General features: G+C 66.2%; 54 protein-coding genes and 1 other RNA gene (2 of these 55 only partly in view). 37 read left to right on the top strand and 18 right to left on the bottom strand.

The features are described from left to right. Positions 1–639: the 5' portion of a GntR family transcriptional regulator gene (locus tag GEM_RS12425; protein WP_014897750.1), read on the bottom strand. Its footprint begins 42 nt before the window's first position; 639 of the gene's 681 nt are visible here — the first part of the coding sequence; the start codon lies at positions 637–639; its stop codon lies off the left edge, out of view. A gap of 279 nt (positions 640–918) precedes the next feature. Here GEM_RS12425 and GEM_RS12420 point away from each other — a divergent pair, with 279 nt between their 5' ends. Together GEM_RS12420 and GEM_RS12415 are read left to right on the top strand one after the other, a co-directional pair. Then, positions 919–2,085, top strand: a complete 1,167-nt coding sequence (locus GEM_RS12420) for a gamma-glutamyl-gamma-aminobutyrate hydrolase (RefSeq protein WP_014897749.1) — start codon at positions 919–921, stop codon at positions 2,083–2,085. 114 nt (positions 2,086–2,199) lie between these two features. Further along, the gene (locus GEM_RS12415; protein WP_041490538.1) at positions 2,200–2,898 is read left to right on the top strand and encodes a DUF2968 domain-containing protein; all 699 of its coding nucleotides are present in this window, start codon (positions 2,200–2,202) and stop codon (positions 2,896–2,898) included. Between the two features lie 80 nt (positions 2,899–2,978). Here the strand turns inward: GEM_RS12415 and GEM_RS32450 are convergent, their stop codons facing one another. Next, positions 2,979–3,254: a hypothetical protein gene (locus GEM_RS32450; protein WP_014897747.1), complete on the bottom strand. Its 276-nt coding sequence runs from the start codon at positions 3,252–3,254 to the stop codon at positions 2,979–2,981. 1,007 nt (positions 3,255–4,261) lie between these two features. Here GEM_RS32450 and GEM_RS12405 point away from each other — a divergent pair. Continuing rightward, positions 4,262–5,554, top strand: a complete 1,293-nt coding sequence (locus tag GEM_RS12405; RefSeq protein ID WP_014897746.1) for an MFS transporter — start codon at positions 4,262–4,264, stop codon at positions 5,552–5,554. Positions 5,555–5,637: 83 nt separating this feature from the next. Here the strand turns inward: GEM_RS12405 and GEM_RS12400 are convergent, their stop codons facing one another. After that, a complete protein-coding gene (locus GEM_RS12400; RefSeq protein WP_014897745.1) occupies positions 5,638–7,476 on the bottom strand; it encodes a tetratricopeptide repeat protein in 1,839 nt (612 codons plus the stop codon). Positions 7,477–7,606: 130 nt separating this feature from the next. Between GEM_RS12400 and GEM_RS12395 the strand changes: the two genes are divergently transcribed. Next, positions 7,607–9,262, top strand: coding sequence for an FAD-dependent monooxygenase (locus GEM_RS12395; protein ID WP_014897744.1), 1,656 nt, complete (start codon positions 7,607–7,609; stop codon positions 9,260–9,262). A 7-nt stretch (positions 9,263–9,269) separates the two neighbouring features. On the opposite strand, the gene GEM_RS12390 is transcribed toward GEM_RS12395, so the two are convergent. Genes GEM_RS12390 through GEM_RS12375 form a run of 4 tightly spaced genes read right to left on the bottom strand, consistent with a single transcriptional unit; the run spans position 9,270 to position 14,572 of the window. Further along, positions 9,270–9,521, bottom strand: coding sequence for a formate dehydrogenase subunit delta (locus tag GEM_RS12390; RefSeq protein ID WP_014897743.1), 252 nt, complete (start codon positions 9,519–9,521; stop codon positions 9,270–9,272). A gap of 7 nt (positions 9,522–9,528) precedes the next feature. Next, positions 9,529–12,480, bottom strand: coding sequence for a formate dehydrogenase subunit alpha (gene fdhF, locus GEM_RS12385; protein ID WP_014897742.1), 2,952 nt, complete (start codon positions 12,478–12,480; stop codon positions 9,529–9,531). Between the two features lie 17 nt (positions 12,481–12,497). Beyond that, positions 12,498–14,075, bottom strand: coding sequence for a formate dehydrogenase beta subunit (locus GEM_RS12380; protein ID WP_014897741.1), 1,578 nt, complete (start codon positions 14,073–14,075; stop codon positions 12,498–12,500). Continuing rightward, entirely contained in the window at positions 14,072–14,572 is a 501-nt protein-coding gene (locus tag GEM_RS12375) for an NAD(P)H-dependent oxidoreductase subunit E (protein WP_014897740.1), read from the bottom strand. Before GEM_RS12375 ends, GEM_RS12380 begins: the two co-directional genes overlap by 4 nt. A gap of 131 nt (positions 14,573–14,703) precedes the next feature. On the opposite strand from GEM_RS12375, the gene GEM_RS12370 reads away from it, so the two are divergent. The 3 genes from GEM_RS12370 to GEM_RS12360 all read left to right on the top strand — a co-directional run bounded on the left by GEM_RS12370 (position 14,704) and on the right by GEM_RS12360 (position 16,835). Further along, complete coding sequence (locus GEM_RS12370) at positions 14,704–15,810, top strand: substrate-binding domain-containing protein (protein ID WP_014897739.1); 1,107 nt, start codon at positions 14,704–14,706, stop codon at positions 15,808–15,810. 101 nt (positions 15,811–15,911) lie between these two features. Beyond that, a complete protein-coding gene (locus tag GEM_RS12365) occupies positions 15,912–16,181 on the top strand; it encodes a hypothetical protein (protein WP_014897738.1) in 270 nt (89 codons plus the stop codon). 300 nt (positions 16,182–16,481) lie between these two features. Further along, entirely contained in the window at positions 16,482–16,835 is a 354-nt protein-coding gene (locus GEM_RS12360; RefSeq protein WP_014897737.1) for a DUF4148 domain-containing protein, read from the top strand. Positions 16,836–17,106: 271 nt separating this feature from the next. Here GEM_RS12360 and ssrA read toward each other — a convergent pair. The 4 genes from ssrA to ompA form a co-directional block, all read right to left on the bottom strand. After that, positions 17,107–17,476: a transfer-messenger RNA gene (ssrA, locus tag GEM_RS29910) on the bottom strand. Positions 17,477–17,493: 17 nt separating this feature from the next. Further along, positions 17,494–18,210 (bottom strand): phosphoglycolate phosphatase, encoded by a 717-nt coding sequence (gene gph / locus GEM_RS12355; protein WP_014897736.1) that lies wholly within the window; start codon positions 18,208–18,210, stop codon positions 17,494–17,496. A gap of 13 nt (positions 18,211–18,223) precedes the next feature. Beyond that, positions 18,224–18,922, bottom strand: coding sequence for a bifunctional 2-polyprenyl-6-hydroxyphenol methylase/3-demethylubiquinol 3-O-methyltransferase UbiG (gene ubiG, locus GEM_RS12350; RefSeq protein ID WP_014897735.1), 699 nt, complete (start codon positions 18,920–18,922; stop codon positions 18,224–18,226). Positions 18,923–19,074: 152 nt separating this feature from the next. Continuing rightward, on the bottom strand, positions 19,075–19,749 hold the full coding sequence (ompA, locus tag GEM_RS12345; protein ID WP_014897734.1) for an outer membrane protein OmpA: 675 nt from the start codon (positions 19,747–19,749) through the stop codon (positions 19,075–19,077). 538 nt (positions 19,750–20,287) lie between these two features. Between ompA and gyrA the strand changes: the two genes are divergently transcribed. From gyrA to cysM, 16 genes are all read left to right on the top strand, one after another. Continuing rightward, entirely contained in the window at positions 20,288–22,891 is a 2,604-nt protein-coding gene (gyrA, locus tag GEM_RS12340) for a DNA gyrase subunit A (protein WP_014897733.1), read from the top strand. 83 nt (positions 22,892–22,974) lie between these two features. Next, positions 22,975–23,574 (top strand): DUF2059 domain-containing protein, encoded by a 600-nt coding sequence (locus GEM_RS12335; protein ID WP_014897732.1) that lies wholly within the window; start codon positions 22,975–22,977, stop codon positions 23,572–23,574. 160 nt (positions 23,575–23,734) lie between these two features. After that, a complete protein-coding gene (gene serC / locus GEM_RS12330) occupies positions 23,735–24,817 on the top strand; it encodes a 3-phosphoserine/phosphohydroxythreonine transaminase (RefSeq protein ID WP_014897731.1) in 1,083 nt (360 codons plus the stop codon). A 34-nt stretch (positions 24,818–24,851) separates the two neighbouring features. Then, positions 24,852–25,934, top strand: a complete 1,083-nt coding sequence (gene pheA / locus GEM_RS12325; RefSeq protein WP_014897730.1) for a prephenate dehydratase — start codon at positions 24,852–24,854, stop codon at positions 25,932–25,934. A gap of 187 nt (positions 25,935–26,121) precedes the next feature. Then, complete coding sequence (locus GEM_RS12320) at positions 26,122–27,048, top strand: prephenate dehydrogenase/arogenate dehydrogenase family protein (protein ID WP_041490535.1); 927 nt, start codon at positions 26,122–26,124, stop codon at positions 27,046–27,048. Between the two features lie 13 nt (positions 27,049–27,061). Continuing rightward, positions 27,062–28,366 carry a 3-phosphoshikimate 1-carboxyvinyltransferase gene (gene aroA / locus GEM_RS12315; protein WP_014897728.1) on the top strand — a complete coding sequence of 435 codons (1,305 nt, stop codon included), beginning with the start codon at positions 27,062–27,064 and terminating at the stop codon, positions 28,364–28,366. A gap of 13 nt (positions 28,367–28,379) precedes the next feature. Further along, positions 28,380–29,066 carry a (d)CMP kinase gene (gene cmk / locus GEM_RS12310; protein WP_014897727.1) on the top strand — a complete coding sequence of 229 codons (687 nt, stop codon included), beginning with the start codon at positions 28,380–28,382 and terminating at the stop codon, positions 29,064–29,066. 142 nt (positions 29,067–29,208) lie between these two features. Next, a complete protein-coding gene (gene rpsA / locus GEM_RS12305) occupies positions 29,209–30,921 on the top strand; it encodes a 30S ribosomal protein S1 (RefSeq protein ID WP_011544885.1) in 1,713 nt (570 codons plus the stop codon). A gap of 22 nt (positions 30,922–30,943) precedes the next feature. Beyond that, on the top strand, positions 30,944–31,267 hold the full coding sequence (locus GEM_RS12300) for an integration host factor subunit beta (protein WP_006750752.1): 324 nt from the start codon (positions 30,944–30,946) through the stop codon (positions 31,265–31,267). 210 nt (positions 31,268–31,477) lie between these two features. Next, on the top strand, positions 31,478–31,771 hold the full coding sequence (locus tag GEM_RS12295) for a lipopolysaccharide assembly protein LapA domain-containing protein (RefSeq protein ID WP_014897726.1): 294 nt from the start codon (positions 31,478–31,480) through the stop codon (positions 31,769–31,771). A 53-nt stretch (positions 31,772–31,824) separates the two neighbouring features. Next, positions 31,825–32,997: a lipopolysaccharide assembly protein LapB gene (lapB, locus tag GEM_RS12290; RefSeq protein ID WP_014897725.1), complete on the top strand. Its 1,173-nt coding sequence runs from the start codon at positions 31,825–31,827 to the stop codon at positions 32,995–32,997. A 90-nt stretch (positions 32,998–33,087) separates the two neighbouring features. Continuing rightward, a complete protein-coding gene (locus GEM_RS12285; RefSeq protein ID WP_014897724.1) occupies positions 33,088–34,488 on the top strand; it encodes a UDP-glucose dehydrogenase family protein in 1,401 nt (466 codons plus the stop codon). A 7-nt stretch (positions 34,489–34,495) separates the two neighbouring features. Next, entirely contained in the window at positions 34,496–35,446 is a 951-nt protein-coding gene (rfaE1, locus tag GEM_RS12280; RefSeq protein ID WP_148283823.1) for a D-glycero-beta-D-manno-heptose-7-phosphate kinase, read from the top strand. Positions 35,447–35,510: 64 nt separating this feature from the next. Beyond that, positions 35,511–36,503, top strand: coding sequence for an ADP-glyceromanno-heptose 6-epimerase (gene rfaD / locus GEM_RS12275; protein ID WP_014897722.1), 993 nt, complete (start codon positions 35,511–35,513; stop codon positions 36,501–36,503). A 73-nt stretch (positions 36,504–36,576) separates the two neighbouring features. Then, positions 36,577–36,921: a ComEA family DNA-binding protein gene (locus GEM_RS12270; RefSeq protein WP_014897721.1), complete on the top strand. Its 345-nt coding sequence runs from the start codon at positions 36,577–36,579 to the stop codon at positions 36,919–36,921. A gap of 219 nt (positions 36,922–37,140) precedes the next feature. After that, positions 37,141–38,043 carry a cysteine synthase CysM gene (gene cysM / locus GEM_RS12265; RefSeq protein WP_014897720.1) on the top strand — a complete coding sequence of 301 codons (903 nt, stop codon included), beginning with the start codon at positions 37,141–37,143 and terminating at the stop codon, positions 38,041–38,043. Positions 38,044–38,124: 81 nt separating this feature from the next. Here cysM and mltB read toward each other — a convergent pair whose 3' ends face one another. Further along, positions 38,125–39,348, bottom strand: coding sequence for a lytic murein transglycosylase B (mltB, locus tag GEM_RS12260; protein ID WP_041490683.1), 1,224 nt, complete (start codon positions 39,346–39,348; stop codon positions 38,125–38,127). A gap of 168 nt (positions 39,349–39,516) precedes the next feature. Between mltB and GEM_RS12255 the strand changes: the two genes are divergently transcribed. Next, on the top strand, positions 39,517–40,440 hold the full coding sequence (locus GEM_RS12255; protein WP_014897718.1) for a histone deacetylase family protein: 924 nt from the start codon (positions 39,517–39,519) through the stop codon (positions 40,438–40,440). Between the two features lie 31 nt (positions 40,441–40,471). Here the strand turns inward: GEM_RS12255 and GEM_RS12250 are convergent, their stop codons facing one another. Next, the gene (locus GEM_RS12250) at positions 40,472–41,392 is read right to left on the bottom strand and encodes an alpha/beta hydrolase (RefSeq protein ID WP_041490682.1); all 921 of its coding nucleotides are present in this window, start codon (positions 41,390–41,392) and stop codon (positions 40,472–40,474) included. A gap of 215 nt (positions 41,393–41,607) precedes the next feature. Between GEM_RS12250 and GEM_RS12245 the strand changes: the two genes are divergently transcribed. The 5 genes from GEM_RS12245 to GEM_RS12225 all read left to right on the top strand — a co-directional run bounded on the left by GEM_RS12245 (position 41,608) and on the right by GEM_RS12225 (position 46,038). After that, a complete protein-coding gene (locus GEM_RS12245) occupies positions 41,608–42,642 on the top strand; it encodes a methionine ABC transporter ATP-binding protein (protein ID WP_014897716.1) in 1,035 nt (344 codons plus the stop codon). Continuing rightward, complete coding sequence (locus tag GEM_RS12240) at positions 42,632–43,285, top strand: methionine ABC transporter permease (protein WP_014897715.1); 654 nt, start codon at positions 42,632–42,634, stop codon at positions 43,283–43,285. The genes GEM_RS12245 and GEM_RS12240 overlap by 11 nt, the downstream gene beginning before the upstream one ends. A gap of 28 nt (positions 43,286–43,313) precedes the next feature. Beyond that, positions 43,314–44,108: a MetQ/NlpA family ABC transporter substrate-binding protein gene (locus GEM_RS12235; protein ID WP_014897714.1), complete on the top strand. Its 795-nt coding sequence runs from the start codon at positions 43,314–43,316 to the stop codon at positions 44,106–44,108. Between the two features lie 228 nt (positions 44,109–44,336). After that, the gene (locus GEM_RS12230) at positions 44,337–45,086 is read left to right on the top strand and encodes an electron transfer flavoprotein subunit beta/FixA family protein (protein WP_014897713.1); all 750 of its coding nucleotides are present in this window, start codon (positions 44,337–44,339) and stop codon (positions 45,084–45,086) included. Positions 45,087–45,102: 16 nt separating this feature from the next. Further along, on the top strand, positions 45,103–46,038 hold the full coding sequence (locus GEM_RS12225) for an electron transfer flavoprotein subunit alpha/FixB family protein (protein WP_014897712.1): 936 nt from the start codon (positions 45,103–45,105) through the stop codon (positions 46,036–46,038). A gap of 312 nt (positions 46,039–46,350) precedes the next feature. Here GEM_RS12225 and GEM_RS12220 read toward each other — a convergent pair whose 3' ends face one another. Continuing rightward, positions 46,351–47,637, bottom strand: coding sequence for a D-amino acid dehydrogenase (locus tag GEM_RS12220; RefSeq protein WP_014897711.1), 1,287 nt, complete (start codon positions 47,635–47,637; stop codon positions 46,351–46,353). Positions 47,638–47,782: 145 nt separating this feature from the next. Between GEM_RS12220 and GEM_RS12215 the strand changes: the two genes are divergently transcribed. Together GEM_RS12215 and GEM_RS12210 are read left to right on the top strand one after the other, a co-directional pair. Next, on the top strand, positions 47,783–48,271 hold the full coding sequence (locus tag GEM_RS12215; protein WP_014897710.1) for an Lrp/AsnC ligand binding domain-containing protein: 489 nt from the start codon (positions 47,783–47,785) through the stop codon (positions 48,269–48,271). A gap of 103 nt (positions 48,272–48,374) precedes the next feature. Continuing rightward, a complete protein-coding gene (locus tag GEM_RS12210) occupies positions 48,375–49,553 on the top strand; it encodes a PA0069 family radical SAM protein (RefSeq protein ID WP_014897709.1) in 1,179 nt (392 codons plus the stop codon). Between the two features lie 17 nt (positions 49,554–49,570). Here the strand turns inward: GEM_RS12210 and GEM_RS12205 are convergent, their stop codons facing one another. Together GEM_RS12205 and GEM_RS12200 are read right to left on the bottom strand one after the other, a co-directional pair. Beyond that, positions 49,571–50,038 carry an NINE protein gene (locus GEM_RS12205; RefSeq protein WP_014897708.1) on the bottom strand — a complete coding sequence of 156 codons (468 nt, stop codon included), beginning with the start codon at positions 50,036–50,038 and terminating at the stop codon, positions 49,571–49,573. Between the two features lie 107 nt (positions 50,039–50,145). Beyond that, on the bottom strand, positions 50,146–51,285 hold the full coding sequence (locus GEM_RS12200) for a PQQ-dependent sugar dehydrogenase (protein ID WP_014897707.1): 1,140 nt from the start codon (positions 51,283–51,285) through the stop codon (positions 50,146–50,148). 153 nt (positions 51,286–51,438) lie between these two features. Here GEM_RS12200 and rpsP point away from each other — a divergent pair, with 153 nt between their 5' ends. From rpsP to GEM_RS12170, 6 genes are all read left to right on the top strand, one after another. Further along, positions 51,439–51,693: a 30S ribosomal protein S16 gene (gene rpsP / locus GEM_RS12195; RefSeq protein ID WP_006400702.1), complete on the top strand. Its 255-nt coding sequence runs from the start codon at positions 51,439–51,441 to the stop codon at positions 51,691–51,693. Positions 51,694–51,735: 42 nt separating this feature from the next. Beyond that, on the top strand, positions 51,736–52,413 hold the full coding sequence (gene rimM, locus GEM_RS12190) for a ribosome maturation factor RimM (RefSeq protein ID WP_014897706.1): 678 nt from the start codon (positions 51,736–51,738) through the stop codon (positions 52,411–52,413). Next, positions 52,414–53,208 carry a tRNA (guanosine(37)-N1)-methyltransferase TrmD gene (trmD, locus tag GEM_RS12185; RefSeq protein ID WP_014897705.1) on the top strand — a complete coding sequence of 265 codons (795 nt, stop codon included), beginning with the start codon at positions 52,414–52,416 and terminating at the stop codon, positions 53,206–53,208. A 133-nt stretch (positions 53,209–53,341) separates the two neighbouring features. Then, on the top strand, positions 53,342–53,734 hold the full coding sequence (gene rplS, locus GEM_RS12180; protein WP_006761288.1) for a 50S ribosomal protein L19: 393 nt from the start codon (positions 53,342–53,344) through the stop codon (positions 53,732–53,734). Positions 53,735–53,821: 87 nt separating this feature from the next. Beyond that, positions 53,822–54,508 (top strand): CoA pyrophosphatase, encoded by a 687-nt coding sequence (locus tag GEM_RS12175; protein ID WP_014897704.1) that lies wholly within the window; start codon positions 53,822–53,824, stop codon positions 54,506–54,508. Positions 54,509–54,628: 120 nt separating this feature from the next. After that, positions 54,629–55,567, top strand: a complete 939-nt coding sequence (locus tag GEM_RS12170) for a CobD/CbiB family protein (RefSeq protein ID WP_014897703.1) — start codon at positions 54,629–54,631, stop codon at positions 55,565–55,567. A gap of 77 nt (positions 55,568–55,644) precedes the next feature. Here the strand turns inward: GEM_RS12170 and GEM_RS12165 are convergent, their stop codons facing one another. Continuing rightward, entirely contained in the window at positions 55,645–55,962 is a 318-nt protein-coding gene (locus tag GEM_RS12165; protein WP_014897702.1) for a putative signal transducing protein, read from the bottom strand. 62 nt (positions 55,963–56,024) lie between these two features. Next, positions 56,025–56,077, bottom strand: the 3' portion of a protein-coding gene (gene rsgA, locus GEM_RS12160; protein ID WP_014897701.1) for a ribosome small subunit-dependent GTPase A. 889 nt of this gene lie beyond the right edge of the window; only the last 53 of its 942 coding nucleotides appear in the window; the start codon falls outside the window, past its right edge; its stop codon occupies positions 56,025–56,027.

The raw sequence follows: 56,077 nt of genomic DNA, 5'->3' as shown, positions 1-56,077 counted from the left end.
GATATGGCGTTCGACGGCTGCGCGCGCGCCGACGGCGTCGTGCGCGGCCAGCCGCTCGAACAGTTCGCGGTGTTCGTGCTGGACGTCGGACAGATGGTGCGGCTCGGACAGCGTGACGAACCAGAAGCGCAGCGAGCGCTCGTGCAGCGCGCGCAGTATCTCCGCGAGCACCGTGTTGCGCGCTGCGGCGGCGATCGTCTGATGAAACGCACGGTCGAGCTCCATCATGCCCTCGACGTCGTGCGTGTCGATACAGGCCTGCCCGTCGTCGAGCAGCGCGGCCATGCGCGCGAGATCGTCGGGCGTCGCATGGCGCGCGGCGAGTTCGACGCAGTGCGCTTCGTTGATGCGCCGCACGTCGATCACCGCGACGATGTCGTCGAGCGACAGCGGCTGCACCATCAAGCCCTTGCGCGGCATCACGGACAGCAGCCCTTCGAGCACCAGCCGGTGCACGGCCTGGTGAACGGGGGTGCGGCCGATGCCGGTGCGCGCGACGAGGTCGGCTTCGTTGAGTGCGGCGCCCGGCTTCAGGCGCATCGTGATGATGTCGCGCTGGATCAGCGTGTACGCGCGGTCGGCGAGGCTGACCGCCGATGCGGCGGGCCGGTCTTGCGGGGCGTCGGTCAGGGCGTTCATGCGGGCGGCGGCGCGGCGGCCGGACGGGGCACGATCATGGCGGGGGCGATCGGGTAGCGTGGACGATGCATGGATATTATTGTGATATATCACTGATGTCCAGCCTGCTTGCCGATGTCCTGATGCCGCCAGATGGGCGGCGGCGATGTGTCCGGCGCGGCATGCGACGACTTGCAACAATATCGACAGGATGTTGCAGGTTTACCGCGCGATCGTGCACTGAAGCATAATGAATCCTCGTCAATCCAATGCGCGCGAGCGACGTACCAGACCATCGTCATGAGCGAAAACACGCCTTCCCCGGCCGGTCTGCCCGGCACCTCTTCCGCTTCTTCCAATTCCCCCCGTTCCGATTCGGCGAAAACGCCCGATGCGCTCGCCGCGCCTGCCGCTGCGCAGCACGTCGCGGTGGACGGCGCATCGCCGGTCACGGCCGCGTCCGAGCCGGGCGCTGCCGCCGGCAGCAGTACAGCGCCGCCGAAACCTGGTGCACCGCCGCCCGGCTTCGGCGCGCAGCCCGATTTCGACACGCCGCGACCGCCGCCCGCCAGCGCGCAGAATGTGCCGCCGGCTTACCTGAAACAAAGCGACACGCCGTGGTCGGTGTTCGGCCGGATCATCGCGGCGCGCGCACGACGGATGTTCGACCGTGCCGGCCAGCGCATCACGCAGCGCACGCTGCGCATCGGCGTGTCGGCGCGGATCTTCCATCCGGAGCCGGGTGCGAAGGGGCTGCGCGGCAAGACGCTGCAGTATCTCGAGGAATCGATCGCGCACTGGGTGATGTCGCGCGACGTGCTCGTGTTCATGATTCCGACCGTCGGTCATCAGGGCATGCTGCATCCGAGCAACATCCGCCTGCGTGACTACGCGAAGCACCTCGACGGCCTGCTGCTGCAAGGCGGCGCCGACGTGTCGCCGCAAACCTACGCGGCGTCGGATGCGCGTCCCGAATGGCCTGGCGACCGCGTGCGCGACATGTACGAGCTCGAGCTGTTTCACGAGTTCGTCGAGTCCGGCAAGCCGGTGCTCGGCGTGTGCCGGGGCTGCCAGCTGATCAACGTCGCGTTCGGCGGGTCGCTGTACCAGGACATCGCGACCGATGTGCCGACCGCGAATGCGCACGTGAGCGAGCATTACGACCAGCATCGCCACGCGATCCGCTTCCCCGACTCGTCGACGCTCGCGAGCATGTTCCCCGGGCGCAGCGAAGCGATCGTCAACTCGATCCACCATCAGGCGATCCGCGATCTCGGCCGCGACCTGAACATCGAGGCCGTGTCCGCGGGCGACGGGATCATCGAGGGCATCCGCTACCGGCGCGCGCCGTTCGTCGTCGGCGTGCAATGGCACCCGGAGTTTCATCGCGCGGGCGGTAGCGAGTTGCTCGACTGCACGCCGCTGCTCGATGCATTCCTGCGCTCGGCACGCGAAACGCGCCTGTAGCCGACGCTTGCATAGCCTCGCAGGAAGGCCGGCCGCATCCCGTCAATTTCGAGATGCGGCCGTTTCGTTTTGAACGATAATCGCGGCTCCCGATTCGTTCGCCGGAGTCTGACGTTGGCCTTCCGAGATTTTTCCCCTGCACGATGCGCAACGTGGATCGTTGCGATGGTCGCCTGCGCGTACGCGGGCGCGGTGTGGTCCGCCGATGCGACCGCACCCGTCGCGGGCACCCGCCCCGCGGTGACGAGCCTGAGCGGCAATGCCGCGCCGGCGGTTTCGGCGGCGGCCGCGACGGACGCCACCGCGCAAGGCAACGTCGCCGAACTCACGCAGTTGCTGCACGACGCTCGGATCGTCGAGATGCGTACCACCTACAACGGCAGCTATGGCGCGAGCCTGATGTTCGATCCGCGCGAGATGACGTATTACGTCGCGCTGTTCCAGGACAAGCATCTGTGGCGCGTGATCAAGTCGCAGGAGAAGAGCCGCGCGGAGATGGTGTATGCGAACTTCGTGCAGCAGACTGCGCAGCTCGCGGACGTCGAGATCCGTCGCACCGAATTGCAGGCGCAGAAGACGTTCCTCGAGCGCGTGATCGCACTGCAGGCGAATCGCGCGCAGCAACTGCAGGCCGACCTGAGCGTCGCGCGCAGCCAGCAGGCCGAGGTCGCGCAGCGGCAGAAGTCGGCGCAGGAGCAGACGCAGGCGCTGCAGGTCGAGAAGCGGGCGGCGCAGATGCAGTTGCGCGATCTGCAGGAGCAGGTGCGGCAACTCGAGCGGCAGACCGAAACGGGGTTGCCCGCGCGCAAGTGACGATGTGTCGATCCGACGGATCGACGGACGAACGAAACCCGGCGAAGCAGTCATCGCCGGGTTTTTTTATTGGGTGGCCGTCAGCGCCGCAACGTGCCGGGCGCGTCGGTCAGGCGGCGGTGCGACAGTTGCGACGTCCAGTCGAACTCTGTCGCCGCTGCGTCTGCCGCGCGTGCGGGGCGATCGGCGTGCAGCGCGTTCGCCATCGCGATCAGCGTGAGCGGATCGTCGAGCAGGTCGTGCGTTGCGCTCGGGTGCGGCAGCGGGTCGAGCCGCTCGTGGGGCGGCGTGCGCGCTGCGACGGGCGCGACCGGCGGGCGGGGCGCGGAGGATGCACGGGTGTGTACAGTTGGCATGCGCTTGCCGCTCGGCCGACGTGGCGACGCCGGCGCCGGCGCTGGCGCTGGCGCTGGCGGCGATGCGGTGGTGGTGTGCCGTACGTGTGGCGTCGCGTTGTACCGCGGCGCGGAACTGGCGGGTGCCGCGACCGGTTGTGCCGCGGTGTGCCGCGCGGGTGCCGGTGACGGCGCCGGCGCGACAGGCGCAACTGCGGCGATCCGCACGGTACCCGTCGAATGCGTGGCATGCGCCGGCACGTCGCCAGCGATCTGAATCGCGGGCGCAGGCGCGAAAGCCGGGAACGGTTCGTGCGCGGCGATCAACCAGCCGATGATGCCGAGCGCGCCGACGCTCCAGCACGCGGCATGCACCGCACGCCGGTCATGCGTGAGATCGGCCGTCCGTCGGGGCGACCGGGCCGGGGCGTCGGCCGGCACGAGCGGCGCCCCGGCCGACGCCGGCGGGGCCGCGAGCACCGGTTGCCAGCGGCACGTGCGGTGCGGTGTGTCGACGTCGATGCATGAGGTCGTCAGCGTGGCGAGACAGCGCCTGCCGGGTCGGTCGGCGGGCGTGCCGCCGAACGTCCATTCGCGGCCGAATGGCGGCACGCCGTCGAGCGGGGTAGCGCGAGGGCGGGCGAGCGTGCCTTCGACGGAAACGAGGGGCGATGGGGTCATGAGGGAGGTACGCCGTGCGACACGGGGGCCCATGCTGGCGCGGCGCGGATATCGTCGCAAATCGTGACATTGTGGTCAGGCGACGGCGATCGGTCGATCGGACAAATCTGATTCTGGCGCGCCTTTCGAGGCGATTCGTACGAGCCGATCGCAGGGTCGGCAACCGCAGGCTCGCTACAAGGCAACTGTCGGCGTCACATGGCATCATTTGCGACCATGCCGGCGTGCGCATCGTTGCGCGACCTGCCGCCGGCGGGCAGCGATGTCCGTGCGCGCCGGGCCGGTGCGATACACATCGTCGGATCCACCCGGCGCGGATGTCGCGCCATCCGCGCCGAGAGAAAAACATGTCCACAGCAACACCCGCCGTCGCGCAGGAATCGAAAGTCCGGACCGTGTTCCGGGTCGTCAGCGGCAACTTCCTCGAAATGTACGACTTCATGGTCTACGGGTATTACGCGTCGGCCATCGCGAAAACCTACTTTCCGAGCGGCAACGCGTTCGCGTCGCTGATGCTGTCGCTGTCGGTGTTCGGCGCGGGGTTCCTGATGCGGCCGGTCGGTGCGATCGTGCTTGGCGCGTACATCGACCATCATGGTCGCCGCAAGGGGCTGATCCTGACGCTGGGGCTGATGGCGCTCGGCACGCTGGCGGTGGCGTCGGTGCCCGGCTACGCCACGATCGGCGTGCTCGCGCCGGCGCTCGTGCTGCTCGGCCGGTTGCTGCAGGGCTTTTCCGCGGGCGTCGAACTCGGCGGCGTGTCGGTCTACCTGTCCGAGATCGCGACGAAGGGGCACAAGGGGTTCTACACGTCGTGGCAATCGGGCAGCCAGCAGGTGGCGGTCGTATTCGCCGCGTTCGTCGGCGTGTTGCTGAATCGCGTGCTGCCGGCCGAGGAGATGACCGCGTGGGGCCGCATCCCGTTCCTGATCGGCTGCCTGATCGTGCCGTTCCTGTTCCTGATCCGTCGCTCGCTGAAGGAAACCGACGAGTTCCTCGCGAAGCGTCACCGTCCGACGATGGGCGAGATCATGCAGTCGATGCTGGACAACTGGGGTGTCGTGATTGCCGGCATGGGGATGGTGATCATGACGACGGTGTCGTTCTACATGATCACCGCGTATACGCCGACGTTCGGCAAGGAAGTGCTGCACCTGTCGTCGCTCGACGGGCTCGTCGTGACCGTGTGCGTCGGCTTGTCCAACCTCGTGTGGCTACCGCTGTCCGGCGCGCTGTCGGATCGCATCGGACGCCGCCCGGTGCTGATCGCGTTCACGGTCCTCACGCTGCTGTCGGCCTACCCGGCAGTGCTGTGGCTCGTGGCGGAACCGTCGTTCCTGCGGCTGCTCGCGGTCGAGCTGTGGCTGTCGTTCCTGTACGGTTCGTACAACGGCGCGATGGTCGTCGCGCTGACCGAAGTGATGCCGGCCGACGTGCGCACGGCCGGATTCTCGCTCGCATACAGCCTCGCGACCACGATCGGCGGCTTCACGCCCGCGATCTCGACGTTGCTGATCCACCAGACGGGCAACAAGGCGGCACCGGGGCTATGGCTCAGCGTCGCCGCGATTTGCGGGCTGATCGCGACGCTCGTGCTGTATCGCACATCCGAGGCGCGCAACCAGTACAAGTCAGCCTGACGCCATCTGCGGTGCATCACGTCAGATAAAAAAAGGGAGCGCGTCGCGCTCCCTTGTTCGTATGAGGTGAGGCCTGCACGCATTCAGGCGTCGCGCAGCGCGCCAGCGACCGCCGCCGCCGCGTCGAGCCATTGTCCCGGTGCGGGCTGGCGGGCAATGCTGGCGTGCGGATACCACGGACAGTCGTCGCCGGTGAACCAGCGCCAGTCGGCCGCGAACGGCAGCATGATCCACAGCGGCTTGCCGAGCGCGCCCGCGACGTGCGCGACCGCCGTGTCGATCGTGACGACTCCGTCGAGCCGCTCGATCAGCGCGGCCGTGTCGGCGAAGTCGTTGAGCCGGCCGTCGAGGCGATGCACGCGCGGATGCGCATCGACGCGCGCCCGTTCATCGTCGTCGAGTGCCGGCTGCAGCACGACCCAGTCGATGTCCGGCAGCGCGAGCAGCGGCGCGAGCGCGTCGAACGGCATCGAGCGGTTTTCCTGCGCCTGCTGGCGCCCCGACCACGCGAGGCCGAACTTGCGTTTCGACTGGCCGCCGAGCGAGCCGCGAAAGCTGCGGCGCGCGCTGTCCGGCGCATCGAGATAGCGCGTGCTCGCGACCACGTCGGCCGGTTGCAGCCCGAGCAGGAACGGCAGGCTCATCAGCGTGCACGCGACGTCCGCCGCCGGCGGTTTCGCCGCGCCTTGCGCGACAAGCGTCACGTGCCAGCGCGTTGCAGCCGGTGCGAGCAGCGACACGAGTTCCGGCTGCACCTCGAGCACGACACGCGCGCAGCGCGCGCGGGCCAGCGGCACGAAGCGGACGAACTGCAGCGTGTCGCCGAAGCCCTGTTCCGCGCGGATCAGCAGCGTGCGCGACGCAATCGGCTCGCCTTGCCAGCGCGGCAGCGTGCCGAGCGGCGTCGCCCCCGGCGTATCGTGGCGTGCCTCGTACGCGGGCAGGCCGCGCGTGAAGTCGCCCAGCGTCAGCAGCGTGACGGCGCGGTGCAGCTGCGCGAGCTTCAGGTCGGGGGCGACACGCAGCGCCTGGTCGAACGCGCGCAGCGCCATTTCGTGTGACCCGAGCGCGTGATGCGCATTGCCGAGGTTCAGCCACGCGAGACTGAACGACGGATCGAGACCGACCGCGCGTTCGTAGTAGGGCAGCGCGTCGCGCTGGCGCGCCTGCGCGCACAACGCGTTCGCGAGCCCGAAGAGCGCGAGCGGAAACGGCGGGTGCAGTGCGAGCGCGGCTTCGAACGCGGCGGCCGCTTCGACGTGACGGCCGACCGCTTCCAGCGTGTTGCCGAGATTGAAATGTGCGGCGACGAAGCGCGGCTGCGCGGCGATCGCGGCCTGGAAGTGCGCGATCGCTTCGTCGGCCCGGCCCATTGCGCTCAGCGCCATCGCGAGATTGTTGTGCGCGCCGGCATGTCCGGGGCGCAGCTCGAGTGCGCGGTGGAACGCGGCGAGCGCGTCGTCGTGGCGGCCGAGCGCATTCAGCGCGTTGCCGAGGTTGTTGTGGATCGATGCGTCGTCGGGCGTGAGCCGCAGCGCGCGGCCGAACGCATCGACGGCATCCTCGTGGCGCTGCAGCGCCGCATACGCATTGCCGAGGTTGTAGTGCGCGAGCGGAAATTCGGGCGCGAGCGTCAGCGCGTTGCGAAAGCGGTCGATCGCTTCGTCGAGCCGGCCGAGCGCCTTCAGCGCATTGCCGAGATTGAGCTGCAGTGCGGCATCGCCCGGGCGCAGCTCGACCGCGCGCCCGACGAGGTCGGCCGCTTCGGCATGCTGGCCCTGCTGATGCCGCAGCACGCCGAACAGATGCAGCGCGTCGGCGTCGGCGGGATTGGTGGCGAGCGCGGCGCGATAGCCGTGCTCGGCCTCGGCGAGGTGGCCCGCGCGGTGTGCCGCGTACGCTCGGTCGAATGCGGAATCCATGACGCGAAAACTGACGGAAAGTGCGTATTTTCCCACACTGCGCGCGGGCACCCCGGATCGGCCGGTCGGCATATGGCCCCGTCACGCGGAGGGGCGTAGACTTGCAAGATCGCGTGTCATCGAGGTTCTCATGGCTGACACACTGCTCGATATCCCGCCCGTGCTGATCGTCGGCGCAGGTCCGACCGGCCTTGCCGCTGCGATGAGTCTCGCGCGTGCCCGCGTGCCGGTGCGAATCATCGACCGGCTCGTCGCGCCCGCGCCGCATTCGCGCGCGATCGGCATCCAGGCGCGCACGCTCGAATTGCTGGAGCAGCATCGCGCGGTCGAACCGTTTCTTGCGCTGGGCCATCGCGCGCATGCGGCCGCGCTGCACGCGGACGGCCGCGTGATCGCGCGGCTCGATTTCGATCCGCTGCAAACGCGCTATCCGTATCTGCTGTTTCTCGACCAGAGCATCACCGAGCGGCTGCTCGTCGAGCACCTGGCCGGGCTCGGCGTGACGGTCGAACGCGGCGTCACGCTCACCGCGTGCGCCACGGGCGGCACGTCGCTCGACGTGACGATCCGCGATAACGACGGTCGCGAACAAGCGTTCGCGCCGTCGTACCTGATTGCCGCCGACGGCGCGCATAGCACGGTACGCCATCTGCTTGGCCTCGGCTTCGCCGGGCAGGCGTTCGAGCAGACTTTCCTGCTCGCCGATTTCGCGGCGATACCCGACTGGCCGGACGAGGAGATCCACCTGTTCACGACGCCCGACGGCATCGCGGGGCTGTTCCCGATGGGCGGCGGCCGCTACCGGCTCGTCGCCGACCGGCCGCCCGGCGGCGACGCATCGCCCGATGCGCCGACCCCGTCGCTCGCGGAATGCGAGGCGATCGTGCGCGCCCGGGTCGGTGCGTCGATCGCGCCGAGCGATCTCGCGTGGTCGTCGTATTTTCGCTTGCACAGCCGGATGGTCGACCGGCTGCGTCACGGGCGCGTGTTTTTCGCCGGCGATGCCGCGCACGTGCACAGTCCGGCCGGCGCACAGGGCATGAACACGGGCATCCAGGAAGCGTTCAATCTCGGCTGGAAGCTTGCGCGCGTGCTCGGCGCGGGCACGCCGGAGCGGCTGCTCGAGACCTATCACGCGGAACGCCATCCGATCGAGCGTGACGTGTTGCGGCAGACGAGCCTCGTGACGCAGATCGTCGAAGCCGACCACGGCGCGATGAAGCTGGTGCGCGATCACGTCGTGCCGTTGCTGGCGTCGTTCGGACCGATGCGCGACGCGGTGCGGCGCACCGTCAGCGAGCTCGGTGTGCAGTACCGGAAGAGTCCACTCACGCTTGAACGCGTGCTCGATGGCGGGCCGCGCGCAGGCGAACGCGCGCCCGACGCGCTCGTGCATGTGGTCGACGGGCCGCTCGGTCGGGCTCCCGGAACCGCGCGGCTATACGACCTGCACGATCCGGCGAGCTTCACGCTGCTGCTGCTCGAAGAGCCGGCAAGTCCTGACGCGGGCGACACGGGCAGTGTGCCGCCGATGCCCGCGGATGCGCGGGTGCTCGTGCAGGGGCTGGAGCGGGTCATGCCGGGCGCCGTGCGTGCGTGGCGCGTTGCCGATGCCGAAAGCGACGGTGCGGAAGGGCTTGCACAGGCATACGGCCGTTCAAGGCCGTCGTTCTATCTGCTGCGGCCCGATGGTTACATCGCGGCGCGCGGCCGCACCGCAACCGACGCGAACGCGCTGCTGCGGCACTGCGAAAGCTGGTTCGCGGGCATGTCGCTGCCCGCGTAGCGGGCGCTCAGGCGGCAGCCGTGGCCGGTACGAGTGACGCGCCGTGCGCCGCGATTGCCGCAAGCACGATCGGTGACGCACGCTGGGCGGCCGCGCTCGACGGATCGTCGAGCGCGGCGAGCAACGCGCGCCGCATCCGCGGTTCCCAGAAGCGCCGGATATGCTCGGCGATCCCGTTCAGCGCTTCTTCGCGATCGGGCATCGATTCGAAGAAAGCGCCGATCTGGTTGGCCATGTCGATCAGGTGTCCGTTGTCCATCGCGTCCTCACTTGCCCATCGTCACGGCGGCCGGTGCGGCTGCGCGGCGCTCGAGCAGGTCGAGCTGTTCCGAGTTGAAGCGCGCGTACGCGCGCTGCCAGTCGGACGGCTGCGCAACCGGCATCACCTGCACGGCCGTCACCTTGTATTCCGGGCAGTTCGTCGCCCAGTCGGAGCTGTCCGTCGTGATCACGTTCGCGCCCGATTCGGGGAAGTGGAACGTCGTGTACACCACGCCCGGCTGCATGCGGTCGGACACGAGCGCTCGCAGCACCGTCTGACCGGCCCGCGATTCGATGCCGACCCAGTCGCCGGTCCGGATCCCGCGATCCTCCGCGTCGTGCGGATGGATCTCGAGCCGGTCCTCTTCGTGCCACTGGACGTTCTCGGTCCGGCGCGTCTGCGCGCCGACGTTGTATTGCGACAGGATGCGGCCCGTGGTCAGGATCAGCGGATAGCGCTGCGTGACCTTTTCCGGCGTGGGAATGAACTGCGTGATCACGAACCGGCCCTTGCCGCGCACGAATGCGTCGATGTGCATCGTTGGCGTACCTTCCGGCGCCTGGTCGTTGCACGGCCACTGGATGCTGCCGAGCGCGTCGAGCTTTGCGTACGACACGCCAGAGAAGGTCGGCGTGAGACGCGCGATCTCGTCCATGATTTCCGACGGGTGCGTGTAGTGCATGTCGTAGCCGAGCGCCTGCGACAGCAGCAGCGTGACTTCCCAGTCCGCGTAGCCCGCGAGCGGCGGCATCACCTTGCGCACGCGCGAGATGCGGCGCTCCGCGTTCGTGAACGTGCCGTCCTTCTCGAGGAACGTCGAGCCCGGCAGCAGCACGTGCGCGTATTTCGCGGTCTCGTTCAGGAAGATGTCCTGCACGACGATGCATTCCATCGACGACAGCGCGGCCGCGACATGCTGCGTGTTCGGGTCCGACTGGACGATGTCCTCGCCCTGGCAGTAGAGCCCCTTGAAGCTGCCGTCGAGCGCCGCGTCGAACATGTTCGGGATGCGCAGCCCGGGTTCCGGTTGCAGTGTGGCCGACCATGCGGCTTCGAACTGCGCACGCACGCTTGCGTCGCTGATGTGCCGGTAGCCGGGCAGTTCGTGCGGGAACGAACCCATGTCGCACGAGCCCTGAACGTTGTTCTGGCCGCGCAGCGGATTGACGCCGACGCCTTCGCGGCCGATGTTGCCGGTCGCCATCGCGAGGTTCGCGATGCCCATCACCGTCGTCGAGCCTTGTGCGTGTTCCGTCACGCCGAGGCCGTAGTAGATCGCGGCGTTGCCGCCGGTCGCATAGAGGCGCGCAGCTTCGCGCACCCGCTCGGCGGGCACGCCCGTCACGTCCGCAGTCGCTTCGGGCGAGTTCTCGGCGCGCGACACGAAGTCGCGCCATTGCTCGAACGCGCGCGTCTCGCAGCGTTCGGCGACGAATGCGTCGGCGACCAGCCCTTCGGTGACGATCACGTGCGCGAGCGCATTGACCATCGCGACGTTGGTGCCGGGGCGCAGCTGCAGGTGATGCGTGGCCTTCACGTGCGGGCCGTCGACCACGTCGATGCGGCGCGGGTCGATCACGATCAGCTTCGCGCCTTCGCGAATGCGCCGCTTCAGGCGCGAGCCGAACACCGGGTGGCCGTCGGTCGGGTTCGCGCCCATCACGATGATTACGTCGGACTGGCTGACCGACGCGAAGGTCTGCGTGCCGGCCGATTCGCCGAGCGTCGTCTTCAGGCCATAGCCGGTCGGCGAGTGGCACACGCGTGCGCAGGTGTCGACGTTGTTGTTGCCGAACGCGGCGCGCACCAGCTTCTGCACGAGATAGGTTTCCTCGTTCGTGCAGCGCGACGACGTGATGCCGCCGATCGAATCGCGGCCGTACTTCTGCTGCAGCTTGCGGAACTGCGTCGCCGCGTAGGTGAGCGCCTCTTCCCAGCTGACTTCGCGCCACGGGTCGGTGATCTTCTCGCGGATCATCGGCTTCGTGATGCGGTCCTTGTGCGTCGCGTAGCCCCACGCGAAGCGGCCCTTCACGCACGCGTGGCCTTCGTTCGCGAGGCCGTTCTTGTGCGGCGTCATGCGCACGACCTGCGTGCCCTTCATCTCGGCCTTGAACGAGCAGCCGACGCCGCAGTACGCGCAGGTCGTGACGACCGAGTGCTCGGCCTGGCCGAGCTGGACGACGGATTTTTCCTGCAACGTGGCGGTCGGGCATGCGGCGACGCAGGCGCCACACGATACGCATTCCGATGCCATGAACGATTCGCTTTCGCCGGCGGCGACGCGCGATTCGAAACCGCGCGCGGCGATCGTCAGCGCGAACGTGCCCTGCGTTTCCTCGCAGGCGCGCACGCAGCGGTTGCAGACGATGCACTTCGACGGATCGTACGTGAAGTACGGGTTCGATTCGTCCTTCTGCTCGCGCAGGTGATTCGCGCCGTCAAAGCCGTAGCGCACTTCGCGCAGCCCGACGACGCCCGCCATGTCCTGCAGCTCGCAGTCGCCGTTGGCGGGGCAGGTGAGGCAGTCGAGCGGGTGGTCGGAGATGTACAGCTCCATCACGTTGCGGCGCAGCGACTGCAGCCGGTCCGACTGCGTGCGCACCTTCATGCCTGCTTCGGCGGGTGTCGTGCACGATGCCGGATAACCGCGCCGGCCTTCGATTTCGACGAGGCACAGGCGGCACGAGCCGAACGGCTCGAGCGAATCGGTCGCGCAGAGCTTCGGGACATTGACGCCGGCTTCGATCGCGGCGCGCATCACCGACGTGCCGGCCGGTACCGTCACCGGCTGGCCGTCGATTTCGAGCGTGACGTCGGTATCGGCATGCCGTTGCGGCGTGCCGTAGTCGGTTTCGTCGAACGGATCGCGTGCGCGCGCCTGTGCGGCGCTCTTGCACGCGCATTGGCCCGAGCCGCAGCCGCCTTGGCGGACGTTGTTCGTGTCGAGGGACATGCAGGGCTCCTTCTGGGTCAGGCCGCAGCCGTGACCGGACCCGACGCGGCTTGCTTGCCGTCGGCGAGCCCGAAATCTTCGGGGAAATGGTCGAGCGCGGACAGCACCGGGTACGGTGTCATCCCGCCCATCGCGCACAGCGAGCCGGCGAGCATCGTGTCGCACAGGTCGCGCAGCAGCGTGACCTGTCGCTCCGACGTATCGCCGTGGCGAATGCGTGCGATCGTCTCGACGCCGCGCGTCGATCCGATCCGGCATGGCGTGCACTTGCCGCACGATTCGATCGCGCAGAACTTCATCGCGTATTCGGCGAGTTCCGCGAGATTCGACGTGTCGTCGTGCAGCACGATGCCGCCGTGACCGACGACCGCGCCGACTGCCGCATACGCCTCGTAGTCGAGCGGTACGTCCCACTGGTGTTCGGGCAGGTAGGTGCCGAGCGGGCCGCCCACCTGCGCGGCGCGCGCTGGCCGGCCGCTTGCCGTGCCGCCGCCGTAGTCGAACAGCAGCTCGCGCAACGTGACGCCGAACGCGAGCTCGACGAGCCCGCCGTGGCGGATGTTGCCCGCGAGCTGGAACGGCAGCGTGCCACGCGAGCGGCCCATCCCGTAGTCGCGATAGAACGCGGCGCCGCGCGCGAAGATCACCGGCGCGGTCGCGAGCGTGATCACGTTGTTGATCACGGTCGGCTGGCCGTACAGCCCGGCGAGCGCGGGCAGCGGCGGCTTGGCGCGCACGACGCCGCGCTTGCCTTCGAGCGATTCGAGCAGCGCCGTTTCCTCGCCGCATACATAGGAGCCCGCGCCCTTCGCGACGTGCAGGTCGAACGCATGCGCGGAGCCGAGCACGCGTTCGCCGAGCCAGCCCGCTTCGCGGGCGCGCACGATCGCGGTTTCGAGCGCCGCGATCGCGTGCGGGTACTCGCTGCGCACATAGATGTAACCGAGCGTCGCGCCCGTCGCGATGCCCGCGATGATCATCCCTTCGATCAGGCAGTACGGGTCGCTTTCCATGATCAGACGATCGGAGAACGTGCCCGAATCGCCTTCGTCCGCATTGCAGACGATGTACTTTTGCGTGGCGCTTGCGTGCCGGACGGTGCGCCACTTGATGCCCGCCGGAAAGGCCGCGCCGCCGCGGCCGCGCAGCCCCGATTCGATCAGCGTTTCGCACGCGGCGTCGCCGTCGAGCGCAAGCGCGTTCTTCAGGCCGGCAAGGCCGTCGTGCGTCAGGTAGTCATCGATCGACAGCGGGTCGGTCAGGCCGATCCGGGCGAACGTCAGACGCTGCTGGCGAGCGAGATAGGGCAGGGCGTCGACGAGTCCGACGCCGCTCGGATGCGTGCCGCCGTCGAGCCAGCTCGCGTCGAACAGCGCGGGCACGTCGGCGGCCGACAGGTTCGCGTAGCCGACGCGCCCGGCGGCCGTGCCGACCTCGACGAGCGGCTCGAGCCACAGCAACCCGCGCGAGCCGTTGCGCACCAGCTCGATCGCGACGCCGCGCCGTTCGGCTTCCGCGACGATCGCGGCGGCGAGGGCGTCGGCACCGAGCGCCAGCGCGGACGAATCGCGCGGAACGTAGATACGGGTCGTCATGCGGCCTCCGGGGTGTGGGCGGCAGCTTCGGCGAGGAGTGCGTCGAATTTCTCCGGCGTGACTTTTGCGTGCAGCACGCCGTTGACCGTCATCGACGGCGATTGCGCGCACAGCCCGAGGCAGTAGACCGATTCGAGCGCGACCGCGCCCGGCGCATGCGCATCGACGCCAGCGTCGTGCGCCGCGTCGAACCGGCAACCCGTGCGCGCTTCCGCGTGTGTGGCCAGCGTTTCGCAACCCATGCTGCGGCACGCCTCGGCGCGGCACATCTGGATCGTCACGCGCGCGGGCGGCGCGGTGCGGAAGTGATGATAGTAGGTGAGCACGCCGTGCACTTCCGCGCGCGACAGGTTCAGCGCCTTCGCGAGCGGCGCGACGCAGCCCGCCGGCACGTAGCCGGCGTCGTCCTGGATCGCGTGCAGGATCGCGACGAGCGAGCGGCCGGCGCGCGCATGGCGCTCGACGAGCGCGTCGGGCGCAGGGGAATTCGGGGACATCGGTTATGCTCCTCCAAAGTCTCATATGCGCTCTGAATTCATATAGTGCGCATCGTGGCTTCGTACTGATTGATTTTCGCCAACGATAAGCGGAAGATTTCGCGGTCGCAATAGGAAATCGGAGTGCATAATTGATTCGAATCGAATGCGACGCGTATCTGACCGTCCGCGACACGGAGGGACGCACCGCCAGCCTTTCTGATGTCGCGCCGTTGCTGGAGCTTGTGGCCGACACGGGCAGCATCGCGCAGGCTGCGCAGGCGAAAGGGCTGTCGTATCGACACGCATGGGGCCTGCTGCGCGCGCTCGAAGCGTGCGTCGGCGGAGAGTTGATCGAGACTGCGCGCGGCAAGGGATCGACGCTGTCGGAGTTGGGGCAGGCGGTCGTCGACGCGCAGCGCCTCGCGCGCAGCCGGCTCGACGGGAACCTGCGCGCGCTGGCCGCCGAAGTCGCGAGCGACCTGAACCGGCGGCTCGCGCAGCGCGACGGCGCCGTGCGTATCCATGCGTCGCACGGCTATGCGGTCGCGACGCTCGTCTCCGCGCTCGTCGATGCGCAGGCGGCGGTCGACATCAAGTACCGCGAGAGCGTCGAGGCCGTGCAGGCGCTCGCGCGCGGCGAATGCGAGCTGGCCGGCTTTCACCTGCCGCGCGGCTCATTCCGTGAGCAGTGCGCGCAGATTTATCGGCCGTGGCTGGACGATACGCGTCATGTGCTGATTCATCTGACGCGTCGCCAGCAGGGGCTGTTCGTGCCGCGCGGCAACCCGAAGCAGGTGCGCGGGCTCGCCGATCTCGCCCGCAACGACATCCGCTTCGTCAACCGGCAGCCGGGATCGGGCACCCGCATGCTGCTCGATCTCGCGTTGCGCGCAATCGGCATCGATCCCGAACGCATCGACGGCTACGCGTCGGCCGAGCTTACGCACTCGGCGATCGCGGCGTTCGTCGCGAGCGGGATGGCCGATCTCGGTTTTGGCGTCGAGCCGGCCGCCCATCACTTCGGGCTCGACTTCATCCCGGTCGTCGACGAGGACTATTACTTCGCCTGCGAACGCGCGCGACTCGACTCGCGGCCGCTCGCCGGCGTGCTGGCATTGCTGCGTGACGCGCGCTTCATCGAGCGCGTCGCCCATCTCGACGGCTACGATCCGGCCGCGTGCGGGACGCTGACCGGCATCGCGGCGGGGCTGGCCGGCGACGACGGCGCGACCGCACCGGACGGCAATGCACGGTAACGGGAGCGCGAGCGAACCGCGCTGCAGCAGCAGGGGATTTGCGCTACGCTCGGTGTTTGATCAACGTTCCAACAAGCACGCCGTTCAGGTGTCATCCCGCCATGAAACTTTCCGTTCCCCTCTCCGCGGCAGCGTTGACCGCGGGGCTTCTAGTTGCTGTCTCGCCGTTCGCGCTTGCGCAGAATTCCCCGGGCGTGCCCGGCGGGATCCTGAACGATCAGTTCCGCCTGAACGAGCATCCGCAGATGCCGTTCGCGGCGTCGACGCCGTCGCAGAAGTTCCAGAGCGGCAAGAAGTCGGCGTTACGTCGCAAGGGCGACCTGGGTGATCCGAACGGTTGCAACCTGAAGTGCCCGATGGACACCCAGTAAACACGCTCAGGTGCGCTGCGTCGTTACCGGCACGCGCCTGACTGATGACCGCACGGGGCCGCGCGGTCATCTTCGAGCCCCGCGAAGCTTGCTGCTTCGCGGGGCTCGTGTTTTGTGGCGCGTGGCCTTGCCATGCCGCGACGGAGGAGGTGAGCGTTGATTTAGGGTTAACCCTCAATCAAGGAAGTATGTCTTCCAGAAACCTGCCTTATTCTTAAGCACGCGCCTACATAAACTTCAGTTTGTCAGCGATGAACGGGTGTTCACCGCGAAATCAGACAAATCTGGAGGTAGGTCATCATGAAGTCGCTCGTTCAAGCCGTTGTCGTTGCTGCCGCTCTCGTTGCCCCGGTCGTGTCGTTCGCGCAGTCCGGCTCGGCACTCACCCGCGCACAGGTTCGCGCCGAACTGGTTCAGCTGCAGCAAGCCGGTTACAACACCGCCCGCGGCGAAGATCCGCATTATCCGGAATCGATCCAGGCCGCGACGGCCCGTGTCGCTGAGCAGCAGCGCAGCGCGTTCGCGCAGGCCCAAGGCGTCGACGCCAGCGGCTACGGCGCACAGGCGCAGGGCGCCTCGGCATCGGGCTCGCGTGCAATCGGCGTGCGTCCGGCCAGCGCCGAAGAAATGAAGTCGCTGTATCGCGGCAGCTAAGCTGCGCGTTGCCCGATGAGGCCGCGTGCCGGGTGCGACGACACGTCGCTCCCTGACGCGGTGCCGGGCGGGGTGCAGCTCGGCGCGGTCGACAACCGCGCGGGCCACACCGAACATCCTTCACCTCCTGCCGCCGGAACACCGGCGGCATTCCGCCCGTCCCGTCCGGGGCCGGGCGCTTTTTCGGAAGGCGGGGGGCGCATGGTTTCAGCGGCAGCAAAAAACCCCGCAGACTCGCGTCATGCGGGGTTCGTGCGTCAAGCGCGGAATTTGGTGGAGGCGGCGGGAATCGAACCCGCGTCCAGAAGCGCTCCACGACTAGTTCTACATGTTTAGTTCAGTCATTTGATTTAACCGCAGCGACGCGGACGAACACGCTGCACTACGGCGATTCGCTAGGTTTTCGACCCTGGCGTCGCGACGCCGACAGGGCTTAACTGACGTAAATGACCTCTGGCGGTATTGCTACCGGTCTTGCGACACTAGCCCGTCAGTGAACTAGGCAGAGGACGGCGGCCGTTAGGCTGCCAGTGCGAACGTATCGTCGTTTGCAGTTACGATTTTCCCATTGATTAACGAGGTGACGGGTCCTCGACATGCCCTAGCCGCTTCACAACCCCTGTCGAAACCAGGTCGCCCCCGCGGATAAGATCAACCATTATAGCCCAACATCGCGCAGCAGTTCGCGCAGTTGCTGCGTCGTGCCGACGAGATGTTGTGCCTGCCAGTCAGCCGGCGCGGCACCGTCGCCGCAGTAGCCATACGCGGCCGCGATGGTCGCCATGCCGGCTGCGCTGCCCGCCTGGATGTCGCGAAGATCGTCGCCGACATAGACGATGCGCTCGGGGGCGAGCGTCAGCCGCTCGGCCGCATGCAGCAGCGGGGCCGGATGCGGCTTCGGGTGCGGTGTCGTGTCGCCGCCGACGATGCAGGCTGCACGCGGCGCGAGGCCGAGCAATTCGACGAGCGGCGCGGTGAGGCGCATCGCCTTGTTCGTGACGATGCCCCAGCGCACGCCGCGCGCATCGAGTTCGTCGAGCACGTCGCCGATGCCGGGGAACAGCGTCGTGTGCACGCAGAGATCCGTCGCGTAATTGGTCAGGAACTCGTCGCGCATCGCTTCGTAGCCGGGCGTGTGCGGGTCGATGCCGAACGCGCCGCCGAGCAGGCCGCGCGCGCCGGCCGACGCCAGCGGCCGCAGCACGTCGAGCGATGTCTCGGGCAGGTCGCGCACGCGCTGCATCTTGTTGACGGCAGCGGCGAGGTCGGGTGCCGTGTCGGCAAGCGTGCCGTCGAGGTCGAACAGCACGGCATCGCAGTGCAGCAGGCGCGGCTCGTCGAGCGCGGCCCGGTCGGTCGGAAGGGGAGTCGTCATGCCGGTTGGAAGGTCATGCGCCGCGACGGCACGCGACGAGGTAGTTGATGTCGGTGTCGTTCGACAGCGCGAAGCGCTTGCCGATCGGGTGATACGTGATGCCCTTGATCTCCACGATGTGCAGATCCGTCCCGCGCACGAACCCGGCCAACTCGGAAGGGCGGATGAAGCGCGCGTAGTCGTGGGTGCCCTTCGGCAGCATCTGCGCGATGTACTCCGCGCCGATCACCGCGAACAGGTAGGACTTCAGGTTGCGGTTCAGCGTCGAGAAGAACACCCAGCCGCCCGGTTTCACGAGCGTCGCGCACGCGGCGACCACGCCTGCCGGCGACGGCACGTGCTCGAGCATCTCCATGCACGTGACGACGTCATAGGTGCCCGGCTCGCGTTCGGCAATCGCTTCGGCGGCGATCGCCTCGTAGTCGACCGTGATGCCGCTTTCGAGGCTGTGCAGGTCGGCGACGCCGAGCGCCTCGGTCGACAGGTCGATGCCCTTTACCTGTGCGCCGAGCCCGGCCATCGATTCGGACAGGATGCCGCCGCCGCAGCCGATATCGAGCGCGCGCTTGCCCGCGAGGTGCGCATGTGCGTCGATCCAGCCGAGCCGGACCGGGTTCAGGTCGTGCAAAGGCTTGAATTCGGCGTTGGGATCCCACCACCGATGGGCGAGGTCGCTGAATTTCTGGAGTTCGTGCGGATCGGCGTTGGTCATGTCGGCAAACGGGCTACGGAAGGAGGGCGGTGCGTCGGTACGTCAGCCCCGAGTATATAAGCGGGCGGACGACGAGGCCAGCGAGCGCCTGGGCGGGCGTCAACGAAAAAGCCCCGCCGGAGCGGGGCTTTGAAGCAGTCGAAAACCGCGGCTTACTGTGCCGGAACGGTCGTCTTCTGAACTTCTTGCGTACCGACCACTTCCACTTCCACGCGGCGGTCCGGTGCGAGGCAGGAGATCAGTTGCTTGCGGTTCTTCTGGTTGCAGCCCGTCGTGACCGGGTTGCGCTTGCCCTTGCCTTCCGTGTAGATCTTGTTGGCCGGGACACCCTTGCTGACCAGGTACGACTTGACTGCTTGCGCACGGCGCAGCGACAGACGGTCGTTGTACTTGTCCGAACCGATGCGGTCCGTGTAGCCCGTTGCGACGACCACTTCCGTGTTCATGCCCTGGATCTTCGAGCCCAGCTCGTCCAGCTTCTGCTTGCCTGCCGGCTTGAGCGTTGCCTTGTCGAAGTCGAACAGTGCGTCGGCCTGGTACGTGATCTTCTGGCTCGTGATGGCCGGAGCGGGGGCAACCGGAGCGACCGGCGGCTGCGGTGCCTGGGCGACCAGTGCGCCATCGCACTTTGCGTTGGCGGTGGCCGGCGTCCAGAATGCGTCACGCCAGCAGAGCTCGTTCGTGCCGTTCATCCACACCCATTCGCCCGTGCCGTTCACCCAGTTGTCGTTGACGGCTTGACGCGACGCCGGCACGGATTGTGCCGAAGCGGATGCAGCCATAACTGCGGTAGCTGCAATGAACGCGAGCTTTGAAAGTTTATTCATATTTCTCCTCTCGAAATTGAGATTACCGCAGGTTTACTGCGAGCCTGTTGACGGTGACAAGTCATACATTGCTCGAAGTATAACATTGGTGCGGCACAAAAAACGCGGCACCGCTCTGTGTAGACTTCGAGCAGCGTCTAACTTTCAGTGCGTTGGCATTTTGCCATATCGTTCCCTTCCTACGAAAAAAAATCCTCCCCACCCCAAGATCGCCTCAACGTTTGTGGTGCATGCGCAACACCGGCCTGCCGTAACTTTTAGAGATTGTCAAGGGTGCGTCCGCAAAATTGCGTGGACGGCCGCGAGTGTTTACTCGCGTGCATGAAATGGATTTGCGGGAACCCCGCAGCCGCCTGAAGGGGCGCGATCGCGGTCGATTCGGGGTGTCATCGGCTTCACCGCGATTTTTGCTGTTTACATATAGAGGGGGGCGCGAATTGGCGGCTGATGGGCGCATGTTAGAATCTCGCGTTGCGTTGCGCATGCAGCGCCCACGCGAAAGGCGTTCGCCGTCTTCGCTCCGAAACGATACGGATACATGGATCAATTCGCCAAAGAGACCCTGCCCACCTCCCTAGAGGAGGAAATGCGCCGTTCGTATCTCGATTACGCGATGAGCGTGATCGTCGGACGTGCCCTTCCGGATGTCCGCGATGGCCTGAAGCCCGTGCACCGGCGCGTACTGTTCGCGATGCACGAACTGAACAACGACTGGAACCGCGCGTACAAGAAATCGGCGCGTATCGTCGGTGACGTGATCGGTAAATATCACCCTCACGGCGATACCGCGGTGTACGACACGATCGTGCGGATGGCGCAGGACTTCTCGCTGCGTTACATGCTGATCGACGGGCAGGGCAACTTCGGCTCGATCGACGGCGACAACGCCGCGGCGATGCGTTACACCGAAATTCGCATGGCGAAGATCGGTCACGAGCTGCTCGCCGACATCGACAAGGAAACGGTCGACTTCGAGCCGAACTACGACGGCAACGAAACGCAGCCGTCAGTCCTGCCGTCGCGCATTCCGAACCTGCTGATCAACGGGTCGTCAGGCATCGCGGTCGGCATGGCGACCAACATCCCGCCGCACAACCTGAATGAAGTCGTCGACGCGTGCCAGCACCTGCTGAGCAACCCGGAGGCGACGATCGACGAGCTGATCGAGATCATCCCGGCGCCGGACTTCCCGACGGCCGGCATCATCTACGGCGTCGCCGGCGTGCGCGACGGCTACCGCACCGGGCGCGGCCGCGTCGTGATGCGCGCGGCCACGCACTTTGAAGAGATCGACCGCGGCCAGCGGATGGCGATCATCGTCGACGAACTGCCGTACCAGGTGAACAAGCGCTCGTTGCTCGAGCGCATTGCCGAACTCGTCAACGAGAAGAAGCTCGAGGGCATCTCCGACATCCGCGACGAGTCCGACAAGAGCGGCATGCGCGTCGTGATCGAGCTGAAGCGCGGCGAAGTGCCTGAGGTGGTGCTGAACAACCTGTACAAGGCGACGCAGCTGCAGGACACGTTCGGCATGAACATGGTCGCGCTCGTCGACGGCCAGCCGAAGCTGCTGAACCTGAAGGAAATCCTGCAGTGCTTCCTGGCGCACCGACGCGAAGTGCTGACGCGCCGCACGATCTACGAACTGCGCAAGGCCCGCGAACGCGGCCACGTGCTCGAAGGTCTTGCCGTTGCGCTCGCGAACATCGACGACTTCATCGCGATCATCAAGGCGGCACCGACGCCGCCGATCGCGAAGCAGGAACTGATGGCGAAGCCGTGGGATTCGTCGCTCGTGCGCGAGATGCTGACGCGCGCCGAGGCCGAGAACGCGTCGGCGGGCGGCCGTTCCGCGTACCGTCCGGAAGGTCTGAACCCGGCGTTCGGGATGCAGGTCGACGGGCTGTACCGTCTGTCCGACACGCAGGCGCAGGAAATCCTGCAGATGCGCCTCCAACGCCTGACGGGTCTCGAGCAGGACAAGATCATCGGCGAGTACCGCGAAGTGATGGCGCAGATCGCCGACCTGCTGGACATCCTCGCACGCCCCGAGCGGATCACGACGATGATCGGCGAAGAACTGACGACGGTGAAGGCCGAATTCGGCGACGCGCGCCGCTCGAAGATCGAGCTGAACGCGACCGAGCTGAACACCGAAGACCTGATCACGCCGCAGGACATGGTCGTCACGATGTCGCACGCGGGTTACGTGAAGTCGCAGCCGCTGTCCGAGTATCGCGCGCAGAAGCGCGGCGGTCGCGGCAAGCAGGCGACGCAGATGAAGGAAGACGACTGGATCGAGACGCTGTTCATCGCGAACACGCACGATTACATCCTGTGCTTCTCGAACCGTGGCCGGGTGTACTGGGTCAAGGTCTACGAAGTGCCGCAGGGCTCGCGCAACTCGCGCGGCCGTCCGATCGTCAACATGTTCCCGCTGCAGGACGGCGAGAAGATCAACGTCGTGCTGCCGGTCAAGGAATTCTCGGCCGACAAGTACATCTTCATGGCGACGTCGCTCGGCACCGTGAAGAAGACGCCGCTCGAGGCATTCAGCCGACCGATGAAGAAGGGCATCATCGCGGTCGGCCTCGACGAGGGCGACTACCTGATCGGCGCATCGATCACCGACGGCGCGCACGACGTGATGCTGTTCTCCGACGCCGGCAAGGCCGTGCGTTTCGACGAGAACGACGTGCGCCCGATGGGCCGCGAAGCGCGCGGCGTGCGCGGCATGCAGCTCGAGGACGGGCAGCAGGTCATCGCGCTGCTGGTTGCGGGCAGCGAGGAGCAGACCGTGCTCACCGCGACCGAGAACGGCTACGGCAAGCGCACGCCGATCACCGAGTACACGCGTCACGGCCGCGGCACGAAGGGGATGATCGCGATCCAGACGTCCGAGCGCAACGGCAAGGTCGTGGCTGCGACGCTCGTCGACGCCGAGGATCAGATCATGCTGATCACGACCGCGGGCGTGTTGATTCGTACCCGTGTGTCCGAGATTCGCGAGATGGGGCGCGCTACGCAAGGTGTTACACTCATCAGTCTCGATGAGGGTACCAAGCTCTCCGGCCTGCAGCAGATTGCGGAAGCCGAAGAGGGCGATGGCGAGGCCGACGAGGCGTCGGACGGCGAAGCCTGAAGAACGGATGAGACTCGAGCCGCCGCGGGCGCCACGCGCCGCGGTCGGCGAGCAACCATTCATATTTCCAAAAGGGAGTGATGATGCAAAAGCAATTCAAGCAACTGGTTCTGCTGGCTGCACTGGTGCCGACGTTCGCGATGGCGCAAGCGCTGTCGAATTCCGCACCGGCTGCAACCGCAGCAGCTGCGCCGATCGACGCCGACAAGAAGGCAGCGATCAAGGATCTGCTCGACGCGATCGACGCGCCGAAGCTCGTGTCGGCTATCGGCAACAGCGCCGAGATGCAGGCAAAGCAGCTCGTGCCGGCGATCCTGTCGGACGCGCTGTCGGAAAACAAGTCGCTGAACGACAAGCAGAAGCAGGCTGCCGTGCCGACGCTCCAGAAGAACGCGGTGCCGAAGCTGGTTGACGGCGCGGGCAAGGTGTTCGGCACGCAGCAGTTCCAGAACGACGCGATGTCGGCTCAGTACGACGCCTACGCGAAGTACTACAGCACGTCGGAGATCAAGGATCTGACGACGTTCTACAAGAGCCCGACGGGCCGCAAGTTCATCCAGGTTCAGGATCAGGTCGGCCGCGATGTGGTCAACGGCCTGATGCAGAAGTACATGCCGCAAGCGATCCAGGCGACGCGCGCGCAGGCTGACAAGGAAGTCGCGGCAGTCAAGCCGGGCAAGTAAGCCGTCCGGGCACGCCACCGGCCGTTCGGCCGGGTTTGGCGGGAGCCTGATGACAGTGCGATAATGGCCGTTTGCGCGCGAGCGCAAGCGGCCATTTCTTTTCTGGCGCGGTTCTTTCTGCCGGCGGCAAGCCGGTCGCGTCCCTCCCGAGGTTTTCACGATGCGCGTCTTTAATTTCTCCGCCGGCCCTGCGGCGCTCCCCGAGGAAGTGCTGCGGCAGGCCGCCGACGAAATGCTCGACTGGCACGGCAGCGGCATGAGCGTGATGGAGATGAGCCATCGCGGCAAAGAGTTCATGTCGATCCACGAGGCGGCGCTGACTGACCTGCGCGAGCTGCTCGACGTGCCGGCCAGCCACCGGGTCCTGTTCCTGCAGGGCGGCGGCATCGCCGAGAACGCGATCGTGCCGATGAACCTGCTCGGCTCGCGCAAGACGGCCGATTTCGTCGTGACGGGCTCGTGGTCGCAGAAGTCGTTCGACGAAGCGAAGAAATACGGCACACCGCATCTGGCCGCGTCCGGCAAGACGGCCGACGGCTTCACGCGCGCGCCCGCCCGCGCCGAATGGCAGCTGTCGGACGATCCGGCCTACGTGCATCTGTGTACGAACGAGACGATCGACGGTGTCGAGACGTTCGAGATTCCCGACCTCGGCAACGTGCCGCTCGTCGCGGATGTGTCGTCGCATATCCTGTCGCGTCCGATGGACGTCGCGAAGTACGGCGTGCTGTTCGGCGGCGCGCAGAAGAACATCGGGATGGCCGGCGTGACGGTCGTGATCGTTCGCGAGGATCTGCTCGATCGCGCGCTGTCGATCTGCCCGTCCGCATTCGATTGGAAAACCGTCGCCGCGAACAACTCGCTGTACAACACGCCGCCCACCTACGCGATCTATATCGCGGGCCTCGTGTTCCAGTGGCTGAAGCGGCAGGGCGGCCTCGAGGTGATCGAGGCCCGCAATATCGAGAAGGCGAAGCTGCTCTACGACACGATCGATGCGAGCAGCTTCTATCTGAACAAGGTCGAGCCGGCGGTGCGTTCGCGGATGAACGTGCCCTTTTTCCTGGCCGACGAAACGCGCAATGAAGACTTCCTTGCCGGCGCAAAGGCGCGCGGGCTGCTGCAGCTGAAGGGCCACAAGTCCGTCGGCGGCATGCGGGCGTCGATCTACAACGCGGTGCCGCTCGAGGGCGTGAAAGCGCTCGTCGAGTACATGAAGGACTTCGAGCAGCGCGGCGCCTGATGGCGGCGCTGTTCAAACAGCACGGCAACTACGCATGGACGACGAACTGAATTCCCGCCTGAAACCGCTGCGCGATCGCATCGACGCGATCGACGCGCAACTGATCTCGCTCCTGAACCAGCGCGCCGCAGTGGCGCTGGAAGTGGGCGAGGTCAAGAAGCATTTCAACGCGCCGGTGTTCCGGCCGGAGCGCGAACTGCAGGTGATCGCGCGCCTGCAGGACATGAGTGCGGGGCCGCTCGCGAGCGAGCACATCAGCGCCATCTGGCGCGAGATCATGGCCGCGAGCCGCGCGCTCGAACAGACGATCCACGTCGCGTTCCTCGGACCGGTCGGCACGTACACCGAACAGGCGATGTTCGAGTACTTCGGCCAGTCGATCGAAGGGCTGCCGTGCCCGTCGGTCGACGAGGTGTTCCGCTCGGTCGAGGCGGGCGCGTCCGCATTCGGCGTCGCGCCGGTCGAGAATTCGACCGAAGGCGCGGTGTCGCGCACGCTCGACCTGCTGCTGCAGACGCAGTTGCTGATCAGCGGCGAGCTCGCGCTGCCGATCCATCACAACCTGCTCACGCAGAGCGGCACGCTCGACGGCGTGACGCGCGTCTGCGCGCATGCGCAGGCGCTTGCGCAATGCCAGCAGTGGCTCGCAGCGAACGCGCCGCAGCTCGCGCGGCAAGCCGTGTCGAGCAACGCGGAGGCCGCGCGTCTCGCGGCGGCCGACCCGAGCGTCGCGGCGATCGCGGGCGACCGCGCGGCCGCTCACTACGGGCTGCAGGTTGCGTTCTCACTGATTCAGGACGATCCGCACAACCGCACGCGCTTCGTGATCATCGGCAAGCAGCCGGCTGGCCAGAGCGGTCACGACCAGACCTCGCTGATCGTGTCGGTGAAGAACGAGCCGGGCGCGGTGTTCAAGCTGCTCGAACCGCTCGCGCGGCACGGTGTGTCGATGACGCGTTTCGAGTCGCGCCCGGCGCGGGTCGGCACGTGGGAGTATTACTTCTACATCGACATCGAAGGGCACCGGGACGAGCCAGCCGTGGCCGCCGCGCTCGCGGAGCTCGGCCAGAAGGCCGCGTTCCTGAAGATACTCGGTTCGTATCCGCGCGCGCGCTGACGCGCAGCGGCCCGCCGCCTGCAACGCGCAGGCGGCGCGGCGAAGCGGGCAGGGCAGGCCGGGCGGCGCTGCCCAAGGCGGGTTCGGGCGGTATCCGGTGCAGGTCGCACCGGATACGGGCCCGTTGCCCGGGATCTGGACTTCCGTGCGCGGGGCGTCGTTCCGCGCGCGTTACTTGGCTCTTGTCGTGTCAGGCTTTGCATTCAACAAACTGGTCATCTTCGGCGTCGGCCTGATCGGCGGATCGCTGGCGCGTGCCCTGCGCGAGCGCGCGCCGGGCGGCGCGGGCGAAGTCGTCGGCGTCGGCCGTTCGCGTGCATCGGTCGAGCGCGCGCTCGCGCTCGGCGTGATCGACCGCGCGGCGGCGCTCGACGACGACGTGCAATTGCGCGACGCGCTTGCCGGCGCCGATCTCGTGCTGCTGGCCGCGCCAGTCGCGCAAACCGGCCCGTTGCTCGGGCGCATCGCGCCGTGGCTCGACGACGCGACGATCGTCACCGACGCAGGCAGCACCAAGTCCGATGTCGTCGCGGCCGCACGCGCGGCGCTTGGTGCGCGGATCGCGCAATTCGTACCGGGGCACCCGATCGCCGGGCGCGAGTCGAGCGGCGTCGAGGCCGCGCTGCCGGATCTGTACGTCGGCCGCAACGTCGTGCTGTGCCCGCTGCCGGAGAACGCGCCCGCATCGGTCGCGCGGATCGACGCGATGTGGCGGGCGACCGGCGCCGACGTGCGCACGATGAGTACGGAGCAGCACGATCGCGTGTTCGCGTCGATCAGCCATCTGCCGCACGTGCTGTCGTTCGCGCTCGTCGAGCAGATCCTCGGCGAGGCGGACGCCGAACTGAAATTCTCGTACGCGGCGGGCGGCTTCCGCGACTTCACGCGGATCGCGGCGTCGAGCCCGGAAATGTGGCGCGACGTGTGCGTCGCAAATCGCGCGGCGCTGCTCGACGAACTCGACGGCTACACGCGCGTGCTCGCACGGTTGCGGGCGGCGATCGACGCCGGCGACGGCGTGGCGCTCGAAGCCGTATTCACGCGCTCGCGCGCCGCACGCAAGGCATGGCAGGAGCGCGGCGCCCAGCCCGCTGCCGAACCGGTCAAGAAATAACAGGACGATTCCCATGGACTATCTCGATCTCGGCCCCTATTCCAGCGCATCGGGCACCGTGCGCCTGCCTGGCTCGAAGAGCATCTCGAACCGCGTGCTGCTGCTCGCGGCGCTTGCCGAAGGCGACACGACGATCACCAACCTGCTGGATTCCGACGACACGCGCGTGATGCTCGACGCGCTCGGCAAGCTCGGCGTGAAGCTCGCGCGCGATGGCGACACCTGTGTCGTCACCGGCACACGCGGCGCATTCACCGCGAAGACCGCCGACCTGTTCCTCGGCAATGCGGGCACGGCGGTGCGGCCGTTGACGGCGGCACTCGCGGTGAACGGCGGCGACTATCGCGTGCACGGCGTGCCGCGCATGCACGAGCGGCCGATCGGCGACCTCGTCGACGGCTTGCGGCAGATCGGCGCGCAGATCGACTACGAACAGAACGAAGGCTTTCCGCCGCTGCGGATCAAGCCTGCGGCGATCACGGTCGACGCGCCGATCCGCGTGCGCGGCGACGTGTCGAGCCAGTTCCTCACGGCGCTGCTGATGACGCTGCCGCTGGTGAAGGCGCAGGATGGAAAGATCGTCGTCGAAGTCGACGGCGAACTGATCTCGAAGCCGTACATCGACATCACGATCCGGCTGATGGAGCGCTTCGGCGTCACCGTCGAGCGCGACGGCTGGCAGCGCTTCTTCGTGCCGGCCGGCGTTCGCTATCGTTCGCCGGGGCGCATCATGGTCGAGGGCGACGCGTCGTCGGCATCGTATTTCCTGGCGGCCGGCGCGCTCGGCGGCGGCCCGCTGCGCGTCGAGGGCGTGGGGCGCGCGAGCATCCAGGGCGACGTCGGCTTCGCGAACGCGCTGATGCAGATGGGCGCGAACGTGTCGATGGGCGACGACTGGATCGAGGTGCGCGGCGTCGGTCACGACCACGGCCGGCTCGAGCCGATCGACATGGATTTCAACCTGATTCCCGACGCGGCGATGACCATTGCGGTCGCGGCGCTGTTCGCGAGCGGTACCAGCACGCTGCGCAACATCGCGAGCTGGCGTGTGAAGGAGACCGACCGCATTGCCGCGATGGCGACCGAATTGCGCAAGGTCGGCGCGATCGTCGAGGAAGGCCCCGACTATCTCGTCGTCACGCCGCCGCAAAAGCTCACGCCGAACGCGGCGATCGACACGTACGACGATCACCGGATGGCGATGTGCTTCTCGCTCGTCAGCCTGGGCGGCGTGCCCGTGCGGATCAACGATCCGAAGTGCGTCGGCAAGACGTTCCCCGACTATTTCGACCGCTTCGCCGCGCTCGCCAAAGCCTGACCCGACTGTTCCGATGAAATCGACCCGACCCTTTCACCCGACCCCTGTCATCACGATTGACGGCCCGACTGCTTCCGGCAAGGGCACCGTCGCGGCGCTCGTCGCCGCGCATCTCGGCTTCCACCTGCTCGACAGCGGCGCGCTTTACCGTCTCGCGGCGCTCGCGAGCGTGCGCTACGGCATCGCGGCGGAGGACATCGACGCGCTCGTGAAGCTGATCGATGATCTTCACATCACGTTCCGCGAAGGTTGCGCGCAGCTCGACGGTGTCGACGTGTCGAATGACATCCGTGCGGAAGCGGTCGGCAACCGCGCGTCGGCGATCGCCGTGCACGGGCCGGTGCGTACCGCGCTCGTCGCGCGCCAGCGTGCGTTCCGCAAGACGCCGGGCCTCGTTGCCGACGGCCGTGACATGGGCACCGTGATCTTCCCGGATGCCGTGCTGAAGGTGTTCCTGACGGCCAGCGCCGAGGCGCGCGCGACCAGGCGGCATAAGCAATTGATGCAAAAAGGTTTTTCTGCTAATATAGATGACTTGCTCCGGGATCTACGTGAACGTGACGCGCGCGACAGCAATCGCGCAGCCGCGCCGCTGAAGCCCGCAGCAGATGCCAAGCTGCTCGATACGTCGGCGCTTTCGGTCGATGAAGCAGTCGACCAGGTGCTGCAGTGGTACCGGGTGCTCGGCCAGCCCGCCTGAGAAAGCGGGCAGCAGTAGGTGCTCCGCGCCGTAAGCGTGGAGCGTGTTTCGAACCCTTAACCCCGTGTGGACTTCGATCTGGCCCTTTCAGCCCGCCATTCCGGCCGGCGTGGCACAGCGATCCATGCACAATCAGATTTTTATGTCCGACCTGCAAACCTCCACCCCGAATACCGAATCCTTTGCGGCTCTGTTCGAAGAGTCGCTGACCCGTCAAGACATGCGCGCCGGCGAAGTGATTTCCGCCGAAGTCGTGCGCGTCGACCACAACTTCGTGGTCGTCAATGCAGGCCTGAAGTCCGAGGCTTACATTCCGATCGAGGAATTCCTGAACGATCAGGGCGAGGTTGAGGTGCAGTCGGGCGATTTCGTGTCCGTCGCGATCGACGCACTCGAAAACGGCTACGGCGACACGATCCTGTCGCGCGACAAGGCGAAGCGCCTTGCATCGTGGCTGTCGCTGGAAAAGGCCCTCGACAACAACGAACTCGTCACCGGCACGATCACCGGCAAGGTGAAGGGCGGCATGACCGTGATGGTCAACGGCATCCGCGCGTTCCTGCCGGGTTCGCTGGTCGACACGCGTCCGGTCAAGGACACGACCCCGTACGAAGGCAAGACGCTCGAGTTCCGCGTGATCAAGCTCGATCGCAAGCGTAACAACGTCGTGCTGTCGCGTCGTGCAGTGATCGAAGCGACCCAAGGCGAAGAGCGCGCGAAGCTGCTCGAGACGCTGAAGGAAGGCGCGATCGTCAACGGCGTGGTCAAGAACATCACCGACTACGGCGCGTTCGTCGACCTCGGCGGCATCGACGGCCTGCTGCACATCACCGACATCGCATGGCGTCGCGTGCGTCACCCGAGCGAAGTCCTGTCGGTTGGCCAGGAAGTCACCGCGAAGATCCTCAAGTTCGACCAAGAGAAGAACCGCGTCTCGCTGGGCATCAAGCAACTGGGCGACGATCCGTGGGAAGGCATCTCGCGCCGTTACCCGTCGGGCACGCGCCTGTTCGGCAAGGTCACGAACATCACCGACTACGGCGCATTCGTCGAAGTGGAATCGGGCATCGAAGGCCTCGTCCACGTGTCGGAAATGGACTGGACCAACAAGAACGTTGCTCCGTCGAAGGTTGTCCAGTTGGGCGACGAAGTCGAAGTCATGGTCCTCGAGATCGACGAAGACCGTCGTCGTATCAGCCTCGGCATGAAGCAGTGCAAGCCGAATCCGTGGGATGACTTCAGCCGCAACTTCAAGAAGGGCGACAAGATCACGGGCGCAATCAAGTCGATCACCGACTTCGGCGTGTTCATCGGTCTGCCGGGCGGCATCGACGGCCTGGTCCACCTGTCGGACCTGTCGTGGAGCGAAGCCGGCGAAGAAGCCGTTCGCAAGTACAAGAAGGGCGACGAAGTCGAAGCAATCGTGCTCGGTATCGACGTCGAGAAGGAGCGTATTTCGCTCGGCATCAAGCAGCTCGAAGGCGACCCGTTCAGCAACTACGTTGCAATGAACGACAAGGGCTCGATCGTCGACGGCGTCGTGAAGACGGTCGATGCGAAGGGTGCGGTCGTCACGCTGACGGGCGACATCGAAGGCTACCTGCGTGCGTCGGAAATCTCGCAGGATCGCGTCGAAGATGCACGCAACGTGCTGAAGGAAGGCGACAAGGTCAACGCGATGGTGATCAACATCGATCGCAAGTCGCGCGGCATCAACCTGTCGATCAAGGCGAAGGACTCGGCTGAACAACAGGAAGCGATCCGCGGCCTGCAGTCGGACTCCAGCGCTGCTGCGACCGGTACGACCAACCTCGGCGCGCTGCTGAAGGCGAAGCTCGACGGCCAGAACCAGTAAGCCTCACGAGGTCTGCTGAAGTATGACCAAATCCGAGTTGGTCGCGCAGCTGGCATTGCGATTTCCGCAACTTGTCCTCAAGGATGCGGATTTCGCAGTGAAAACGATGCTCGATGCGATGTCCGACGCCTTGTCGAAAGGGCATCGTATCGAAATTCGGGGTTTCGGCAGCTTCGGCCTCAACCGTCGCCCGGCGCGCGTCGGACGCAACCCGAAGTCGGGGGAGAAAGTGCAGGTGCCCGAGAAGTTCGTGCCTCACTTCAAGCCCGGCAAGGAACTGCGTGAACGCGTCGACGGCCGCGCGGGTGAACCGCTGAAAGCTGATGATCCGGACGACGAGCGTTGAGCGTCGTTCGGTTTGCCCGGAACCTGTCCGGCGAAGGCTGAAAGAAAAAAGCGCCCCTTGCGGGCGCTTTTTTCATTTCCGGCGGCCGTGCCGCAACGCCCGCGCGCAGGATGTGCGGTGACGCGGAACGCTTCCTTTACAATACGGGTCGATTCGGCGCCGCGAAGGGGAGTCGCGCGTCACGGCACACCTCAACAAAGAGAGGGCTTCATGAAGTTTATCGTCTGGCTGATCCGGGTATTGGTGTTCGTGCTGCTGCTGGTGCTCGCGCTGGCCAATACGCAAACCGCGACGCTGAATTTCCTGGCCGGCTATACATGGCAAGCGCCGCTGATCCTGATCGGCCTCGCGTTCTTCGTCGTGGGGCTGCTGGCTGGCCTGCTGTCCGCGCTGCCCGCGATCTTCCGCCTGCGTCTCGAGAACGGGCGCCTGAAGCGCGATCTGCGCGCGGCACGTGAAACCCCGGCCATCGTCGACCAGCCGCCGATGCCGCCCGTCATTTAACACGGATGCCGCGCGACCATCGCGCGGTTTTCGTCTCTGCTTCGATATTTCGCATGGATCTGGATTTCTGGTGGTTGCTCGCGATTCCGGTGGCGTTCGCGCTCGGCTGGGCGGCGTCACGCTATGACCTGAAGAATCTCCTGTCGGAGAGCGCCAACCTGCCGCGGTCGTATTTCCGCGGCCTGAACTTTCTGTTGAACGAACAACCGGACAAGGCGATCGACGCGTTCATCGAGGTCGCGAAGCTCGACCCCGAAACGGTCGAGCTGCACTTCGCGCTCGGCAACCTGTTTCGCCGCCGCGGCGAAACGGACCGCGCGATCCGCGTGCACCAGAACCTGCTGAGCCGCACGGACCTGCCGGTCAACGAGCGCGATCACGCGCTGTACGAACTCGGTCAGGATTTCCTGAAGGCCGGCCTGCTCGATCGCGCAGAGGAGGCGTTCCACCGGCTCGCCGACGGCGATTACGCGCTGGGTGCGCAGCGGGCGCTGCTGACGATCTACGAGATCGAGAAGGACTGGAACAAGTCGATCGATACCGCGAAGCGCATCGAGTCGATGAGCGACAAGCCGCTCGGCACCGAAATCGCGCAGTTCCACTGCGAACTCGCGCAGGACGCGCTGCAGCGCAAGGACGCCGCGGCAGCGGCCGAGCAGTTGAAGCTCGCGCTTGCCGCGAACCCGCAGAACGTCCGTGCGACGATCCTGTCCGGCGATGCCGCGGCAGCGGCGGGCAATCCCGCTGCGGCGATCGAGCACTGGAAGCGCGTGGAAGCGCAGAATCCGGCCTATTTGCCGCTCGTCGCCGACAAGCTGATGAAGGCCTACGTCGCGCTCGGCAAGACGGTCGAGGGCGCTGAACTGCTGATGAGCTACGTCGACCGCTATCCGTCGAACGACCTGCTCGATATCGCGTACCAGCACATCGCCGGGTTGCGTGGCCAGGACGCGGCGCATACGCTTGCGCGCACGCAGATGGAGAAGTCGCCGAACCTGTCGGGAATGCTGCACCTGCTCGACGCGCAGATCGCGGCCGCCGACGAGCTGCGTCGTAAGGAACTTGAAATGATGCGCACGCTGATCAGGCAGCGCACCAAAAATCTGCCACGCTATACGTGCCAGAATTGCGGTTTCCGGGCACGGCTCTTCTACTGGCAGTGCCCTGGATGCAGCGGATGGGAAACCTATGCGCCGCGCCGCGTCGAACCGGCAATGCCGGGCTGATCGCGGCGTGCGGCGCCGACGTGCTGCGGTTGCCGCCGGGTCCGGCCCGGCGGCCAAGTTAGTCAATTACCGGGAAGTACCGGAACATCTATGAAAATCACCATCATCGGCACCGGCTATGTCGGTCTTGTCACGGGTTCCTGTCTCGCCGAGATCGGTCACGACGTCTTCTGCCTGGATGTCGATCAGCGCAAGATCGACATCCTGAACAACGGCGGCATGCCGATTCACGAACCGGGGCTGCTGGACATCATTGCGCGCAACCGCGCGGCAGGGCGCCTGCGCTTCTCGACCGACATCGAGGCGAGTGTCGCGCACGGCGAGATCCAGTTCATCGCGGTCGGCACGCCGCCCGACGAGGACGGCTCGGCCGATCTGCAATACGTGCTCGAGGCCGCGCGCAACATCGGCCGTCACATGACAGGCTTCAAGGTGATCGTCGACAAGTCGACGGTGCCGGTCGGCACTGCGCAGCGCGTGCGCGGCGTGGTCGACGAGGCGCTGGGTGCGCGCGGGCTCGCGGGCAGCGTCGCGCATCGCTTCTCGGTCGTGTCGAATCCCGAGTTCCTGAAGGAGGGGGCGGCCGTCGAGGACTTCATGCGCCCGGATCGGATTATCATCGGCGTCGACGACGACGAGACGGGCACGGTTGCGCGCGAGAAGATGAAGAAGCTTTACGCACCGTTCAACCGCAATCACGAACGCACGATCTACATGGACGTGCGTTCGGCGGAATTCGCGAAATACGCGGCGAACGCGATGCTCGCGACGCGTATCTCGTTCATGAACGAGATGTCGAATCTCGCCGACAAGGTCGGCGCCGACATCGAGGCCGTGCGCCGCGGCATCGGCTCCGATCCGCGCATCGGTTATCACTTCCTGTACGCGGGCGTCGGTTACGGCGGCTCGTGCTTCCCGAAGGATGTGCAGGCGCTGATCCGCACCGCCAGCGAGAACGGCCAGCCGCTGCGCATCCTGGAGGCCGTCGAGGCGGCCAACTACGCGCAGAAGGATGTGCTGATCGGCAAGATCGAACAGCGCTTCGGCACGGACCTGACCGGCCGCGAATTCGCGGTCTGGGGGCTCGCATTCAAGCCGAACACGGACGACATGCGCGAGGCGCCGAGCCGTCGTCTGATCGCGGCGCTGCTTGGGCGCGGCGCGACCGTGCGCGCGTACGACCCGGTCGCGATCGACGAGGCGCGCCGCGTGTTCGCGCTCGATCTCGGCGAAGGCTCCGAGGCGCTGGCGCGCCTGCACTTCGTCGATACGCAGGACGCGGCCGTGACGGCTGCGGATGCGCTCGTGATCGTCACCGAGTGGAAGGAATTCAGGAGCCCGGACTTCACGCGCCTGAAGGCGGAGCTGAAGGCGCCGGTCATCTTCGACGGGCGCAACCTGTACGAGCCCGACGCGATGGCCGAACTCGGCATCGACTACCATGCGATCGGACGCCCGCATGTCGGTCCCCAGTCCCTTCCTCGTGGATGAGCGCACGATGACTACCCTTCGCGAAGTGATGCCGGTACCGCGCGCGCAGCTCGCGCGGTCGCGTGTGCTCGTCGTCGGTGACGTGATGCTCGACCGCTACTGGTTCGGCAACGTCGACCGCATTTCGCCGGAAGCACCGGTACCCGTCGTGCACGTGCAGCGTCAGGAAGAGCGGCTCGGCGGCGCGGCCAACGTCGCGCGCAACGCCGTCACGCTCGGCGGTCAGGCCGGGCTCTTGTGCGTGGTCGGCTGCGACGAGCCCGGCGAGCGGATCGTCGAGCTGCTCGACAGCAGCGGCGTGACGCCTCATCTGGAGCGCGATGCGTCGCTGCCGACGACGATCAAGCTGCGCGTGCTCGCGCGCCAGCAACAGCTGTTGCGCGTCGACTTCGAGGCGATGCCGACGCACGAGGTGCTGCTGGCGGGGCTCGCGCGTTTCGATGCGCTGCTGCCGCAGCACGACGTCGTGCTGATGTCGGATTACGCGAAAGGCGGCCTCACGCATGTGACGACGATGATCGAGAAGGCACGCGCGGCCGGCAAGCCGGTGCTCGTCGATCCGAAGGGCGGCGACTGGGAGCGCTATCGCGGCGCATCGCTGATCACGCCGAATCGCGCGGAGCTGCGCGAGGTCGTCGGTCAATGGCAATCGGAAGACGACCTGCGTGCGCGTGTCGCGAAGCTGCGCGCGGAACTCGATCTCGATGCGTTGCTGCTCACGCGTTCGGAAGAGGGGATGACGCTCTTTTCCGCAACGGGCGAGCTGCACGCGCCGGCGCTCGCGCGCGAGGTGTATGACGTGTCCGGCGCGGGCGATACCGTGATCGCGACGGTCGCGACGATGCTTGGCGCAGGCGTGCCGCTCGTCGATGCCGTCGTGCTCGCGAACCGCGCGGCGGGCATCGTGGTCGGCAAGCTCGGTACGGCCACGGTAGACTACGACGAACTGTTTCACTGAGCGCACTCGGCGGCGCGACGAGCGCGCCGCACGAGTGTCTCGTCATTTTTCAGGCAGAACGACCATGACCATCATCGTCACCGGCGCGGCCGGTTTTATCGGCGCGAACATCGTCAAGGCGCTCAACGAGCGCGGCGAAACGCGCATCATCGCGGTCGACAATCTGACGCGCGCGGACAAGTTCCGCAACCTCGTCGATTGCGAGATCGACGACTATCTCGACAAGACGGAATTCGTCGAACGCTTCACGCGCGGCGAATTCGGCAAGGTACGCGCGGTGTTCCACGAAGGCGCCTGTTCGGACACGATGGAAACCGACGGCCGCTACATGATGGACAACAACTTCCGCTACAGCCGCGCGGTGCTCGATGCGTGCCTCGCGCAGGGCGCGCAGTTCCTGTACGCGTCGTCGGCTGCGATCTACGGCGGCTCGACGCGTTTCGTCGAGGAGCGTGAAGTCGAGGCGCCGCTGAACGTCTACGGCTATTCGAAGTTCCTGTTCGACCAGGTGATCCGCCGCGTGTTGCCGAGCGCGAAGAGCCAGATCGCCGGGTTCCGCTACTTCAACGTGTACGGCCCGCGCGAGACGCACAAGGGTCGCATGGCGTCGGTCGCGTTCCACAACTTCAACCAGTTCCGCGCGGAAGGCAAGGTCAAGCTGTTCGGCGAGTACAACGGTTATGCGCCGGGCGAGCAGACGCGCGACTTCGTGTCGGTCGAGGACGTCGCCAAGGTCAACCTGTTCTTCTTCGATCATCCGGAGAAGTCGGGCATCTTCAATCTCGGCACCGGCCGTGCACAACCGTTCAACGACATCGCGTCGTCGGTCGTGAACACGCTGCGCGCGCTCGACAACCAGCCGCCGCTGACGCTTGCGCAGCAGGTCGAGCAAGGTCTGATCGAGTACGTGCCGTTCCCCGATGCGCTGCGCGGCAAGTACCAGTGCTTCACGCAGGCCGACCAGACGAAGCTGCGCGCGGCCGGCTACGACGCGTCGTTCCTGACCGTACAGGAAGGTGTCGACCGCTACGTGCGTTGGCTGTCCGGCCAGGTTTAAACGCAAGCGTTGCATCGATAGACTGGGTCTCACGGTCGGCAGCCGCCGACCGTTTTCATCGGAGATCCAGCACATGATCAGGAAATGGTTTGCCGCAGCCGCGATGCTCGGCGCGATCGCGTCGGCCTGGGCGGCCGTCGACGTCAACACCGCGAACGAGGATGCGCTCGTCGGCATCAAGGGCATCGGTCCCGCGCGGGCAAAGGCGATTCTTGACGAGCGCGGTGCACGCGGCCCGTTCAGGAATGCAGACGATCTCGCGTCGCGCGTGAAAGGCATGGGCGGCCATACGGTCGAGCGCCTGCAGCAGGAGGGGTTGACGATCGGCGCAACCGGTTCGGCTGCGATGGTGCCTGCCGCGGGCAAGCCGGCAGCGGCGAAACCTGCCGCGGCGCCTGCCCGCACTGCACAGAAGTAGCGCGTAGCAGTCACGCGCACGAGACGAAAGGCTCCTTCAGTCGCCGTCGTTGCGACGGCTTCCCGCGGCATGCCGCGGGTTTTTTGCGTGCATGCTGTGTGTGCACGATCGTGAATCGTCCGGCATGCCTATTCCATCGTTGTAATGGGGTTGCCGGCGCGAGCCTCTGCGCTGGTTTACAATCGATCGATTGATCGGCCTCGCACTCACGGTATCTCCATGGCTTACAAAACTATCGAAGACACGATCGGCAACACGCCGCTCGTGCAACTGGTCCGCCTGCCGGACGACGAGATTCGCGCACGCAACAACGTGGTGCTCGCGAAGCTCGAAGGCAACAATCCGGCCGGTTCCGTGAAGGATCGCCCGGCGCTGTCGATGATCAGCAAGGCCGAAGCGCGTGGCCGCATCAAGCCGGGCGATACGCTGATCGAGGCGACGAGCGGCAACACGGGCATCGCGCTCGCGATGGCCGCGGCGATCCGCGGCTACAGGATGGTGCTGATCATGCCGGAGGACCTGTCGGTCGAGCGTCGCCAGAGCATGGCCGCTTACGGCGCCGAGATCATCCTGACGCCCGTGAAGGGCGGGATGGAACTGGCGCGCGATCTCGCGGAGCAGATGCAGCGCGAAGGCAAGGGCGTGATCCTCGATCAGTTTGGCAACCCCGACAATCCGATCGCGCACTATGAAGGCACGGGTCCGGAGATCTGGCGCGACACCGAAGGGCGCATCACGCACTTCGTGTCGGCGATGGGCACGACCGGCACGATCATGGGCACGTCGCGTTATCTGAAGGAACAGAATTCGGCGATCGAGATCGTCGGTGCACAGCCGGAAGAGGGGTCGCGCATTCCGGGCATCCGCAAATGGCCGGAAGCCTATATGCCGACGATCTTCGATCGCAGCCGCGTCGATCGCGTCGAGAACGTGAGCCAGGCCGCGGCGGAAACGATGGTGCGCCGGCTCGCGACCGTCGAAGGTATTTTCGCCGGCATCTCGTCGGGCGGCGCATGCGAAGTCGCAATGCGCATCGCGCGCCAGGTCGAGAACGCGACGATCGTGTTCATCATCTGCGATCGCGGCGACCGCTACCTGTCGACCGGCGTGTTTCCTGCCTGAGCCCGAACGGCATCCACGGGGCACCCGCGATAAAAAAAGCGCCGCATGAGCGGCGCTTTTTCTTTGTGCGGGCCGCCGTGCTTACTGCACCGGCGCCTGCGTGTCCGCCGCGGGCAGCGGGAGCGTGCCGCTCGCTTCCATCTCCGCCTTCACGGCTTCGCCGAGCTGGTACACGGTGAGCGCATAGAAGAAACTGCGGTTGTAGCGCGTCAGCACGTAGAAGTTCTTGAGGCCGAGCATGTATTCGGTCGCGCGCCCCGGCGACGGCAGGTCGACCACGGTGACCGGCGTGCCGGCTTCAGTGGTGATGTTGACCATCGGCTCGTTGAGCGTCATGCCTGCGCGCAGCAGTTGCGACAGTGCCCAGTGCGGTTCGGGCTGGCCGTCGGCGGCGGCCTGGGCAATGCCGAGGCTGCCGGTGTCGGGCGTGATCTGCCAGACCACCGGGCGATCGGTTTCCCAGCCGTGCTGCTTCAGGTAGTTCGCGACGCTGCCGATTGCATCGGCAGGACTGCTGCGCAGATCGACGTGGCCGCCGCCATCGTAGTCGACCGCATACTCGCGGATGCTGCTCGGCAGGAACTGCGGGATGCCGACCGCGCCGGTGTACGAGCCGAGCACGGTGGTCGGGTCGAGCTGGTTGTCGCGCGTCCAGACCAGGAAATCCTCGAGGTTCTTGCGGAAGGTTGCCTGGCGGCTGTCGCGATTCGGCGTGTCCGGATAGTCGAACGTGAGCGTCGTCAGCGTGTCGAGCACGCGGAAGTTGCCCATGTAGCGGCCGTAGATCGTTTCGACGCCGATGATGCCGACGATCACCTCGGGCGGCACGCCGAATTCCGCGGATGCGCGCTGCAGCGTCGCCTGGTTCGCCTTCCAGAATTTCACGCCCGCATTGATGCGGATCGGCTCGATGAAGCGCGAACGATAGACGCGCCAGTTCTTCACCGAAGGCGTCGGCGCGGGCTTCACGAGCTTGACGGCGGTGGCCGAGTAGCTGATGCGCGAGAACAGCGCATGCAGGCTCGCGGAATCGAAGCCGTTGCGGCTCACCATCTCGTCGATGAACGCATCGACCTTCGCGTTGTTCGCGTAGCGCTGCGGGACGATTTCCTCTTCGAAGGTCTGGCCTTGCGGTGCCGGCTGCTGCGGCTGTGCCTGCGCGACGAGCGTGCGGGACGGCTTCGCGGGCTGCGTCTGCGCGACGGCGGGCGGGACGGCCAGCGTAGCGGCGACGGCAGCGACAACGAGCGGAGCGCGAACACGGAACAGCGCGGAGAGAAGGGCGGCAGGCTTGCTGGAATTCATGTCGAAGCGGGCGGACAGGGCGATGGGGTTCGGCGCAGTATACCCGCGCATCCGACGTGCCGGGGCGATGCAGCGCACCGTTGTGGTAAGTTAGCGGCGAATTCGCGGCAGACGATGGACATCATTGATGGAGACCTGCGGCGCACCCGGCGCCGCGGATGACAGCTTATGGCAACCGCCTTCTATACGCACCCCGACTGCATGCTGCACGAGATGGGGGAATGGCATCCTGAATGCCCGGCCCGACTGTCGGCGATCCAGGATCAGCTGATCGCGAGCCGTATCGACGACTTGATCGTGCATGAAACTGCGCCGTTCGCGAGCGAGGTGGCGCTCGGCCGCGTGCATACGCAGGCGCACATCGACTACATCCGCAGCATGACGCCCGTCGACGGCTACGTCGAGATCGATCCCGACACGCTGATGAACCGCGACACGTGGCGCGCCGCGCTGCGTGCGGCAGGCGCCGCGATCGCGGCGACCGACGCAGTGATCGAAGGCCGCTACGCGAATGCGTTCTGCAGCGTTCGCCCGCCCGGCCATCATGCCGAACCTGCGCGCGCGATGGGCTTCTGTTTCTTCAACAACGTCGCGATCGCCGCGAGACATGCGCTCGACGTCCACGGCATCGAGCGTGTCGCGATCATCGATTTCGACGTGCACCACGGCAACGGCACCGAGGCCGCGTTCGCGAACGACGAGCGCGTGCTGATGTGCAGCTTCTTCCAGCATCCGCTGTACCCGTTCTCGGGTGCCGAGCACCAGGCGCCGAACATGGTCAACCTGCCGATGCCCGCGCGCAGCAACGGGATGGCGATCCGCGAAGCCGTCGACATGTTCTGGCTGCCGCGTCTCGACGCGTTCAAGCCGCAAATGCTGTTCGTGTCGGCCGGCTTCGACGCGCATCGCGAGGACGACATCGGTAACCTTGGCCTCGTCGAGGCCGATTTCGAATGGCTGACCGCGCAGATCGTCGATGTTGCGCGCCGGCACGCGCAGGGCCGCATCGTGAGCTGTCTCGAGGGCGGCTACAACCTGTCCGCGCTAGGGCGCAGCGTCGTCGCCCACCTGCGCGTGCTCGCCGGCATCTGACCGGCGGCCCGGGTGGCCGGGCCGCGCGGGCTCAGCGCGCCGGCACGCGCGCGTGGATCCACGCGATCAGCGTATCGATCACGCGGTCGCGCTCGAGATCGTTCATCGTTTCGTGGAACCCGCCTTCGTATAGCGTCAGTGTGCGATCGGCCGAACCGACGCGGGCACCGAACGCGCGGCTTCCGTCGGGCTCGGTCAGCTTGTCGTCGGTGCCGTGATAGACGAGCACCGGCATGCGCAGTGCGCCGCGACCGCGCTCGATGCGCGCCATCGCGTCGAGGATTTCCGCGCCAGTGCGCGCCGGCACCGCGCCGTGGTGCACGAGCGGATCGGCGCGATTGGCTGCGACGATGGCCGGATCGCGCGACAGCAGTGCCGCATCGATCCTGATGGCAGGGAAGGTCGGCCAGGCACGGCTGATGAAGCGGCTCATCGCGAGCATCCAGCGCGGCACGTCGCGTCCCGGCGCAAGCGCCGGGCTCGACAGCACGAGTCCCGCCAGCGCGTGGCCGCGGGCCGGCACGCGTTCGATCGCATACAGCGCCGCGACGGCGCCGCCCATGCTGTGTCCCATCAGGAAGAGCGGCGTAGCGCTGCGGACGGCTTCGGCAACGAGCGCATCCGCATCGTTCAGGTAGCCGTCGAAGCGTTCGACCCACGCGCGTTTGCCGGGCGACTGGCCGTGCCCGCGCAGATCGATCGCCAGCACGTCGATGCCGGCTGCGTTCAGTCTGGCCGCAAGCGCCGCGTAGCGGCCCGCATGCTCGGCGAGGCCGTGCACGAGCGCGATCGTCGCGCGCGGCGGCGCCGTGCCGTCGCGGGCCGGCCAGCGGTACGACGCCAGTTCGAGCCCGTCCGCGGTACGCAGCCGGCCCATCCGCGGCGCGGGCGGCGACACCGGGCCCGGTGCTGCGGTGGCGGATGCGGCGGCCGGCGTGGTGGTGGCGGTCATCTGGCGTGTCCCCTGTTCGTTGGCATCGGTGTTCGGGATCATAGTCGCGGCACTCGCGTGGCGGTCCAGCAGCGCCCCTCTAATTTCGTCTGGTTATGAAAAGATCGAAATCGATTATTAAGGGGAATGAGGCGTTTGCGGTAAAATCGCCGGCTATTCCAGATGCATCGGCGGCCGACTGGCGGGCCTCGCCTGCCGGCCGCCGTTTTGTTTACATGATCGAATTACGCAATCTGTCGCAGCGTTTCCCCGGGCCGACCGGCTGGGTCGACGCATTGCACAACGTCAATCTGACGATCCCGCAAGGCGAGGTGTTCGGCATCATCGGCCGAAGCGGCGCCGGCAAGAGCACGCTCGTGCGCACCATCAACCTGCTCACGCGGCCGACCGAAGGCAACGTCGTCGTCGGCGGGCGCGATCTCATGATGCTGCCGGCCGGCGCGCTGCGCGAAGCGCGCCGCGAAATCGGCATGATTTTCCAGCACTTCAACCTGCTGTCGTCGCGCACGGTGTTCGACAACGTCGCGCTGCCGCTCGAGTTGGCCGGCGCAAGCCGTGCCGATATCGAGGCGGCCGTGTTGCCGCTGCTCGATCTCGTCGGGCTGTCCGCGCAGAAGGATCGCTATCCGGCGCAGATCAGCGGCGGCCAGAAGCAGCGCGTCGGCATCGCCCGCGCGCTCGCGAGCAAGCCGAAGGTGCTGCTGTCGGATGAAGCGACGTCGGCGCTCGACCCCGAGACCACGCGCTCGATCCTCGACCTGCTGAAGCGCATCAACCGCGAACTCGGCCTGACGATCGTCCTGATCACCCACCAGATGGAAGTGATCAAGCAGGTATGCGATCGCGTGGCGGTGCTCGACGCGGGCCGCGTGGTCGAGGAAGGCCGCGTGATCGACGTGTTCCTGCAGCCGCATCACGAAGTGACGCGCGCGCTGATCGGCGACGTGATCGCGCAGGAACTGCCGCCGGCGCTGAAGGCACGCGTGGCCGAGCGGCTGAAGACCGGCAGCGGGCATTTGCTGCGGCTCGCGTTCACCGGCTCCGGCGTCGACCAGCCGATCCTGTCGGAGACGATCCGCCGGTACGAACTCGATTTCAATATCCTGCACGGCCAGATCGACGAGATCCAGGGGCAGGCGTTCGGGTCGCTCGCGGTGCTCGCGGGCGGCGAACCGGGCAAGGTCGGGCAGGCGCTCGCGTTCCTGCGCGAGCAAGGCGTGGTGGTAGAGGAGCTTTCGTATGTTGAGTGAGATGTTCGATATGTTCGTGCAGTCGTTCTGGGAGACGCTGATCATGGTCGGCATCTCGGGGGCGGTCGGCGCGCTCGTCGGGCTGCCGCTCGGCGTGCTGCTCTACCTGACCGACCGCCAGGGCGTGCTGCAGAATCTCGGTGTGAACCGCGTGCTCGGCGGCATCGTGAATGCGGTGCGCTCGACGCCGTTCATCATCCTGCTGGTCGCGGTCATTCCGCTTACGCGGCTCGTCACGGGCTCGTCGATCGGCACGGCTGCTGCGGTCGTGCCGCTGACGCTCGCGGCCGCGCCGTTCGTCGCGCGGCTGGTCGAGACCGCGCTGCGCGAGGTCGACCGCGGGCTGATCGAGGCCGCGCAGTCGATGGGCGCGACGACGTCGCAGATCGTGTTCAAAGTGCTGCTGCCCGAATCGCTGCCGGGCATCGTCGCCGGCCTGACGATCACGTTCGTGTCGCTCGTCGGCTATTCGGCGATGGCCGGTGCGATCGGCGGCGGCGGGCTCGGCGATCTCGGGATCCGCTACGGCTACCAGCGCTACCTGCCGGAAGTGATGTGGACGGTCGTCGCGATCCTGATCGTGTTCGTGCAGATCGTGCAGTCGTTCGGCGACTGGCTCGTGCGCCGGCTGAGTCACAAGTAAAAACGACATTCATCCGTTGGGGGAGACGATGCAACGACGCTTCATGCTGAAGTTCGCGGCCGCATTCGGCGCGGCCGCGCTGTTCGCGAGCGCGCACGCGCAGGCCGACGCCATCAAGGTGGGCGTGACGGGCGGCCCGCACGCGCAGATCATGGAAGTGGTGAAGAAGGTCGCGGCCAAGAGCGGTCTCGACATCCGCATCGTCGAATTCTCCGATTACGTACAGCCGAACGCCGCGCTCGCGTCGGGCGATCTCGACGCGAACAGCTACCAGCACGATCCGTATCTGCAGGCGCAGGTGAAGGATCGCGGCTACAAGCTGATCAAGGTCGCGGATACCGTCACGTTCCCGATGGGCATCTATTCGAAGCGGGTGAAGTCGCTGGCCGAGCTGAAGCCCGGTGCGCGTGTCGCGGTGCCGAACGATCCGACCAACGGCGGCCGCGCGCTGCTGTTGCTGCAGAAGCAGGGCTTGCTGAAGCTGCGTGCGGACGCGGGGCTGAAGGCGACGCCGCTCGACATCGTCGACAATCCGAGGAAGCTGAAGATCGTCGAGCTCGATGCGGCGCAGATTCCGCGTTCGCTCGGCGACGTCGACGCGGCGGCGATCAACACCAACTACGCGATGGAAGCGGGGTTGAAACCGAAACAGGACGCGATCGCGATCGAGGGCCCGAACGGCCCGTACGCGAACATCCTGGCGATTCGCGAGGCCGACCGGAACAAGCCGTGGGTCGCGAAGCTGGTCGCGGCCTACCATTCCGCGGAAGTGAAGCAGTTCATCGAGCAGAAGTTCGGCGGCGCGGTCATCGCCGCCTGGTAACACGTGGTACTGGGCGCGCCCGGTGACGATTAGAGTCGATGATCGAAAACCCGGGCTTTGCGTCCGGGTTTTTTCTCTTTTAAAATAGAACGACCGTTCGCTATTGCCGGTGCGCCGAGGAGGCGCGCTATGCTCGATAGCCGCATAGATTGGTCCGCTTGGCCGCGCAGTCACGAGGCCTCGCTATAAAATGGCCTCTGGTCGTATTCGTAACTTTGGAGCGTGTGCATGAAAATCCTGGTGCCAGTGAAAAGAGTGGTCGATTACAACGTGAAGGTCCGCGTGAAGTCGGACAACACGGGCGTCGACATCGCGAACGTGAAGATGTCGATGAACCCGTTCGACGAAATCGCGGTGGAAGAAGCGGTGCGCCTGAAGGAAGCGGGCGTCGCGACCGAAGTGATCGCGGTGTCGGTGGGTGTGACGCAGGCGCAGGAAACGCTGCGTACGGCGCTGGCGATCGGCGCGGATCGCGCGATCCTCGTCGAGTCGAACGACAGCGTCGAGCCGCTGGCCGTCGCGAAGATCCTGAAAGCGCTGGTCGACAAGGAGCAGCCGCAACTGGTGATCCTCGGCAAGCAGGCGATCGACGACGATTCGAACCAGACGGGCCAGATGCTGGCTGCGCTGGCAGGGCTGCCGCAAGCGACGTTCGCGTCGAAGGTGACGATCGCCGACGGCAAGGCAACCGTCGCACGTGAAGTCGACGGTGGCGCGGAAACGCTGTCGCTGACGCTGCCGGCAGTGGTCACGACCGACCTGCGCCTGAACGAGCCGCGCTACGTAACGCTGCCGAACATCATGAAGGCGAAGAAGAAGCCGCTGGAAACGGTGAAGCCGGAAGACCTGGGCGTGGACGTCGCGCCGCGTCTGAAGACGCTGAAGGTGGTCGAGCCGCCGAAGCGCGCAGCCGGCGTGAAGGTGCCGGACGTGAAGACGCTGGTCGAGAAGCTGAAGACCGAAGCCAAGGTGCTGTAAGAGGGAGCGGAAAGAAATGACGATTCTGGTGATTGCAGAACACGACAACGCGTCGATCAAGGCCGCGACGCTGAACACGGTGGCAGCGGCGGCGAAGATCGGCGGTGACATTCACGTGCTGGTCGCGGGCCACAACGCGCAAGCGGCGGCCGACGCAGCGGCGAAGATCGCAGGTGTTTCGAAGGTGCTGCTGGCCGACGCGCCGCAACTGGCCGCAGGCCTGGCGGAAAACGTCGAAGCGACCGCGCTGAACATCGCGAAGGACTATTCGCACATCCTCGCGCCGGCGACGGCATACGGCAAGAACATCGCACCGCGTATCGCCGCGAAGCTGGACGTCGCGCAGATCTCGGACATCACGGCAGTCGATTCTGCCGATACGTTCGAGCGCCCGATCTACGCAGGCAACGCGATCGCGACGGTGCAGTCGAGCGACCCGATCAAGGTCATCACGGTGCGCGCGACGGGCTTCGACCCGGTAGCGGCCGAAGGCGGCAGTGCGGCGGTCGAGAAGATCGAAGCGGCGGCCGATGCGGGCAAGTCGCAATTCGTGAGCCGTGAAGTGACGAAGCTGGACCGTCCGGAACTCACCAGCGCGAAGATCATCGTGTCGGGCGGCCGCGGTCTGGGCAGCGGCGAGAACTACACGAAGGTGCTGGAGCCGCTGGCGGACAAGCTGTCGGCAGCGCTCGGCGCGTCGCGCGCGGCAGTCGACGCCGGCTACGTGCCGAACGACTACCAGGTCGGGCAGACCGGCAAGATCGTCGCACCGCAGCTGTACATCGCGGTCGGTATCTCGGGTGCGATCCAGCATCTGGCCGGCATGAAGGATTCGAAGGTGATCGTCGCGATCAACAAGGATCCGGAAGCGCCGATCTTCAGCGTGGCCGACTACGGTCTCGTCGGTGATCTGTTCGCGCTCGTGCCGGAGCTCGTGAGCGAGCTCGGCTGACGCGGCGTGCCGCTTCAGCGGTAAGCACGCTAGACGAGGGGCGCGACGAGCGCCCCTTTTTTTGCCATGAGCAGAAGAGGGAGGGCGTGTTTCGACGTGAAGATCGCGAATGCGCGATGCGATGCGGAACATGTTGTCGTGCAGGCAGTCGATGAAGCGTCGATCGTCGACGCAGGGCAGCGGGAGCGTGCTCGCGTCGATGGACCCGCGGCGCTGATTCAGCGATGCCTTCGCTGAAACGAAGAAAGGCGCCCCACGGGGCGCCTTTCCTTTTGATGCCGACCGGCCCGCACCGCTGCGGGCCGGCGCGACTTATGCGTATGCCGGGCGCGTCTGGCCTGCCACGTCCTTCAGATAGCGGTGGACCGACAGGTCGTCGGCCTGGATCGCCGGCTTCTTCCCCGAGATCAGATCGGCGAGCAGTTGGCCCGAGCCGCACGACATCGTCCAGCCGAGCGTGCCGTGTCCGGTGTTCAGGAACAGGTTCGAGACCGGTGTGCGACCGACGATCGGCGTGCCGTCCGGCGTCATCGGGCGCAGGCCCGTCCAGAACGTCGCCTTGGACGTATCGCCGCCGCCCGGGAACAGGTCGTTCACGCACATTTCGAGCGTTTCACGGCGTGCCGCGCGCAGGTTCTTGTCGAAGCCGACGATCTCCGCCATGCCGCCGACGCGGATGCGATCGTCGAAGCGCGTGATCGCGATCTTGTAGGTTTCGTCGAGCACCGTCGACACCGGGGCAGCCGCCTGGTTGACGATCGGTGCGGTGATCGAATAGCCCTTCAGCGGATAGACGGGGATCTTCATCAGGTTCGAGATGAAGCTCGTCGAATACGAGCCGAGCGCAACGACGTACGCATCCGCGCGTACCGTCTCGCTGCCGCACTGCACGCCGGCGATCTTGCCGCCCGCGATCGCGAGCGCGTCGATCGGCGTGTTGTAACGGAACTTCACGCCGAGCGATTCGGCGAGCGCCGCGAGGCGCGTCGTGAACAGTTGGCAGTCGCCCGTTTCGTCGCCCGGCAGGCGCAGGCCGCCCGTCAGCTTGTGCGATACGGCCGCGAGCGCGGGTTCGGCATGCTTCAGCTCGGCCGGCGACAGCAGTTCGAACGGCACATTCGCTTCCTGCAGCACCGCGATGTCCTTCGCCGCGCCGTCGAGTTGCTGTTGCGTGCGGAACAGCTGCAGCGTGCCGCCCGTGCGCCCTTCGTACTGGATGCCGGTGTCGGCGCGCAGCGCCTGCAGGCAATCGCGGCTGTATTCGGCGAGGCGGACCATGCGGCCCTTGTTGACTGCATAGCGTTCCGCCGTGCAGTTGCGCAGCATCTGCCACATCCACTGGAGCTGGAAGCGCGTGCCGTCGAGGCGGATCGCGAGCGGCGCGTGCTTTTCGAACATCCACTTGACAGCCTTCAGCGGCACGCCCGGCGCGGCCCACGGCGCAGCATAGCCGGGCGAGATCTGGCCCGCGTTTGCGAAGCTCGTCTCGAGTGCCGGCCCGGCTTCCCGGTCGATCACCGTGACTTCATGACCGGCGCGCGCGAGGTAATACGCGCTTGCCACGCCCACCACACCGCTGCCCAGAATGACGACTCGCATAGCTGCTCCAGATGGAAGGGACCAGATCGAGGCCGGGCGCACCTGCGTCTCCGTGTAACCTCTAGCTGATCTAGTTTTTTGCGCTATGGTATTGTCGAATGTGTAGGTTTTGTTATCGTATTTTTCAGGTTTTCAGAATAAACAAATGAGAACGCAACGCCAGCCAGTACGCTCGCTCGACAAGCTCGACCGCCGCATCCTCAAACTGCTCCAGGACGACGGCCGGATGGCGATGAAGGACCTGGCGGAACAGGTCGGGCTGACCGTGACGCCGTGCATCGAACGCGTGCGGCGCATGGAGCGGGACGGCGTCATCACCGGCTATCACGCGCGCGTCGACCCGAGCCAGCTCGGCGCGGCGCTGCTGGTGTTCGTCGAGATCACGCTCGGCCACAAGGGCGGCAACATGTTCGAGCAGTTCCGGCGCGAAGTGATGAAGATCGACGAGGTGCTCGAATGCCATCTCGTGTCGGGGGACTTCGACTACCTGATCAAGGCGCGGATCGGCGAGATGGCCGACTACCGCAAGCTGCTCGGCGACATCCTGTTGCAACTGCCCGGCGCGGTGCAGTCGAAGAGCTATGTCGTGATGGAGGAAATCAAGGAGACGCTGACGATTTCGGTCGGCGAATGACCGCCGCGGCGGCCCGCTGCCGGGCCGCTTGTCGGTCCCCTCATCTCGCCCTTGGCACGCTGCACCCAATACTGTATAAATATACAGTATTGGGTGCAGGCGAATGGGTGAGCGCATGGATGGTCGGTCCGACAACGAATTTCCGATAGCGCCGCCCGCGCCCCGCAAGGGGCGCGGCGCGGTCGACAACCTGCAGGGGCGGTATGAAACGGCGCTGCGCGAGGCGGTCGACGATGGCTGGACGCACGAATCCAACGATGCCGAGCTACCCGCTCCGCTGCGCACTCAGGTGTTCGAGGAGCGCGCAAAGAGCATCCTGACGCACAACCAGTCGCCGGACATTCCGTTCAGCGTGTCGCTCAATCCGTATCGCGGCTGCGAGCATGGCTGCATCTATTGCTTTGCGCGACCGACCCACAGTTATCTCGGGCTGTCGCCCGGGCTCGATTTCGAGAGCCGCATTTATGCGAAGGTCAATGCGGCCGAACTCCTCGAGCGCGAGATCTCGCGGAAGCGTTACGTGCCGGAACCGATCGCGCTCGGCGTCAACACCGACGCATACCAGCCGGTCGAGCGCGATCTGCGCATCACGCGCAGCGTGATCCAGGTCATGCACGACCACGGGCTGCCGTTTGCCGCGATCACGAAATCGTCGCTGATCGAGCGCGATCTCGACCTGCTTGCCCCGATGGCCGAGCGCGGGCAGGTGATGGCCGCGGTCACGATCACGACCCTCGACGCCGATCTCGCGCGCACGCTCGAGCCGCGGGCGGCGACGCCGGCGCGCCGTCTGCGTACGATTCGCGCGCTGCGCGACGCAGGCGTGCCGGTTGGCGTGAGCATTGCACCGATGATCCCATTCGTCACCGAGCCCGACATGGAGCGCGTGCTGGAAGCCTGTGCGGACGCCGGCGCGACGCATGCGAGCTACATCATCCTGCGGCTGCCGTGGGAGGTGGCGCCGCTGTTCAAGAACTGGCTCTCCGCCCATTTTCCCGATCGCGCGGAGCGCGTGATGAACCGTGTGCGCGACATGCGCGGCGGGAAGGACTACGACTCGGATTTCTCGAAGCGGATGAAGGGGGAGGGGATCTGGGCCGACCTGTTGCGGCAACGTTTCCGCCAGGCCGTGAAGCGGCTCGGGTTGAACGAGCGCACGAACGGCATTCTCGATCTGTCGCAGTTTCGCGGCGCGCCGGCGCCCGGGCCGGCAACGCAGCGCAGCGCGGCGGGCGCAACCGGCGCGAAGTCGCGTGACGACATGCAGTTGAGCCTGTTCTGAACGACGCGCGCCGGCGCTTACTGCGAAATCTGCTTTGCCGCTTCCACTTGCGATTCGAAATACGTCTGGAACGACAGTGCAAGCGCGGTCATCAGCAGGAACGCGCCGATCAGCAGCGAGAAGATCACGATGAAGATCACCGTCCAGCCGGACCGGCTGTGCTTGCCCGTGTCGGCATTGAATTGCGCGTCCCATTTCTCGTCGGGGCGCAACCCGTAGACGAGCGCGGCGAGGAAGGCGGCCAGCAGCGAGATCGCACCGGGCACGGCGAGCCACCAGCCGAGGCTGGCACTGCGCTGGGTCGCGGCGAGCAGCAGGAAACCCGGGATACCGACGATCGTCGCGAGCAGGTGTGCCCAGCCGTACACGTCGCGAAAGCCGTACAGGTAGAAGCGGTGCGCGCCGAGCGACCCGAACAGGAACGCGAAGGCGGCGGTGAGCGTCTTGGAGCGAAAGCGGCGGGACGGTGCGGTGCTGCTGGACATGGGTGGCGGCGGATTGTCGTTGGCATGGGCGGCCGGCAGGCCGGCGGGCGCTCGGCCCGGCACGCATTCTACGATGCCCGGTCGGGCCCGGTCACGCCTCGTCTGCGTCAAGGTGCCGCATAGGTGATGCGGTAGATGGCGCCGGCGTAGTCGTCGCTGACGAGCAGCGAGCCGTCCGGCAGCGGCAGCACGTCGGCGGGGCGGCCCCATACGCTGCCGTTCGCGCGCAGCCAGCCCGTGATGAACGGCGTCTCGCGTGCGTGGCTGCCGTCGGCCGACACGACGGCGCGCATCACGCGATAGCCGACTTTCGTGCTGCGGTTCCACGAGCCGTGCTCGGCAATGAATACGTTGTTGCGATACGACGCCGGAAACATCGGCCCCGTATAGAAGCGCATGCCGAGTGCCGCGACGTGCGCGCCGAGTTTCAGCACGGGCGGCACATAGCGGCGGCACACGTCGGGGCTGCCGAATTCGGGGTCGGGCGTGTCGCCACCATGGCAGTATGGAAAACCGAAGTCGAGGCTCGCGCGCGGGGCGCGGTTCAGCTTGTCGTCGGGCACGTCGTCGCCCATCAAGTCGCGTCCGTTGTCGGTGAACCACAGCTCGCCCGAGTCGGGGTGCCATGCAAAGCCGACGGTATTGCGCACGCCGCGGGCGAATACCTCGCGCCCGCTGCCGTCCGCGTTCATACGTGCGATGATCGCGTAGCGGCTGCGATCGGCGAGGCATACGTTGCATGGCGCGCCGGTCGGAACGTAAAGCTTGCCGTCGGGGCCGAACGCGATGAATTTCCAGCCGTGGTGGTGCTCGGTCGGCAGTGCGTCGGTCACGACCACCGGCTCCGGCGGCTTCGCGAGCCGGTCGTCGATGTGGTCGAGGCGCAGGATGCGCGACACCGCGGATACATAGAGCGCGCCGTCGCGATAGGCAACGCCGACGGGCATGTCGAGCCCGGCCGCGATCACGTAGCGGGCACTGATCCGTCCCTCGTGCATCACGAACGCATGCACGCGGCCTTCCCGGGTGCCGACATACAGGATCCCGCGCGGCGACCATGCCATTTCACGGGCGGCCGGCACGGCGTCGGTCAGTACGTCCACATGGAAGCCGGGCGGCACGACGAGTTCGTCCACCGGCGGTGCGGCGCCAGCCGCGGCGGCTGCGAGGCAGGTGACGAGGCCGGCCAGCCCGCCCGCGAGGCGGTGCTGCACGCGGTGCGCCGAGGCGACGCGAAGTAGCGGCATGGCGGCGGGGAGTGTCGTGAACACGACGATTGTATGCCCGGTGCGCAGGGCATCCGTGGAATTTTTGCGCGTAAGTGTTTGTTGTAGCTTTGGTTTCCGGCTATAATCGCACGTTTCAGTAGTTTCGAACCCGGTTTTCCCGAAGGATTTCATATGGTTATCATCCGTCTGGCTCGCGGCGGCTCGAAGAAGCGCCCGTTCTACAACATCGTTGCTACCGATTCGCGCAACCGTCGTGACGGCCGCTTCATCGAGCGCGTCGGCTTCTACAACCCGGTTGCTACGAAGGGCGAAGCCCTGCGTATCGCTCAGGACCGCCTGACGTACTGGCAAGGTGTTGGCGCGCAACTGTCGCCGACCGTCCAGCGTCTCGTGAAGGAAGCGCAAAAGGCGCAGCCGGCTGCCTAACATGGCGCGGTGTGCCGGTCGTGCCGGCTGCAAGGAGCATTGATGTCCGGTCACGATTCCGGTAACGCAAGGCGCGGGCGAGCGTCGTTTGGCGCTTTCGTCCGCAAGCCGGTCGAGCGCGACGTTGTCGCGAGCGCCGGTACGGCTGCCGAACAGGGCGGCCTCGAAGCTGTGCAAGCCTGGCCCGATGATGCTGTCGAGGTCGGGGCGGTGGTCGATGCCTATGGCCTGAAGGGCTGGGTCAAGGTGGCCACGCACGCCGACGCAGGTCGCGGCGGCGATGCGTTGCTCAAGGCTCGCCGCTGGTGGCTTGAAAGGGGTGGGGAGCGGTTATCCGCCCGCATCCTGCAGTCGAAGACGCACGGCGACACGGTCGTCGCGCAATCCGCGGGTGTCAACGACCGCGATGCCGCGCTCGCTTTGCGCGGTTTTCGCGTGTTCGTGCGCCGGGAAGATTTCCCGGCATTGGCCGCGGACGAATTCTATTGGGTCGACCTGATCGGTCTCGAGGTCGTCAACGAGCAATCGGTGGCGCTCGGGAAGGTGAGCGGGATGATCGACAACAGCGCGCATTCGATCATGCGCGTCGAGTATCCGACAGTCGGCAAGGACGGTCAGCCGGCCACGGCTGAACGGCTGATTCCGTTCGTGGGCGTCTACGTCAAAACGGTGGATCAGGCGGCACGTCGCATTGTCGTCGACTGGGAAGCCGATTACTAAATGAACCAGGTTACGCAGAGCGCGGTGCAGTTCGACGTTGTCACGCTCTTTCCCGAAATGTTCCGTGCACTGACCGACTGGGGCATCACCAGTCGGGCGGTGAAGCAGGGGCGCTTCGGGCTGCGCACTTGGAATCCGCGTGATTTCACGACGGACAACTACCGCACGGTCGATGATCGTCCGTACGGCGGTGGTCCGGGCATGGTGATGCTGGCCAGGCCGCTCGAGGCTGCGATCGATGCTGCGAAGGCGGCGCAGGCGGAGCAGGGCGTTGCGACCACGCGCGTGGTGATGATGTCGCCGCAGGGGGCGCCGTTCACGCACGAACGTGCGATGCGGATGGCGCAGGAGCCGGGCGTCGTCTTGCTGTGCGGTCGCTACGAGGCGATCGACCAGCGCCTGCTCGACCGTTGCGTCGACGAGGAAATCAGCCTCGGCGATTTCGTTCTGTCCGGGGGCGAACTGCCGGCGATGGCGATGATGGATGCCGTCGTGCGCCTGCTGCCCGGCGTGCTGAACGATGCGCAGTCGGCCGTGCAGGACAGCTTCGTCGACGGGCTGCTCGATTGTCCGCATTACACGCGCCCCGAGGAGTACGAGGGGATGCGCGTGCCGGACGTGCTGCTCGGCGGGCATCATGCCGAGATCGAGCGGTGGCGGCGCCAGGAAGCATTGAAGAATACGTTGCGGAAGCGGCCGGACCTGATCGTCCGGGCGCGCCGCGAGAAGTTGTTGAGCCGTGCCGACGAGGCATGGCTTGCGAACCTCGCACGCGAAGCGAAGAACGCCTCCTGAGGCGGCGTCGCGGGCGGGATATGGCGGTGCCGTGCATGCGTGCGCGGTGCCTGATGTGAATCCATCCTCTATCGGGGCCAGGCCTGGAAGCAGGCGGGTGCCAACGCCGACACGATGGCATAAGGAGTCAGTAATGAATCTGATCGCAAAACTTGAGCAGGAAGAGATCGAGCGCGCGCTCGCCGGCAAGACGATCCCCGAATTCGCCCCGGGCGACACGGTGATCGTGAACGTGAACGTGGTTGAAGGTACCCGCAAGCGCGTTCAGGCTTACGAAGGCGTCGTGATCGCGATTCGCAACCGTGGCCTGAACTCGAACTTCATCGTCCGCAAGATCTCGTCGGGCGAAGGCGTCGAGCGTACGTTCCAGACCTACTCGCCGCTGCTGGCGAGCATCGTCGTGAAGCGTCGCGGTGATGTGCGTCGCGCGAAGCTGTACTACCTGCGCGAGCGTTCGGGCAAGTCGGCTCGAATCAAGGAAAAGCTGGTGTCGAAGGATCGCACCGCAGCAGCTTCCCAAGAGTAAGAGCTGTAAGGAAAAAGCACCCTCCCGGGTGCTTTTTTCATTCTGGCGCGACAATATGCTCGATACGACACGAACCCGAGAGTCCCATTGAATCGCCGCCCCATCATTGATCCCGAAGTGCTGCCGGTCGAAGGCACCGGCGCCGGCCTGCCATCCATCGATGCGCGCCTGATGACGCCGTCGGGGTTGCGCGAACGTTTCGCGCGCACGCTCGAGTGGAGTGTCGAACCCGACGAGGTACGGCTGCAGGAGGGTGTCGATCCGCGCAGCGCTGCCGTTCTCGTGCCGGTCGTCGTTCGCGAATCCGGCCTCACCGTGCTGCTGACCCAGCGCGCGGATCACCTGAACGACCATGCCGGGCAGATCAGCTTCCCCGGCGGTCGTCGCGAGCCGTTCGATCGCGACACGACGGCCACCGCGTTGCGCGAGGCGAAGGAAGAAATCGGGCTGGCCGCGGAGCGGGTCGAAATCCTAGGTGCGCTGCCCGACTACCTGACGGGCACCGGCTTCTGCGTGGCGCCGGTCGTGGGGCTCGTGCATCCGCCGTTTACCGTACAGGCCGATACGTTCGAAGTCGCCGAGATTTTCGAGGTGCCGCTCGCGTTCCTGATGAGCCCCGCGAATCACCAGGTCCGCGTGTTCCGCTGGGAAGGCGGCGAGCGTCGTTTTTTTGCGATGCCCTATCCGAATGGCGAATCGGCCGGGCATTACTTCATCTGGGGCGCAACTGCCGGCATGTTGCGCAATCTGTACCGCTTCTTGGCAGCCGGATAACATCCCGCGTCGTCCCTCGCACGCGGCCGGGCGGCGGGCGGGCGCGTCGTCAGCCATGCGCCGCTTACGCTGTGCTATCGTTATGCAAAAAATGACATAACTCCGAAGACGGCGCCACGCATGACTTTCTTTTCGGTTCTCCTCGCTCTCATCATTGAACAGGTCCGCGCGTTGTCGCCGAGCAATCCGGTGTTTGCGCTGTTCCAGTTTCACGCGGAAACCGTCGCGCATGGTCTCGACGCCGGCAAGCAGAAGCACGGCGTGCTCGCATGGCTCGCGGTCGTGCTGCCGTGGGTGCTGATTGTCGCGCTGATCTATTTCCTGCTGTACAAGGTGAGCTTCGTGCTCGCGTTCCTCTGGAACGTCGCCGTCGTGTATTTCACGCTCGGCTTCCGCCAGTTCAGCCACTATTTCACCGACATTCATCTCGCGCTCAACAACGATGACGTGCCGCGCGCGCGCGAAATCCTGCACGAGTGGACGGGCCTCGACACGGTCGACATGCCGGTCGGCGAAATCGTCCGTCATACGCTGATTCATGCGGTGGTCGCTTCGCATCGCCATGTGTTCGGCGTGTTCTTCTGGTACGTGCTGCCGATCGGTCCGGCTGGCGCCGTGCTGTATCGCATCTCCGAATATCTCGCGCGCAGCTGGTCGACGCCGGGCGACGATCGCACCGCCGCATTCTCGACGTTCGCGCAGCGCGCGTTCTTCGTGATCGACTGGATTCCGTCGCGACTGACCGCGCTCGGCTTCGCGATCGTCGGCAACTTCGAGGACGCGATCTACGCGTGGCGCAATCACACGCGCCAGTGGCCCGACCCGAACGACGGCGTGCTGCTGGCGGCCGGTAGCGGCGCGCTCGGTGCGCGTCTCGCGGGGCCGCTCGCGGAGCCGTCGAGCCTCGACGCGCTGGCGGTTGGCGACAGCGGCCCGTTGACGGTCGGTGACGATTGCACGCCGCGCACGCTGCAGTCGGCGGTCGGGCTGGTCTGGCGCGCCGTGATCCTGTGGATGATCCTGCTGCTGATGCTGACGCTGGCCGTTTGGGTATCGTGACGCGGCAACGCAGCGCCCGATGAAATGAAAAGGCCGGCTCGATGCCGGCCTTTTCGCTGTGGGTCAGGTCAGTCCGTTCAGTCGTCGAGCGGATCGCGCACGGCGCCGCATTGCCAGCAGGCGGTGAACTGGGCCTCGAGCGCCTCGCCGCACTGGCGGCAGCGCCACGGCGCGGCGCCGGTCGACGGGCCGTGTGACGCGGCATCGAGGAGCCGCCGCGCGAGCGCATCGTCGCGCTCGTCGTCGAGCCACAACTCGGGGGTACACGCGTCGGCGGGCAGGCCGCCCAGCGCGCCGGTCGCGTAGCAGTTATGCAGCTCGCAACCGATGCCGGCCACCTGCAGGACATTGGCCCAATGCTGCGCGGTCGCGAGATCGGGTGCCTTGAAACGCATCGCGGCTCCTGTCGGTGAAGGCCGGACCGATCCGGCCCGGCCGCCTGCCGTCCGCCGCGTGGTCAGCGGACGATCTGGCTTGCCTCGTGCACGAGCTGGGCGTAAAGCGCATGCC

It is taken from the genome of Burkholderia cepacia GG4 (assembly GCF_000292915.1).
GTDB lineage: Bacteria > Pseudomonadota > Gammaproteobacteria > Burkholderiales > Burkholderiaceae > Burkholderia > Burkholderia cepacia_D.
Note: the sequence above shows the minus strand (reverse complement) of the source record. Positions and strands in the feature narration are given on the sequence as shown.

Excerpts from the sequence above, each read along its gene's own strand:
- GEM_RS12420 (WP_014897749.1), top strand. The coding sequence starts at position 919 with ATGAGCGAAAACACGCCTTCCCCGGCCGGTCTGCCCGGCACCTCTTCC.
- GEM_RS32450 (WP_014897747.1), bottom strand. The coding sequence starts at position 3,254 with ATGCCAACTGTACACACCCGTGCATCCTCCGCGCCCCGCCCGCCGGTC.
- GEM_RS12405 (WP_014897746.1), top strand. The coding sequence starts at position 4,262 with ATGTCCACAGCAACACCCGCCGTCGCGCAGGAATCGAAAGTCCGGACC.
- GEM_RS12400 (WP_014897745.1), bottom strand. The coding sequence starts at position 7,476 with ATGGATTCCGCATTCGACCGAGCGTACGCGGCACACCGCGCGGGCCAC.
- GEM_RS12395 (WP_014897744.1), top strand. The coding sequence starts at position 7,607 with ATGGCTGACACACTGCTCGATATCCCGCCCGTGCTGATCGTCGGCGCA.
- GEM_RS12390 (WP_014897743.1), bottom strand. The coding sequence starts at position 9,521 with ATGGACAACGGACACCTGATCGACATGGCCAACCAGATCGGCGCTTTC.
- fdhF (WP_014897742.1), bottom strand. The coding sequence starts at position 12,480 with ATGTCCCTCGACACGAACAACGTCCGCCAAGGCGGCTGCGGCTCGGGC.
- GEM_RS12380 (WP_014897741.1), bottom strand. The coding sequence starts at position 14,075 with ATGACGACCCGTATCTACGTTCCGCGCGATTCGTCCGCGCTGGCGCTC.
- GEM_RS12375 (WP_014897740.1), bottom strand. The coding sequence starts at position 14,572 with ATGTCCCCGAATTCCCCTGCGCCCGACGCGCTCGTCGAGCGCCATGCG.
- GEM_RS12365 (WP_014897738.1), top strand. The coding sequence starts at position 15,912 with ATGAAACTTTCCGTTCCCCTCTCCGCGGCAGCGTTGACCGCGGGGCTT.
- GEM_RS12360 (WP_014897737.1), top strand. The coding sequence starts at position 16,482 with ATGAAGTCGCTCGTTCAAGCCGTTGTCGTTGCTGCCGCTCTCGTTGCC.
- gph (WP_014897736.1), bottom strand. The coding sequence starts at position 18,210 with ATGACGACTCCCCTTCCGACCGACCGGGCCGCGCTCGACGAGCCGCGC.
- ubiG (WP_014897735.1), bottom strand. The coding sequence starts at position 18,922 with ATGACCAACGCCGATCCGCACGAACTCCAGAAATTCAGCGACCTCGCC.
- ompA (WP_014897734.1), bottom strand. The coding sequence starts at position 19,749 with ATGAATAAACTTTCAAAGCTCGCGTTCATTGCAGCTACCGCAGTTATG.
- gyrA (WP_014897733.1), top strand. The coding sequence starts at position 20,288 with ATGGATCAATTCGCCAAAGAGACCCTGCCCACCTCCCTAGAGGAGGAA.
- GEM_RS12335 (WP_014897732.1), top strand. The coding sequence starts at position 22,975 with ATGCAAAAGCAATTCAAGCAACTGGTTCTGCTGGCTGCACTGGTGCCG.
- serC (WP_014897731.1), top strand. The coding sequence starts at position 23,735 with ATGCGCGTCTTTAATTTCTCCGCCGGCCCTGCGGCGCTCCCCGAGGAA.
- pheA (WP_014897730.1), top strand. The coding sequence starts at position 24,852 with ATGGACGACGAACTGAATTCCCGCCTGAAACCGCTGCGCGATCGCATC.
- aroA (WP_014897728.1), top strand. The coding sequence starts at position 27,062 with ATGGACTATCTCGATCTCGGCCCCTATTCCAGCGCATCGGGCACCGTG.
- cmk (WP_014897727.1), top strand. The coding sequence starts at position 28,380 with ATGAAATCGACCCGACCCTTTCACCCGACCCCTGTCATCACGATTGAC.
- rpsA (WP_011544885.1), top strand. The coding sequence starts at position 29,209 with ATGTCCGACCTGCAAACCTCCACCCCGAATACCGAATCCTTTGCGGCT.
- GEM_RS12300 (WP_006750752.1), top strand. The coding sequence starts at position 30,944 with ATGACCAAATCCGAGTTGGTCGCGCAGCTGGCATTGCGATTTCCGCAA.
- GEM_RS12295 (WP_014897726.1), top strand. The coding sequence starts at position 31,478 with ATGAAGTTTATCGTCTGGCTGATCCGGGTATTGGTGTTCGTGCTGCTG.
- lapB (WP_014897725.1), top strand. The coding sequence starts at position 31,825 with ATGGATCTGGATTTCTGGTGGTTGCTCGCGATTCCGGTGGCGTTCGCG.
- GEM_RS12285 (WP_014897724.1), top strand. The coding sequence starts at position 33,088 with ATGAAAATCACCATCATCGGCACCGGCTATGTCGGTCTTGTCACGGGT.
- rfaE1 (WP_148283823.1), top strand. The coding sequence starts at position 34,496 with ATGACTACCCTTCGCGAAGTGATGCCGGTACCGCGCGCGCAGCTCGCG.
- rfaD (WP_014897722.1), top strand. The coding sequence starts at position 35,511 with ATGACCATCATCGTCACCGGCGCGGCCGGTTTTATCGGCGCGAACATC.
- GEM_RS12270 (WP_014897721.1), top strand. The coding sequence starts at position 36,577 with ATGATCAGGAAATGGTTTGCCGCAGCCGCGATGCTCGGCGCGATCGCG.
- cysM (WP_014897720.1), top strand. The coding sequence starts at position 37,141 with ATGGCTTACAAAACTATCGAAGACACGATCGGCAACACGCCGCTCGTG.
- mltB (WP_041490683.1), bottom strand. The coding sequence starts at position 39,348 with ATGAATTCCAGCAAGCCTGCCGCCCTTCTCTCCGCGCTGTTCCGTGTT.
- GEM_RS12255 (WP_014897718.1), top strand. The coding sequence starts at position 39,517 with ATGGCAACCGCCTTCTATACGCACCCCGACTGCATGCTGCACGAGATG.
- GEM_RS12250 (WP_041490682.1), bottom strand. The coding sequence starts at position 41,392 with ATGACCGCCACCACCACGCCGGCCGCCGCATCCGCCACCGCAGCACCG.
- GEM_RS12245 (WP_014897716.1), top strand. The coding sequence starts at position 41,608 with ATGATCGAATTACGCAATCTGTCGCAGCGTTTCCCCGGGCCGACCGGC.
- GEM_RS12240 (WP_014897715.1), top strand. The coding sequence starts at position 42,632 with ATGTTGAGTGAGATGTTCGATATGTTCGTGCAGTCGTTCTGGGAGACG.
- GEM_RS12235 (WP_014897714.1), top strand. The coding sequence starts at position 43,314 with ATGCAACGACGCTTCATGCTGAAGTTCGCGGCCGCATTCGGCGCGGCC.
- GEM_RS12230 (WP_014897713.1), top strand. The coding sequence starts at position 44,337 with ATGAAAATCCTGGTGCCAGTGAAAAGAGTGGTCGATTACAACGTGAAG.
- GEM_RS12225 (WP_014897712.1), top strand. The coding sequence starts at position 45,103 with ATGACGATTCTGGTGATTGCAGAACACGACAACGCGTCGATCAAGGCC.
- GEM_RS12220 (WP_014897711.1), bottom strand. The coding sequence starts at position 47,637 with ATGCGAGTCGTCATTCTGGGCAGCGGTGTGGTGGGCGTGGCAAGCGCG.
- GEM_RS12215 (WP_014897710.1), top strand. The coding sequence starts at position 47,783 with ATGAGAACGCAACGCCAGCCAGTACGCTCGCTCGACAAGCTCGACCGC.
- GEM_RS12210 (WP_014897709.1), top strand. The coding sequence starts at position 48,375 with ATGGGTGAGCGCATGGATGGTCGGTCCGACAACGAATTTCCGATAGCG.
- GEM_RS12205 (WP_014897708.1), bottom strand. The coding sequence starts at position 50,038 with ATGTCCAGCAGCACCGCACCGTCCCGCCGCTTTCGCTCCAAGACGCTC.
- GEM_RS12200 (WP_014897707.1), bottom strand. The coding sequence starts at position 51,285 with ATGCCGCTACTTCGCGTCGCCTCGGCGCACCGCGTGCAGCACCGCCTC.
- rpsP (WP_006400702.1), top strand. The coding sequence starts at position 51,439 with ATGGTTATCATCCGTCTGGCTCGCGGCGGCTCGAAGAAGCGCCCGTTC.
- rimM (WP_014897706.1), top strand. The coding sequence starts at position 51,736 with ATGTCCGGTCACGATTCCGGTAACGCAAGGCGCGGGCGAGCGTCGTTT.
- trmD (WP_014897705.1), top strand. The coding sequence starts at position 52,414 with ATGAACCAGGTTACGCAGAGCGCGGTGCAGTTCGACGTTGTCACGCTC.
- rplS (WP_006761288.1), top strand. The coding sequence starts at position 53,342 with ATGAATCTGATCGCAAAACTTGAGCAGGAAGAGATCGAGCGCGCGCTC.
- GEM_RS12170 (WP_014897703.1), top strand. The coding sequence starts at position 54,629 with ATGACTTTCTTTTCGGTTCTCCTCGCTCTCATCATTGAACAGGTCCGC.
- GEM_RS12165 (WP_014897702.1), bottom strand. The coding sequence starts at position 55,962 with ATGCGTTTCAAGGCACCCGATCTCGCGACCGCGCAGCATTGGGCCAAT.